This is a genomic window from Brevundimonas sp. PAMC22021 (assembly GCF_019443405.1).
In the GTDB taxonomy this organism is placed as follows: Bacteria; Pseudomonadota; Alphaproteobacteria; order Caulobacterales; family Caulobacteraceae; genus Brevundimonas.
In genome coordinates this window covers 2,184,953-2,238,234 of record NZ_CP080376.1, presented here as the reverse complement: position 1 = coordinate 2,238,234, position 53,282 = coordinate 2,184,953, and the positions used below count along the sequence as shown (strand labels likewise).

The following is a 53,282-nucleotide window of genomic DNA, read 5'->3' as shown; positions in this document are numbered from 1 at the left end:
CTTCTTCACTCCGGTCGCAGCACGCATCCGGCACTTCGAGATCGACCTTGTCGCGCATGGCGACGACGGCACAGCGCAGGCGTATGGGGATACCCTGCTGGCCCAGCCCGACTTCCTGCAATGGGAGGCGGAGGCGATGGAGGACGCCGCAAAGGCTTAACCACTCTCGCCGACGCGCGCTTAACCGCACGCCGTTATCCGATGTCAGTCGAAGGCGAGGCGGAGGGCGATATGCGGGTTCAGGCCGTGGAAAACACAGACGCGCCAGTCGATCGGCTGCTGAACCCCGTCGCGGGCTATGGCCTGGCGCTGGGCGTCAGCCTGTGTTTCTGGAGCCTGCTGCTCAGCGTGCTGTTCTAGGCGGGCCTACTGAACGGCCGCCGTGCGGATCAGGGCGATGTTCAGCGTCTGCGGCGCGGGCGGAACATAGTCCAGCGCGGCCGGAATCAGCGAAGCGCCCGAGGCCACCGCGTCCAATGTCTTCAGCGGCCCGCCCAGCAGGCGCTGGTAGATCCAGTAGGACGCCATGACCTTTTCGACGTAGTCGCGCGCCTGCGGCACGTCGATGGTCTCGATCAGCAGCAAGGGATCGGCGTCGCCGCCCAGTTTGCGCAGCGCCGCCAGCATCGGGCCTGGGCCGGCGTTGTAGGAGGCGACGGCGCGCAGGATGTCTCCCTGGAAGGCGTTCAGCTGCAACATGCGCTGGATGTAGGCCTGACCCAGCTTCATGTTCACGGCCGGGTCGAGCAGGCGCGACGGCTCGGACACGAAGCCCCGGTCGCCGGTCATCTCGGCGGCGGTGGTCGGCATCACCTGCATGATGCCATAGGCGCCGGCGCCAGAGCGCGCGCCGGCGTCGAAGCCGGTTTCCTTGCGGGCCAGGGCGTAGACCAGGGCGCGGTCGATGGTGAAACCGCCTTCGGGCTCCAGCACGGGCGTGGGATAGTGGACGGCGTCGATGCGGCCGGCGTCGCCGCCTGAGCCGCCCGGCGACATCATGCGGGCCAGCGCGCCCCACATCTTCTGGGCGGTGTCGCCGGCGGCGGTGCGCAGGCCGTGGCGCAGTTCGCTGCGGGCGTCGTCGCGGCGACCGACTTCGTAGAAGGCCAGGGTCCGGCGGGCGCGGGCGTCGCCCTGCAAAAAGGTCGACAGGGCGGCGGGCTCGACGCCCAGCGGCTCGGCCTGCTGGAACGAGGCCTGCTGCAGCACCGCGTCGTAGGGGCGAGGACCCTGGTTCTCGACGGCGGGCTCTTCGCCCAGCTGGCGCAGCGCGATCTGGCCATAGAAGGTGGCGGGCCAGCGCGCGGCGAGACGCAGGTATTCGGCAATGCGGTCCTGACGGCCGGTCCGGGCGGCGGCGCGTGCGGTCCAGACGGCGGCGCCGGCGCGCACCCACGGATCCTCGGTCGGGTCCAGCGCCACGCGCTCAAAGGCGCCGAAGGACGCCTGGAAGTCGTTTAGGCGCCAGGACGCCAAGCCCACCGTCCACCAGTCGCCGATCGACTGGCCGGCCTGCACCGCGCCGGACAGGTCGTCGTTGTTGTAGGCGATGCGGGCGATCTTGTCGGGATCAACGCCGTCGTCGCCGGACACGGCGGTGACCAGGCTGTTCCAGGTGCGGCCAAAGCCCGCCGGACGCGGCGGCTCGGCGGCGCCGTCGGGCTGGCGCTTCAGGGCGAGATTGTAGACGCGGCTGGCGCACGGCAGGTCGGCGTAGGCGTTCAGCCAGCCGACCAGCTCCTCGTAGGTGGCCGAGTGATCGCGGTGGAACAGGCGCTCGAATTCGACCTGGCCCATCAGCACGCGATCCTGCGCCTGACTGGCCGAGGCCCGGGCGGCTTCCAGGTCGCCGCGCCGCAGGGCGTCAAAGGCGGTGGTGTAGCTGATGCGGTCCGCCGAGCTCAGCGCCGTGGGGCGCATGGAACCCACGCCCGATCCGGACATTCCTTCCACAAGGCCGGAGCCCTCGCCCGATCCTTCGTAGGGGACGCCCTCCGCCATGGCCGCGCCGGCGGCGGACAGGGCAAAGGCGAACGTCGACGCGACAAGCGCGCGGCGGAACTTGAGCATAGCGGCCCCCTCGTTGGCGTCGCGCCTGCCCGTCTCGATCAGGCGGCGCGTTCGTATGGCGATCGGTCGTCAGCGGCGAAACATGCCGTAATCAGCGTTTACCTTCAATCCCGGCGGAAAGATGGCTTTCGCCTTCCAGGCGAACCGACAGCGCCAGCAGATCGGCCCAGACCTGACGCTTGGCCTGCGGCTGGCGCAGCAGAAAGGCCGGGTGCAGCGTCGGCATGGCGGGGGCCGAGACCGCGCCTTCGTTCAGCCGCCATTCGCGCCATTGGCCGCGCATCTTCATGATCCCGTCCTCGGTCTGCAGTACGGAGCGCGCAGCCGCCGCGCCCAGCAGCAGCACGGCTTTGGGCTTCAGAAGCGCAAAGGTTCGCTCGACGAACGGAGTGCAGGCGGCCTGTTCCTGCGGGCTGGGCGTGCGGTTGCCGGGCGGGCGCCAGAAGACGGTGTTGGTGATGAAGACCTTGTCCGTCAGACCCGCCGCCGCCAGCATCCGGTCCAGCAGCTGCCCGGCCTTGCCGACGAAAGGCTGGCCCTTCAGGTCCTCTTCGGCGCCCGGCGCCTCGCCGATCACAAGAACGGGAGCGTTGGGGTTTCCGCGCGCGAACACCGACTGGGTCGCGCCGAGGCCGCGCAGGGTGCAGCCCTCGAAGGCGGCGATGGCGGCGGCGAGATCCTGAAGCGTGGCGGCGGAGGCGGCGAGGGCGCGGGCTTCCTGCGCCGCATCGTCGCGGCACGGCGGCGGGGCGACCGAAGCGGTGGCCCTTTGCACCGCCTTGGCGGGCGGCGGCAGCTCGACATGGGTGTGGTCCACCGGCGCATCGAGATAGCAGGCGTCCACCCCCGCATCGCGCCAAAAGGCGAGCAGGCTTTCGACGGCGGCCGTGTCGTGAGGTTGCGCGTTCATGGACCGCGGCAGGGATAAGCCTTGACCGCCGTCGCGTCACCTTCCGATAAGCAACCAAACCATTCCCGCAGTCGGGAAAAGAAGGACAGGCATGGCCGAGGACACGATCGAGGGCGGCGCGACGGACGCGCGCCAGGAAGCGATCATCGACAATCTGCCCCCGCTGGAGGCGCTGGCCGGCGTCGAGCGCGAGGTCATGGAATACGACGTGGTGATCGTCGGCGGCGGCCCGGCCGGCCTGTCGGCCGCCATCCGGCTGAAGCAGCGCGCCGAAAAGGACGGGCGCGAGATCACCGTGGCGGTGCTGGAGAAGTCGGCCGAACTGGGCGGGCACATCCTGTCGGGCGCGGTGATCGACCCCAAGGCGCTGAACGAGCTGTTCCCGGACTGGAAGGAACGCGGCGCGCCGCTGGAGACGCCGGTCACCAAGGACAGCTTCCTGGTGCTGGGGCCGCATGGCCAGGCGTCCCTGCCGATGTTCGCCCTGCCGCCGTTCATGCACAACGACGGCTGCTATATCGCCTCGCTGGCCAACGTCTCGCGCTGGCTGGGCGAACAGGCGGAAGGCCTGGGCGTCGAAGTCTATCCTGGCATGGCCGCCAGCCACGTCGTCTATGACGAAGCGCCTGGAGACGGGGCAGGGCGGGTGAAGGGCGTCGTCGCCGGCGTGTTCGGCATCGACAAGCATGGCCAGCCGACCGGCGACTTTCAGCCCGGCATCGAGCTGCACGGCAAATACGTCTTCATCGCCGAGGGCGTGCGCGGCTCGCTGGCCAAGACCATCATGGCCCGCCACAACCTTTGCGACACAGCCGAACCGCAGAAGTTCGGCATCGGCCTGAAGGAGCTTTGGCAGGTCCCGGCCGAAAAGCACCGGCCGGGCCTGGTGCAGCACACCACCGGATGGCCGCTGGACGATAAGACCGGCGGCGGCTCGTTCCTGTATCACTTCGGCGACCGCTATGTGGCGATCGGCTTTGTGGTGCACCTGAACTACAAGAACCCGTTCCTGTCGCCGTTCGACGAGTTCCAGCGGTTCAAGCACCATCCAGCCGTGGCCGAGCATCTGGAGGGCGGAACGCGCGTCTCCTATGGCGCGCGGGCGATTAGCGAGGGCGGCTATCAGTCGGTGCCGAAGCTGAGCTTCCCGGGCGGAGTGCTGATCGGCTGCGCCGCCGGCTTCGTCAACGTGCCGCGCATCAAGGGCAGCCACAATGCGATGAAGACTGGCATGATGGCCGCCGACGCCGCCTATGACGCCGTCGTGGCCGGGCGCGAGGGCGACCGGCTGGAGGCCTACCAGACGGCCTACGAAAGCAGCTGGGTCGCGCGCGAGCTGAAGATCGTCCGGAACGCCAAGCCGATCCTGTCCAGGTTCGGCACCATGATGGGCGGGGCGATCGGCATGGCCGACATGTGGATCAACCACCTGACCGGCGGTTGGTCGCCGCTGGGCACGCTCAAGCACGGCAAGACCGACGCGGCGGCGACGGAAGAGGCGTCCAGGCACAAGCCCATCGCCTACCCCAAGCCGGATGGCGTCCTCAGCTTCGACAAGCTGTCCAGCGTGTTCATCTCCAACACCAATCACGCGGAGGAGCAGCCGGCGCACCTGAAGCTGATCGATCCGTCGATCCCGATCCGGATCAACCTGCCGAAATACGGAGAGCCCGCGCGCCTGTACTGCCCCGCCGGGGTGTACGAGGTCGTCTATCAGGACGAGGCCAACAAGGCCGATCCGCGCTTCGTCATCAACGCCCAGAACTGCGTCCACTGCAAAACCTGCGACATCAAGGATCCGTCGCAGAATATCGTCTGGACCACGCCGGAGGGCGGCGGCGGCCCGAACTATCCGAACATGTAACTCTCCGAACATGTGAGGCCGGCCGTGCGGCGGCCCTTGCGGCGGCCGGGCAAAACGTGAAGGGTCCGCGCATGTCGACCCTTCGCGCCCGCCTGTTGTGTTCCGCCCTTCTGCTGTCGCTGGCCGCGACAGGCGCAGGGGCGCAGGAGCCGGCGCCCGTCCAGACGCCTCCGATCGAGACCCCGCCCGCCGAAAATCCCGCCTCTGGCGAGGAGCCGACGCCGGACAACACGCCGGACGACGCGCCCGCGCCCGATCCCGATGCGGAGAGCGAGGATGCGGAGGCGACGCCGGCCGAGCCCGCCCTCCCGGCCGAGTGGGCGCCGGCGCCGACCGATGCGGCGGATCGCAGCGCCTATGGCCTGTATCTGGCCGGCAAGGCGGCGGTGGTGGACGGAGAGGGGGAACTCGGCGCGCGCTACCTCGCAGAAGCCAATGCGCTTGTGCCCGAACAGCCCCGGGTGCGCGAACAGGCCTTTACCTCGGCCCTGCTGACCGGGGACCTCGGCGTGGCCGCCAGCGTCGCGCCGAGCGAAGGCTCGCCCGCCATGGTCCAGGGCGGCCGGCTGGTGCAGGTGGTGCAGACCTTTGCGGGAGGCGACGCCCGCGCGGCCAACGCCAGTCTCGCCGCCGAGCCGATCGCCTCGCCGCATGCGCGTGCGGCGCTGCTGATCTCGCCGTGGATCGCGGCGGCGGCCGACGACTGGGAACGCGCCCTGGTCCCGCCGCCGGAAGGGGCGGATCCGGCGACCACCGCCTTTGTGCGCCAGAACCGCGCGCTGCTGCTGGAGCGCCGTCGTCGCTACGAGGACGCCGAGGCCGAACTGAAATCCCTGACCGAGGGCGCCATCACCGGCCCGGTGTTCCGCCGTCCCTATGGCGAGTTCCTGGAACGGCGCGGCCGGCGCGATGAGGCGCGCGCCCTGTATGAAACGGCGGCCCGGGCCAACGAGCTGGACCTCCCGCTCGCCCGGGCGCTGGAGCGGGTCGAGGCAAGGGGGCGTGCGCCCGCTATGCCGACCCTGATGGAAGGTGCGGCCGAAGCCCTGTCGGCCGCGGCGGCGCAGGCCTCGGCCGAAGGCGGGCACGAGTTCGCCGCCGTCTATCTGCGGCTGGCGCTGAACCTGCACCGCGATGCGCAGGGCGAGACGCGGCTGGCGCAGGTCCTGACGCGGGCGGGCCTGAAGGATCAGGCGCGCACCGCCTGGTCGCAGGTCGGGACCGAAGACCCGGTTCTGTACGCCAACGCCCGGACCCAGCTGGCCATCTCGCTGGACGAGGACGGCCGGCCCGAGGACGCGCTGGAAGAGCTGCGTCGCGCCGCCGCCGCCGCGCCGTCCGATCCCCGCATCGCCCTGGTGCTGGCTGGGCAGCTGGCCCAGGCCGAACGCTATGACGAGGCGCTGGCCATCCTGAACGGTCCGGTGCTGAACACGGCCGAGCAGGGCGCGCAGGTGCACTTCATCCGGGGCGCGGCCTATGAGTCGCTGGGGCGCATCCCGGAAGCGGAGGCTGAGCTGTGGGCCGCGCTGCAGGCCGCGCCGAACGACGCCAATATGCTGAACTACCTGGGCTATCTGTGGGTCGACAAGGGCTTGCGGGTCGAGGAGGGGGCCGCCCTGATCGCGCGCGCCCACGCCGCCGATCCCCGCAACGGCAACATTCAGGACTCGCTGGGCTGGGCCCAATTCCGCCAGGGCCGGTTCGACGAGGCGGTCGCCACGCTCGAGCAGGCGGTGGCCAAGGAGCCGGCCAACGCCGAGATCGTGGATCATCTTGGCGACGCCTATTGGCGCGTCGGGCGCCAGCGCGAGGCGGAATGGCAGTGGGAACGCGTGCTGACGCTAGAGCCCGAGGACGAACGTCGCGCCGGCGTCGAGGTCAAGCTGGAGCGCGGATTGCCTGACGGGTCCGCCATGTCGGTGGGCGTGTCGCAGTAGTCGTCGGCGGATCGATGCGCCTGACCGCCCTGGCGCCGGCCAAGATCAACCTGTTCCTGCATGTGGGACCGGTGGACGCGGCCGGCTATCATCCGCTGGAAAGCCTGGTCGCCTTCGCCGACATCGGCGATGGGGTGACGGTGGAGCCGTCGAACCGGCTGACGCTGGAGGTTGCCGGGCCGTTCGCCGAGGGGCTGGCGGGCGACGACAACCTGATCGTGCGCGCGGTGCGGGCGCTGGGTGAGGCGGCTGGCGTCGGAGAGCCGCCCCTGCGCATCGTTCTGGACAAGCGACTGCCGATCGCGGCCGGGCTGGGCGGCGGGTCGTCGGACGCGGGCGCGGCCCTGCGGCTGGCGGCGCGGGTGCTGTCGCTAAACATGAACGAGACGAGGCTGGAGCGGATCGCGGACGTGGTCGGCGCCGACGGGCCGATGTGCCTGCGCGCGCGCACGGCCTGGGCCGGCGGCCGGGGAGAGGCGCTGACGGACGAGCCGCGCCTGCCGTCCCTGCCCGTGGTGCTGCTGAACCCGCGCCTGCCGTCGCCGACGGGCGCGGTCTACCGCGCCTATGACGCGAACCCGGCGGCTGAGGCGGATCGGCCGGCTGCGCCGGACGACTGGAGCCGAAGCGCCGTGATCGACTGGCTGGCTCGCCAGCGCAATGACCTGGAGGCGCCGGCCTTGTCGTTGACGTCGGGGACCGGCCAGGCGCTCGAAGCGATGCGGGCGGCGCCGAACGTGCGCCTGGCGCGGATGTCGGGCTCAGGCGCCACCGTGTTCGGCCTGTTTGACACCGCCGAGGACGCCGAGCGCGCGGCGCAATGGCTTTGCGTTAGTCATCCGGCCTGGTGGACCGAAGCGGGCCTTCTGAATGCCGAGGCCGTCTGAATCCGGCGATTTGTCGGCTTTTCGGTGCAGGTTGAGGCGATGCGAACACCGCTACGCCATGATCATCACGAGTGTTTCAAATCGTTTCACGATCCTGGAACCCGGCCGATCCTGAGGCCTTGAGTCCGGCAGTTCCCCAAGGTGGAACAGGCCGCGGCTCCCCCGATGCGGCCTCCCGTCAACCGAAAGGATGCCTTTATGACCCGCAAGCAAATCCTGGCCGCGACCACCGCCGCCGCCCTGCTGATCGCCCCCGCCGCCCTAGCCCAGGACCAGACCGCACCGGCCAGCCCGCCGGCCGGCGAGCAGACCACGCCCAACACCCAGTCGACCACGCCGCTGGACCAGCCGGACATCAGCCCGACGCCCGCGCCCGCCCAGCCGAACCAGTGGACGCAGCCGACCGATCCGACGGACGACGCCGACGATGACGCCCAGCCGTCGCCGACCGATCCGGAAGTGACGCCGCCGCCGGCCGCTCCGGGCCAGCCGGGCAGCGAGACGCCGCCCTATACCGCCCCGAACGGACAGCCGACGGACGACGTGACCACCACCGCCTCGCCGCCGGTCTCCAACCCGACGGACGGCCAGGTCGATCCGGACGCCGACGACGATGCGGACGGCGACCCAGCCACGACCTCGCCGACCTCCGCCCCCGATCCGGCGGATGGCGAACCGGAAGGCGACACCACGCCGCCCAGCGCCTAAGCCGGCCCTCCATCCGGAGGCGTGTTGATGATGAAGGCGGCGGGCCCTATGGTCCGCCGTCTTTTTTGCACCTCCCGGACACGCCTTGACCGCTCCCGCCGAACCGCTCGCGTTTCAGGACCTGATCCTGACGCTTCACCGCTATTGGGGCGACCAGGGCTGCGCCATCCTGCAGCCGTACGACATCGAGGTGGGGGCGGGCACCCTGCACCCGGCGACCGTGCTGCGCGCGCTGGGCTCCAAGCCCTGGAAGGCCGCCTATGTCCAGCCCAGCCGCCGCCCCGGCGATGGCCGCTATGGCGAAAACCCCAACCGGCTGCAGCATTACTACCAGTATCAAGTCATCCTGAAGCCGAACCCGGACAATCTGCAGGCGCTGTATCTCGGCTCGTTGGAGGCGATCGGGATCGATCCCAAGCTGCACGACATCCGCTTTGTCGAGGACGACTGGGAGAACCCGACGGTGGGGGCCTGGGGTCTGGGCTGGGAGGTGTGGTGCGACGGGATGGAAGTGACGCAGTTCACCTATTTCCAGGGCGTCGGCGGCATCGAGGTGGACGTAGTCTCGGGCGAGCTGACCTATGGGCTCGAGCGCCTGGCCATGTATGTGCAGGGCGTGGACAACGTCTACGACCTGAAGTTCACCAAGGAAGGGACCACCTACGGCGAGGTGTTCCTGGAGAACGAGCGCCAGCAGTCGGAGGCGAACTTCCACGGCTATGACGTCGATGGGCTGAAGCGCCGGTTCGAGGACATGGAGGCCGAGAGCAGGCGGCTGCTCGCCATGACGGGGCCGCAGGGTCAGGCGCTGGTGCTGCCGGCGTACGATCAGGTGTTGAAGGCCTCGCACCTGTTCAACCTGATGGACGCGCGCGGGGCCATCGCGGTGGCGGAGCGGCAAAGCTACATCGGCCGCATTCGCGACCTGTGCAAAGCCTGCGCCCTCGCCCAGGTTGAATCTGAACGCGCGAGCGCCTGATGCCCGAACTTCTGCTTGAAATCTTCTCGGAAGAGATCCCCGCGCGCATGCAACAAGGCGCGGCGCGCGACCTGGAGCGGATGGCGTCCGAGCGACTGCGCGCGGCCGGCCTGACGTGGGAGGCGCTTACGACCTATGCGGGGCCGCGCCGGCTGACGCTGGTGATCGACGGCCTGCCGGCGGCGACGCCGGACCGCAACGAGGAGCTGAAGGGACCCAAGACCTCCGCGCCGCAGCAGGCGCTGGACGGCTTCCTGCGCAAGACCGGCCTGACGGCCGGTCAGCTGGTCGAGCGCGACGGGGTCTGGTTCGCGCAGATCAGCCAACAGGGACGCAGCACGCCCGAAGTCGTGGCCGAGATGGTCGATGCGGTGGTGCGCAACTTTCCCTGGCCCAAGTCGATGCGGTGGGGAACGGGAACCCTGCGCTGGGTGCGGCCGATCAAGCGCATCCTGTGCATCTTCGACGGGGCGGTGGTCCCGTTCGAAGTCGAGGGCATCCGCTCGGACGCCGTGACCGAGGGCCACCGCTTCCTGGGCTCGGGCGCGCCGTTCGCGGCCAGCGACTTCGCCAGCTATCGCCGGAAGCTGGAGGCCGAATACGTGCTGCTGGACGCGGCGGATCGACGCTTGCGTATCCTTGAACAGGCCAAGGCCGTCTGCGCGGCGCGGGGGCTGAGCCTGGTCGATGATGACGGCCTGCTGGACGAGGTGGCGGGCCTGGCCGAATGGCCGACGCCGATCCTGGGCGACATGGACCCGCAGTTCCTGTCGCTGCCGCCCGAGGTGGTGCGCCTGTCGATGAAGGTGCACCAGAAGTATTTCGCCGTGCGCGATCCGGCGCGCGAAGGTCTCGCGCCGCACTTCGTGGTGGTGGCCAATGTCGAGGCGTCGGACGGCGGGCGAGCCTTGGCGGCAGGCAATGCGCGGGTGCTGTCGGCGCGGCTGAACGACGCCCGCTTCTTCTGGGACGAGGACCAGAAGGTCGGTTTCGACGCCTGGTCGAAGAAGCTGGAGGGCGTGACCTTCCACGCCAAGCTGGGAACCCTGGCCGAACGGGTGGAGCGGATCGCGGCCCTGGCGCGCGAGATTGCGCCGCTGGTCGGCGCCGATCCGGATCAGGCCGAGACGGCGGCGCGTCTGGCCAAGGCGGACCTGGCCTCTGGCATGGTGGGCGAGTTCCCGGAACTGCAGGGGATCATGGGCGGCTACTACGCGCGCCTAGCCGGGCAGCCAGACGCCATCGCCGACGCCGTGCGCGACCACTACAAGCCGCAGGGGCCGAACGACACGGTGCCGACGGCGCCGGTGACGGTGGCGGTGGCCCTTGCCGACAAAATCGATACCTTGGTCAGCTTCTGGTACATCTCTGAGAAGCCTACGGGGTCTAAGGATCCGTTCGCGCTACGTCGTGCAGCCTTAGGCGTTGCACGCCAAGTCCTGACAGCCGAACTGCGGTTGCCGCTAAACCGCCTGTTCGTACATCAGGGCCGGCGCTTATCTGCTCAGCTTCTTGGCCGTGCGGGCAGCATCATTCCCAACCTAGCCGCGTCCATGGCGGCTTTCGGCTTTACCGTTACACCGAACGAAGATGGTCTGGTCACTGTGGCGGATAAGGCGCGGCAAGCGCTAGAGAGATCGACTGTCAACGATGTTGCACCAGTCGAGTGGGAGCATTCCTACTGGACTGACTTGGGCTTATTCATCCTCGATCGCCTGAAAGTCCTCCTCCGCGATCAGGGCCAGCGTCACGACCTGGTGGATGCCGTGTTCGCGCTGGGCGACGATGACCTCGTCCGCATTGTGCGGCGCGTTGAGGCGCTGTCGGCGTTTCTGGCGACGGACGACGGGGCGAACCTGTTGGCGGGCTACAAGCGGGCGACCAACATCCTGCGGGCCGAGGCCAAGAAAGGCGAGCTCCCGACCGGCATGGTGCAGACGGGCCTGCCCGGCCAGCCCGAGGCGGAGACGACGCTGGCTTTTGCGGTCGGGGCGGCGCGGACGGCGGTGGACCTCGCGCTGGACGGCGAGGACTTCGCCGCCGCCATGACGGCGCTGGCGCGGCTGCGGGCGCCGGTGGACGCCTTCTTCGATCAGGTCATGGTCAACTCGGACGTGGCGGCCGAGCGCGACAACCGGCTGAAGCTGCTGGGCCAGGTGCGCAACGTGATGGGTCGGGTCGCCGACTTCGGCCAGATCGCGGGCTAGGCGCAGGCGATCTTCCCCCTAAGGGGGAAGTGTCGCGTCCTCGAGCGCAGCGAGAGCAGCGACGATGGGGGGAAGTCTTCGGCTTAAGAAGACTCCCCTCACCGACCCTGGATCGCTGCGCGATCGACGGGCCACCTCTCCCGCGAGCGGGAGAGGGCTCTCTGCGTCTCAGGCCTCGAACACGGTCTGGAAGCCGCCGTAGATCATGCGCTTGCCATCGAAGGGCATGGGCAGATTTTCCATGCGGGGATCGCTCATCATCTTGCCTTCGGCCGCGTCGGCGGTGGCCTTGTCTGGCCAGACCACCCAGGAGAAGACCACGATCTCGCCGTCCTCGGCCTGGACCGCGCGGCGGAAGTCGGTGACCTTGCCGTCGGGCGTGTTGTCGCCCCAACCTTCGTTCATCGCCAGAGCCCCGAACTCCTGGAACAGGGGCCAGGCCATGCGTGCGGACTCGATATAGGCGTCCTTGTTCTCAGGCTTCACCGGCGTCACGAAGCCGCTGATGTAGGTCATGGTCGTCTCCTCCTTCTCGGTTGAACGGGGATCAGGCGTTGGCGACGGCGCGGTCCAGCGCCGCGATGTCGATCTTGACCATGGTCATCATGGCCTCCATCGCCGCCCTGGCGCGGGCGGGATCCGGGTCGGTGGTCAGCTCCATCAGGCGGCGCGGCGTGACCTGCCAGGACAGGCCCCAGCGATCGATGAGCCAGCCGCACTGAACCTCGCGCCCGCCGCCTGTGACCAGGGCGTCCCACAGCCGGTCGGTCTCGGCCTGATCGTCGGTCAGGACCTGGAACGAGACGGACTGGTTGAAGGGAAAGTCCGGCCCGCCGTTCAGCGCCAGATAGGCGCGGCCGGCCAGGGTGAACTGGATCGTCAGCACCGAGCCGGCGGGGCCGGACGGCGTGTCGACCGGCGAACGGTTGACCGCATCGATGCGGCTGTCGGGCAGCAGCGAGACATAGAAGCGCGCCGCCTCCTCGCCGTCGCCGTTGAACCACAGGCAGGGGACGATCTTGTCGCTCATGATGCGGGCTCCGCGTTGGTGTTGATCATCCAGTCCTTGCCGAAGCGGTCGCGCAGCATGCCGAAGCCGGGCGACCAGGGCGACGGGCCGAACGGCATCTGAACCGCGCCGCCCGCGCCCAGGGCGTCGAACACGCGGCGCGCCTCTTCCAGATCGTCGAAGTGCAGGGCGACCGAACCGGCCCCCGGCCCGACGCCGGTCTCCATGCCGTCGGCGCAGACGCCCGGTGGGCTGTCGGAGCCCATGATGGCCTGGTCGCCGATCTGCATCCATGCATGGGCGACCTTGTCCAGCCACTCGGCGCCGACGTGTTCGGCCGCGCCAGGCACGTCGGCCATGGCGACAAAGTCGAGCCGGTCGGCGCGCAGCACCTCGGCGTAGAAGCCGAACGCCTCGCGCGCCTCGGTGCGGAACATCAGATTGGGCGTGACCTTCATGATCCCGATCCTTCGGCCAGAGCCGCCAACTGGTCGGCGACCGCGCCCCAGCCGGCCTCGAAGCCCATGGTCCTGTGCGTGTCGGCCGCCTCGGCGGTCCAGTGCAGGGCGCGGGAGGTGAAGCGGGTGGCGTCGCCTTCCGGCTCGAACGTGTCGATCCGGACGAAGTTCATATCACTGTTCTGCGGTATCCATCCAGCCGTCATGGCGCCCGTCGACACCAGGCGGCGGCCGGGATCGACCTCAAGGAACACGCCTTCATAGGGATGCCGCTCGCCCTCCGGCGACTGCAGGGTCGTGTTGCAGCGGCCGCCGGCTCGCAGGTCCCAGTCCACGACCGGCGTGGTCCAGGGGCGGGGACAAAACCATTCCGCCGACCGCTCGGTGTAGATGCGCCACACCGCCTCGGGCGAGGCCTGGATCAGGCGGGTGACGCTCAGTTCGTGACGATCGGTCATGGCGTCACGCGGGCGCGAGATCGTTGGCGGCAAAGGCTTCGGGGCCTTGCGCGACGGCGGCCGGGTCCATCCACATGACCTCCCAGATGTGGCCGTCCGGGTCGGCGACGCTGCGGCCGTACATGAAGCCGTAGTCCTGTCGGGGGTTCGGATCGCCCCGACCTTCGGCGGCGGCGCCCGCGTCGATCACGCGGTCCACGCCGGCGCGAGAGTCTTCGGACAGGCACAGCAGCACCTGGGCGCTGGCCTGGGCGTCGGGGATCGTCCGGTCGGTGAAGGTGCGCCACTTGTCGTGGGTCAGCAGCATGGCGTGGATGGTGTCGGAGAACACCATGCAGGCGGCGGTCTCGTCGCTGAACATCGGGTTCCGGGTCGCCCCGATCGCTTCGTAGAAGGCGGTGGACCGGGCGAGGTCCGTGACCGGCAGGTTGACGAAAATCATCTTCGGCATGGCGTTTCTCTCCTTCTTGGCCTTCCCATCTGGACTCGCCTGCTTATCTTAGTCAACGATGAAGTTAGAAAAAATAACCAATGACAAGGCGCGGCGGTATCATGACGCCTGCGGCGCGGCGCACGGGCTGGATCTGGTGGGGGATCGCTGGGCGCTGCTGGTGATGCGCGAGCTGATGCTGGGGCCGAGGCGGTTCGGGGACCTCAGGCGCGACCTGTGCGGGGTCAGCGCCAATGTGCTGACGCAGAGGCTGGAGGGACTGGAGGCGTCGGGGCTGGTGCGAAAACGCAAGCTGGCGCCGCCCGCCTCGGTCCAGGTCTATGAGGCGACGGAATGGGGGCTGGAGATCGAGCCGGTGTTCATGGTGCTGGGGCGCTGGGCGGCGCGCTCGCCGAGCCACGATCCGACCCTGCCGCTCAGCGCTGTGTCGCTGATGCTGTCGTTCAAGACGATGTTCGATCCCCGTCTGGCGGGCGAGGCGCGGATGACGCTGGGCTTTGTGCTGGGCGAGGACCGGATGGCAGTGCGGGTCGCGGACGGGCGACTGGAGGCCTGGCGAGGCGAGCCCAAGGGAGCGGAGGTTGTCGTGACGGCGGCCCCGCCGCTGGTCGCCGCCGCCGTCCATGGCAAGGCGCCGCCCGAGGCGCTCGACGGGATGAGGGTCGCGGGCGATGCGGCGGTGTTCGAGCGGTTCGTCGGCTTCTTCCACATGCCGCCGAAAGCCGAGACCGCCGGAGCTCAGGTCGCCGGCTCGGAGCCGTAGCTGCCGGTGCGGGCGGGCGAGGGTTCGTCCATGGGGCCGCGCACTTCGAACAGGCCGACCAGCTCGCCCTTGGCCACGGTCGCGCCCTTCAGCACATTGACGATGTCGGCCAGGGAGGTGTCCGGCGCGAGGTCCAGACGGCGATCGAGGCCGAACAGCTGGAAATGATAGCGGTGCGGGCCATGCCCCTCGGGCGGGGCCATGCCGAGCCAGCCGGGCTTGCCGTGGCTGTTCAGCCCCTGGATCGCGCCGCCTGAGCCTTCGGGCTCTGAAACCTTGTCGAGGCCGGCGGGCAGGCCGTGCAGGGAGCCGGGGATGTTCCACATCAACCAGTGCACCACCGGGGCCTCTTGCGGCGCGTCCGGATCCTCGACCACCAGCAGGTAGGAGACGACGCCGGGCGACGCTTCCCAGCTCAGCGCCGGCGAGGTCTCGTCGCCCGACTGCGCATGCACCGGGTCCAGCCAGCCGTCGACGTCCACGGCGTCGGAAGTGACCAGGAGCACGCCCTCGGTATAGGGCTCGACCTTGACGAAGGTGATGGCCTGGCCGGAGTGTTCGGGGTGGGCGGCGTGCGACATGCGGGGACTCCTTGCTGCTGCAGGAAACAACCCGCCAGCGGCGGGTCCGTTCGGCTTGGCCGTCAGACCTTGAGGTCGAGCAGCGCGCCCATCATCTCGTCGGCCGTGCGGATGACGGCGATGTTGGCGCTGAAGGCGGTCTTGGCCTGGACCTGCTCCACCACCTCCTGCTCGAGGGTCTGAAGCGATCCGGAAGCGGTGCGGCGGGCGCTGGTCTCGAACCGGTTCAGCGCGTTCGACATCCCGGCGGCGGCGATGGACACGGCCTGCATGAACACGGTCTCCTTCGCCGCCCAGCATGGGCGCGCAGCCTCAATGGCGGCTGAAGGAACAGGGTGAACGGCGAAATCGGCCGCACGCGCGCCTTGATCCGTGTATAAAGACGCATCTTTCCGCCCGGCCGAGGCTTGTCCTTGCGCCGGGCGCGGTCGTTTCAAGCGGCCGCCTTGTCCGTTTATCCAGGTTCCCGATGCCCTTTCCCGCCGTCCACCCCGCGCTCGACCGCGCGCTCGCCAACAAGGGCTACGCCGAGCCGACGCCGGTGCAGGCCGCCGTTCTGGAAGGGTTGGGCGAGCAGGACCTGCTGGTCTCGGCCCAGACCGGGTCCGGCAAGACGGTGGCGTTCGGCCTGGCGGCGGCGGGCAGTCTGCTGGGCGAGGCCGAGACGTTCGGGCCGGCCGATGCGCCTCTCGCGCTCGCCATCGCGCCGACCCGCGAGCTGGCGCTGCAGGTCGCCCAGGAGCTGAGCTGGCTCTATGCCGAGGCGGGGGCCAAGATCACCACCTGCGTCGGCGGCATGGATGCGCGCAAGGAAGCCCGCGCCCTGAACTTCGGCGTCCACATCGTGGTGGGGACGCCCGGCCGCCTGAAGGACCATATCGAGCGCGACAACCTGGACCTGTCGGCGCTGAAGGTGCTGGTGCTCGACGAGGCCGACGAGATGCTGGACATGGGCTTCCGCGAGGACCTGGAGTTCATCCTGGAGCAGTCGCCGCCCGAACGTCGGACGCTGCTGTTCTCGGCCACCATCGCCCGCGAGATCGCGACCCTGGCCAAGCGCTATCAGCGCGACGCGGTGCGGATCGACGCCACGGACAAGAGCCGGCCGCACGGCGACATCGAATATCGCGCGCTACGCATCGCGCCCAACGAGATCGAGCACGCCACGGTCAACACCCTGCGCTGGTTCGAGGCGGGTCGGGCCATGGTGTTCTGCTCGACGCGGGACTCGGTGCGCCACCTTCAGGCGTCGCTGCTGGAGCGGGGCTTCGCCTCGGTCAGCCTGTCGGGCGAGATGGGCCAGCGCGAGCGGACGGATGCGCTGCAAGCCCTGCGGGACGGCCGGGCGCGGGTGTGCGTGGCCACCGATGTGGCGGCGCGCGGGCTGGACCTGCCCGATCTTGGCCTTGTGATCCACGCCGAGCTGCCGGTGAACCGCGCGGCGCTGCTGCACCGGTCGGGCCGGACGGGACGGGCGGGCAAGAAGGGCGTGTCGGTGCTGATGGTGCCGCACTCGCGTCGGCGAAAGGCCGAACGGCTGCTGGCCGAGGCCGGCGTCGAGGCCGTGTGGCAGGGCGCGCCGACATTCGACCAGATCCGCAAGGCCGACGAGGATCGCCTTGTGGCGCCCGAATTCTTTGAGGCCGAAGTCACCGACGAGGACATGATCCTGGCCAAGCGCCTGATCGCCGAGCGGACGCCGGAAGAGATCGCCGCCGCCCTGGTCCGCCTTCGCCGCGCCGACCTGCCGGCGCCGGAAGAGCTGTCCGATCCGGGCGCGGACCGGCAGCCGCAAAGGCGCGAAAGGGTCCGCAGCGAGGGTGGCGACGAGCTGGCGCCCACGCCGTGGCCGGGCGAGCGGCTGCAGCCGGACGAGGTGACCTGGTTCCGCATGGACATCGGCCGCAATCGCAACGCCGATCCCAAGTGGCTGATCCCGCTGATCTGTCGCGTCGGCGGCATCGCCAAGCCTCAGATCGGCGCCATCCGCACCTTCCCGGAAGAGACCCGGTTCGAGATCGCCAAGTCGCACGAAAAGGCGTTCCGCGATGCGGTCGCCGCCTCGAATGAAGAGGTCAAGATCACGCCGTCGGAGGCGCCCACCCCCGGCTCGTTCAAGCGCGCCCGGCGCGAGGACGGTGAGGGCGCGCGCCCCTTCGTCAAGAAGCCGCCCTTCAAGCGGGCGGAAGGCGAAGGCGGCGAAGCCCGCCCGGCGTTCAAGAAGAAGCCTTACCAGCCCCGTGCCGAGGGCGCGCCGCGCCCGGCCGGCGACAAGCCGTTCTCCCATGCGGGCGCCAAGAAGCCGTTCAAGCCCAAGCCGGGCTTCAAGGAAGGCGGCTTCAAGAAGACCGGGTTCAAGGGCAAGCGGCCGAGCTGATGCAGGACCCATCCCTGCGGCGCAGGGATGGGCGCGCCCCAGGCTTGTCAGTTCGTTGATGCAGGCGCAGCATCGCGTCCATGAGCCAGTCGCACACGCCCGAAGGCCGCTTTGCTTCGTTTGAGGCCTTTTATCCCTTCTACATTCACCAGCATTCCAACCGGACATGCCGGCGCATCCATGTGGTGGGGACAGGGCTGGTGATCGCGGCCTTTCTGCTGGCGGTCGTGACGATGAATCCGTGGTGGCTGCTGGCCATGCCGGTGCTGGGTTACGGCTTCGCCTGGGTCGGGCATTTCGCCTTTGAGAAGAACCGGCCGGCGACCTTCCAGTATCCGATGTGGAGCCTGATGGGCGACTTCCGCCTGTTCTTCGAGACGGTCAGCGGCAAGCGGCGCTTCTGATCCTGCAAACAACACAAAAGGGCGGCCGGTTCGCACCGGCCGCCCTTTTGTGTGTCTGACGCAGACCTAGTTGGAGGCGCTTTCCCAGGGCGGGGGGCAGCCGTCGAAGCGGCCGGCGTCGGCGACCGTCAGGGTGCGCATGTTGAGGCGCTGGGCCTGTGCCATGGAGCCGCGGCCATGGCCGGTGAACAGGTCTACCTTCTGGCCCTTGATCGCGCCGCCGGTGTCGGAGGCGTACCAGTAGCCGTCGTGACGCGTGCCGTCGGCCAGGCGCATGCCGACCGTTTCGCGGATGAACAGGCGGGTGCGGCGGGGAATGACCTTGGGATCGACGGCCACGGTGCGCATGGCGATCGGCTGGCAACCCAGCGAATCCCGCCCCGTCGCGCCGCCGCCGCCCGCATGATAGAGGCGCGCCGACGGGCGCCAATCCGGATCGCCGTCCATCAGTTCGGCTTGCTGGGCGTCGAGAGCGTGATCTTCGCCGGCCGCTTGTTCGTCGGAACCGATGCTCGCATCGGGTGTTTTGCTCTTGTTCGAGTCCGCAGCGACTGCGGCTTCGTACGGGATGGGACCGTCGGATGCAGACGCATCAGTGACGGGAAACACCATTGCCCAGAGCATGGCGAACGCAGCGGCCGTGCCGATCATCGACTTGTCTCGCGGAGACCCCGGCCCCCAACGCAGCCGACGCATGCCTTGTCGGTAGGGGATGAGGCGAGAATGTGGCAAAGCCGTGCGCCCTTTGGGGTCATCCCCTGACTAGAGCGCCTTGATCAACACCGACGCCGCGGTGGCCAGCAGATAGACCGCGAAGGTTTTTCTCAGAAGAGTCCGGCTCATACGGTGCGCCAGCCGCGCACCGAACGGCGCGGTCAGCACGGTGATCGAGCCAAGGATTATCCCCGCCGGAAAGTTCACATAGCCCAGCGAGAACGGCGGCCGGCCGCCCGCATCCCAGCCGAAGACCACGAATCCGAGCGCCGCGGCTGCGCCGATCGCCAAGCCGAAGCCGGAGGCGGTGGCCACCGCCTGATGGATGGGCCGGCCGCACAGGGTCATGGTCATGCCGCCGAAACTGCCGCCCCCGACGCCCATCAGGGCCGAGAACAGGCCGATCAGCCCGCCGATGATCCTGCGGCCCCATCCGGTCGGCAGGTCTCGCCGCAGCGTCATCCGCTCGGGCAGAAGCCCCATCTGCGCCGCCACCAGCGTCAGGCACACGCCATAGACGATCGCCAGCCCGCCCATGCTGGTGATCCCTGCCAGGCCCGCCCCAACCAGGCCGCCCAGCGCCACCCAGGGCGTCCAGCTTTTCAGCACCTGCTCGTCCACCGCCCCCAAAGCTCGGTGCGCGCCCAGCGAGCGCCAGGAGGTGGCGACGATGGTCAGAAGCGAGGTGCCGATGGCGGTGTGCAGATTGCCCTCGCCGCCCACGCCCAGCGCCTCAAAGGCATAGAAGAGGGCGGGCACCAGAACGGTCCCGCCCCCGACGCCGAACAGGCCGGCGATCAAGCCTCCGATCAGCCCGGCGGCGGCCAGAGCGGCGACCAGGGCGATCAGTTCGGACACGGGCAGGGCGCTCATCGCCGCCTTCTAGCGGCCCGGCGGCGCCCTGTCCCCGTTGGTCAGCCTCAGAAGCGGTAGTTCAGGCCCAGTTGCACGACCGGCAGGACCTTGTAGTCGTCGGCGTCTTCCTGGATTTCGGCCTCTTCCTGGCGCAGGCGCTCCTGGAACAGGGGATTGTCGGAGAAGGTCCCGCCGCTGGACTGCAGGTCCACGACCGGCGCATCGCCGAACACCGCGCCGGCGGTGAAGCGGAAGCCCAGCCGGCCACCGCGCGTAAAGGTGTTGTCGAAGCCGATGCCGGCGAAGGGGGCGGTGTCCTCAAGGTCGATGCGGCCGTCGAGGCGACCGACCTGGGCGGGGGTGAAGGTCACGCCGCCGATGCGCACGTCACGGGTCGGGGTGGCGTCCAGGTCCACGCCGCGCTCGCCGAAATAGGCGCCGCCCGAGACAAAGAAGCTGTTGCGGAACGGGTGCAGGTCGACAAAGGCGCCCGGCGACTTGAAGTCGATCTCGGCATTGTAATCGACGTCCTGATAGCTGTCGTCGCGGTCCCATTGCAGCACGTCGTAGCCGCCGCGCAGCACGACCAGGTCGTTGAGCGCGAACTGAATGTTGGCGCCGAAACCCGGCGTGCCGACCTGGGCGCCGACGGCGATGGGGCCGGGGACCTGGGCGAGGGCCGCGGCGGGCGCGGCGGCGAGGGCGACGGCCACGGCGGCCTTGCGGGCGAGGCGGTTCATTGGGGAGGGCTCCGGAGGGGAAGAAGGGGGTCCGGACTCCCGTTACCAAGCAGCCCTTAAGGGAGGTTTGCAGCCAAGCTTGCGGGCGGCATGATCAGGCGGCGTCGTCGCGGCGGCTCTCCGCCTCGCGCACGGCGTCGGCGGCGCGGTCCACCACCTCGAGACCAGCGCCGGGTCGGATGGCGTCCACCGTCAGGATGCGGCGAAAGGCGCGCGCGCCCGGCCGGCCGTGCATCAGGCCCAGCATGTGTCGTGTCATGGAAGCGAGCCCCACGCCTTCGGCCAGCCGCGCGGCCATGTAGGGACGATAGCGTTCCAGCGCCGCAAAGGCGTCGATGTCGGGTCCGGCGTCCCCGAACAGGCGACGGTCGGCCTGTCCCAGGATCGCCGGCTCGTGATAGGCGGCGCGGCCCAGCATGACGCCGTCCAACTGCACGCCGTCGGCGCTGTCCAGGTGCGCCTCGGCCTCGTCGAGCGAAGCAATGCCGCCGTTGATCGAGATCGACAGGTGCGGCCGCTCGCGCTTCAGCCGCCGCACCAGGGCGTAGTCCAGCGGCGGCACGTCGCGGTTCTCCTTGGGCGACAGACCCTTCAGCCAGGCCTTGCGCGCATGGATGATGAAGGTCGAGACGCCCGCGCGCGCCGAGGCGTCCACCGTGGCGAACAGGCTTTCGGCCGGGTCCTGGTCGTCCACGCCGATGCGGCATTTGACGGTGGCGGGCACGTCCACGGCCTCGATGATCGCGGCCATGCAGTCGGCGACCAGTTCGGGCTCCCTCATCAGGCAGGCGCCGAAGCGGCCGGACTGGACCCGATCGGAGGGGCAGCCGACGTTCAGATTGATCTCGTCATAGCCGAAGGCCGCGCCGATCCGCGCCGCCTCGGCCAATTGGACCGGGTCCGATCCGCCCAGCTGCAGCGCCACCGGATGCTCGACCGCATCAAAGCCCAGCAGACGCTCGCGGTCGCCGTGGATCACCGCCGGCGCCGTGACCATCTCGGTATAGAGCAAGGCTCGGCCGGTCAGCGCGCGGTGAAAGGCGCGGCAGTGCCGGTCGGTCCAGTCCATCATCGGGGCGATGGACAGCCTTCTGTCCAGGAGAGCGGGCGGCATGGCGAGGTCGATTGCGGATGGGCCGGCTTCTATAGCGACGGCGCGCGCGAAAGGCGAACGGGGCGCGGCTTCTCGCCTCGCAGGGGAACCATAGGGGGACAGGGTTCTTCCCACTGGGCAACCTCGGAAGGGAAAGCCCATGATCAAACCCGTTCTCGCCCTCGCGGCGACCGCGTCGCTGCTGGCGGCCTGCGGCGACAACGACGCCGCACCCGAAACCGGACCCGTTGAAGGCCCGGCCGTTTCCTCGTCGGAAGCGCCGCGCAACCCGGCCGTCGATACCGCCGACACGTCCCAGCAGGGCGCCCTGACGCCCGGCGCCAACTCCTTCACCGAAGGCCAGGCGCGCGAAGCCATCGAAAAGCAGGGCTACACCGACGTCGGCGCGCTCAGCCAGAACGACCAGGGCGTCTGGTCGGCCACCGCCAGCCGCGACGGCGCCCAGACCACGGTCTCGGTCGACTACAAGGGCGTGGTGAGCGCGCAGTAGCGCACGCCCAAGCCCCTCTCGCACCAACACACCAAAGGAGGCGCCCCATGGCGACCATCACACGACTGTTCGACAGCCACTCGCAAGCCCTCGACGCCGTCTCGGACCTCGAAGCCGCAGGCGTCGATCACGACCGCATCAGCATTGTCTCGAACAACACCGACAACTGGCACGCCGGCCATTCGCACCCTGATCGCGCCGCCGGCGGCCCGCTGGGCGATCGCAACGGCGATGGCGAGAACGATGCCGCAGACGGCGCCGGCAAGGGCGCGACCACCGGCGGCGTGCTGGGCGCGGCCGGCGGCCTGCTGGCGGGTCTGGGCATGCTGGCCATTCCGGGCCTCGGTCCGGTGGTCGCCGCCGGCTGGCTGGCCTCGACGGCGGTCGGCGCAGCGGCGGGCGCGGCGATCGGCGGCGCGACGGGCGGCCTCCTCGGCGCCCTGAAGGAAGCCGGCCACAGCGACGAAGAGGCCAACGTCTATGCCGAGGGCGTGCGTCGCGGCGGCACCCTGGTCAGCATCAAGGCCGACGATCACGATCGCGACCGGCTGGAAGGCATCCTGAACGGACGTCGCGGCTTCGACGCCACGACGCGTGGCGAAGCCTATCGGCAGACCGGCTGGTCGGCCTTTGATCCGAACGCCGACCCGTACTCCAGCGAGCAGATCGAGCGCGAGCGGGCCCAGTACCGCTAAGGCGCATCCGCGCGCTGACTGATGAGCGGCGGCTCTCCTGACGGAGGGCCGCCGTTTTTCTTATGTGGAGCGGGTCGGGTCGGTCAGGGCGTCGGTCATTTCGCGCGGATCGACATGGCGCGACCAGGGCAGGGTGCTGGTCTGGCGCTCGATCATGCGGTGGACGCGTGGGCGCTCGGGGCCGGAATGCAGGGCCAGGATGGCGTCGCTGTTGTCCACATCGGCCTTGGTGCGGCGCTGGTTGTGGCGGACATAGTCCAGCCAGGTCGCCACATGATAGCGCTCGATCCACAGGTCGGGCTCGCCCAGGTCGCGCAGCAGGGTCCAGTGCTTGGCGCCGTCGCGGCGGCGGATGCGGCGGCGCTCGGTCATGACGTGGAGGAAGGCGACGACCCGCTCGGGCGCGATCCGATATTCGATGGTGACCACCACCGGGCCGGTGCGCGGCTCGACCGGGACGGCGGTCTCCGGCTCCTGGAAACGACCGAGCGGATCCAGGTCCAGCATCTGCATGCGCGGGACGGGCAGAAGGAAGCCCAGCAACGCGCCGCCGAGCTGAACCGCCGCGGCGGCGAGCAGGGCGGTGGCTACGCCATGATCCCCGGCCAGGCCGCCGAAGATCCAGCTGCCGGCCGCCATGCCGCCAAAGGCCGCCATCTGATAAAGCGCGAGCGCCCGGGCCACGACCCAGCGCGGGGCCGATATCTGTACCGTGACGTTGAAGGTCGACAACGCCAGCACCCAGCCGGCGCCGGCAAGGGCGAGGCACGGCAGGGTCAGAACCAGCGTGGGGCTGAGCGCCGCGCCGGCGGCCCCGGCCGCGAGACCCATCGAGGCGACCCGCACGATCCATTCGGCCGACAGACGCTGCCGCAGGCGGGTGGATGACAGGGCTCCGCCGACCGCGCCCACGCCGAAAGCGCCCAGCAGCAGGCCGTAGACGAACGGTCCGCCGCCCACTAGGTCGCGCGCCACCAGCGGCATCAGGGCCGGCACGGCGCTGGCGGCCAAGCCGAAGACACAGGCCCGGAACAGCACGCGTCGTATGCCGGGCGACAGGGCGACGTAGCGAAGCCCCGCCTCCATCGCCATGCCCAGCTTCTCGCGCGGCAACAGGCGCGGCGGGCGCGCGGGGCGCCAGCGGGCCAGCACCACGATCAGGGCGACATAGCTGAAGGCGTTGGTCAGAAAGGCCGCCGCCGCGCCGAAGGTGCCGACGATCACCCCGCCGATGGCCGGACCCAGGCTGCGGGCGATGTTGAAGCCCATGCTGTTCAGCGCCACGGCGGTGGGCAGGACAGAGCGCGGGACCATGTCGCCGACCGAGGCCTGCCAGGCCGGATTGTTGATGGCGGTGCCGCAGCCGATCAGGAAGGTGAAGCCCAGCAGCAGCCACGGCGTCAGCACCCCGCCCCAGGCGCAGGCGGCCAGCACGATCGACACCGTCAGCATGAAGCCCTGCGCCGACAGCATGACCCAGGGTCGATCCAGATTGTCCGCGACCGCTCCGGCCCAAAGCGACAGCAGCATGATCGGAAGCGTGGTCGAGGCCTGGACCAGGGCGATCATCTGGGGCGAGGCGTCCAGCGAGGTCATCATCCACGAGGCGCCGACCGACTGGATCAGTCCGCCGAAGTTCGACGCCATGCTGGCCAGCCACACCGCCCGAAAGATCGGCAGGGCCCACGGCGAGGTCGGCATGGCGGGGGGCGTGTCGGCCGGCGGGGGCGAGGCTTGGGAGGGCGTATCGGCGACGGACGGCATGGGCCTGCAAACGGTTCAGCGGGACGGCTGTTGCCCCCATGCGCGCCTTATTCGCCGTCGCCGGCAAGTCCTTGCCCCGGTTTGACATTGGGGGCGCCCCTTCACAGGATCGAACGACCGGCGCAGAGGGTCGGGACGGGCGCATGCGGCGTCCGGCGCACGCGAACCGCGACCGTCGATCCACGGCGGCGACGGCGTCGCATCAGGGCGAGGATGTCTATGAGCCAGTCGATCATCGACGAACTGGAGCGCCGGCGCGCGGTCGCCCGGCTGGGCGGGGGCGAGACGCGCATCGCGGCCCAGCACGCCAAGGGCAAGCTGACGGCGCGCGAGCGGATCGAGGTGCTGCTGGACGAAGGCTCCTTTGAGGAAACCGACATGTTCGTGGAGCATCGCTCCCACGACTTCGGCATGGAAAAGCAGCGCATCCCCGGCGACGGCGTGGTGACCGGGCGCGGGACCATCGGCGGGCGGCTGGTCTATGTCTTCTCCAAGGACTTCACCGTCTTCGGCGGATCGCTGTCGGGGGCGCACGCGGCCAAGATCGTCAAGATCCAGAAGATGGCCCTGACCAACGGTGCGCCGATCATCGGCCTGTTCGACGCCGGCGGCGCGCGCATCCAGGAGGGTGTCGAGAGCCTGGCCGGCTATGCCGACATCTTTCTGCAGAACACGCTGGCCTCGGGCGTCATTCCGCAGATCAGCGTCATCATGGGCCCGTGCGCGGGCGGCGACGTCTATTCGCCCGCCATCACCGACTTCATCTTCATGGTGAAGGACACCTCCTACATGTACGTGACCGGCCCCGACGTGGTGAAGACCGTCACCAATGAGGTGGTCAGCCACGAGGACCTGGGCGGCGCCCGCGTTCACGCCGGCAAGTCGGGCGTGGCGGACGGCGCGTTCGAGAATGACCTTGAGGCCTTGGCCGAGGTGCGGCGCCTGATCGGCTTTCTGCCGCTGTCGAACCGCGAAAAGCCGCCGGTGCGCGACAGCTATGACGAGCCGGAGCGGGACGAGCCCAGCCTGGACACCCTGGTGCCCGCCAATCCCAACCAGCCCTACGACATGAAGGAACTGATCGGGAAGGTCGTGGACGAGGCCGACTTCTTCGAGATCGGCGCCGACTTCGCCCGCAATATCGTGTGCGGCTTCGGCCGGCTGGACGGCCAGCCGGTGGGCATCGTCGCCAACCAGCCGCAGGTGCTGGCCGGCGTGCTGGACATCGACAGCAGCCGCAAGGCCGCGCGCTTCGTGCGCTTCTGCGACGCCTTCCACATCCCGCTGGTGACGCTGGTGGACGTGCCCGGCTTCATGCCCGGCACGCGCCAGGAATACGGCGGCCTGATCAAGCACGGGGCCAAGCTGCTGTTCGCCTATGCCGAGGCCACCGTGCCCAAGCTGACGGTGATCACGCGCAAGGCCTATGGCGGCGCCTATGACGTGATGAGCTCCAAACACCTGCGCGGCGACGTCAACTACGCCTGGCCCTCGGCCGAGATCGCGGTGATGGGCGCCAAGGGGGCGGTCGAGATCATCTTCCGCAAGGAGGCCGGCGATCCTGACGCCTTGGCGGACCGCGAGGCCGAATACAAGGAGCGCTTCGCCAACCCGTTCGTGGCGGCGGGGCTGGGATACATCGACGACGTCATCATGCCGCACGGGACAAGGCGGCGGCTGGTGAAGGCGCTGCGGACGCTGAAGAACAAGGTCCAGGAGAACCCCTGGAAGAAGCACGACAATATTCCGTTGTGAGGCATTATGTGGTTTCCTAATGTAGAAGATGTTCGTCGAATACACTTTGAGCTTGTAGATGTATTTGAAAAATCCGAAGATCCTATCTCGCCTCCAGGTGTGAAGAGCGAGGGGTTGCTAGAGTCTGCGTGTCAAAGGCCGCACACTGGGATTGGAGGTGTGGATAAGTACAAAACGCTTACCGAAAAAACCGCAGCTCTATTTCATAGCCTTATAAAAAATCACGCATTCCATAACGGAAACAAGAGAACTGCTCTCGTTGCTATGCTCACTTCTTTGCATAGAAATGACAAGGTTCTGTGCCGGAATGTAGATGATGATTTGCTATATAATTTCACGCTAGATGTGACCGCTGATAATTTTCCGGATAGCAATGCAAGAAATGTCGATCAGATTGTGATCGAAATTTCCCAATGGCTGTCTCAAAATACTGAGGCGCTAGACAATAGATTTGGCACAACATCTGCAAATGACTTCATCAAGATGTCGGAACTGGCGGGAGCTAGAGTGAAAAAAACCGACGGTGGACGGTCGTTTAGCATTAACACGGATGTTGGTGGTGTTAAGTTCAGTAAGAAAACTAGGACGTTTGCAGGTCCGGTCGTCAGAAATTATCTGAAAAAACTTGGTCTTACGCAAGTTAAGTCAGGTCTGTCGGCAGGTGAATTTAAGCAAGGGTTTATGGACGAGCGAGAAGAGATTTACCGCTACATGGCAGCGCTGCAGCGTTTGGCTAAGACCTGAAACCTTATCGACTGAGATTTGCAATGTTCTCCAAAATCCTCATCGCCAACCGGGGCGAGATCGCGGTTCGGATCATCAAGACCTGCCGCAAGATGGGCATCCAGACTGTGCAGGTCTATTCGGAGGCCGACGCCGGGTCGCTGGCGGTCGAGATGGCCGACGAGGCGGTGCTGATCGGGCCGGCGCCTGCGGCGCAGTCCTATCTGCTTGCCGACAAGATCGTGGAGGCGGTGCGCCAAACGGGCGCGCAGGCCGTGCATCCGGGCTTCGGCTTCCTGAGCGAGAACGCGGGCTTCGCGCGGCGGTTGCGGGACGAGGGCATCGCCTTCATCGGGCCGAACCCGGAGGCCATCGAGGCCATGGGCGACAAGATCAGCTCCAAGAAGCTGGCGGCCGAGGCGGGGGTTTCGACCGTGCCGGGCCATATGGGCCTGATCGAGACGCCGGACGAGGCGGTGAATATCGCGCGTGAGATCGGCTATCCGGTGATGATCAAGGCCTCGGCCGGCGGCGGCGGCAAGGGCATCCGCGTGGCGCACGGCGACGACGACATGGCCGAGGGCTTCGCCGCCGTGAAGGCCGAGGCCATGGCCGCCTTCGGCGACGACCGGGTGTTCCTGGAAAAGTTCATCGTCGATCCGCGCCACATCGAGATCCAGGTGCTGGGCGACAAGCACGGCCATGTCGTCCACCTGTTCGAGCGTGAATGCTCGATCCAGCGCCGCAATCAGAAGGTCATCGAGGAGGCGCCGTCCCCCCTGCTGGACGAACAGACCCGCGCCGCCATGGGCGCGCAGGCCGTCGCCCTGGCCATGGCCGTGAACTACGATTCCGCCGGCACGGTCGAGTTCGTGGCCGGACAGGACAAGAGCTTCTTCTTCCTGGAGATGAACACCCGGCTGCAGGTCGAGCATCCGGTCACCGAACTGATCACCGGCGTCGATCTGGTGGAGCAGATGATCCGCTCGGCCTGGGGCGAGGCGCTGGCGTTCGGGCAGGACGACCTGAAGATCGACGGCTGGGCCATCGAAAGCCGCATCTACGCCGAGGACCCGTATCGCGGCTTCCTGCCCTCCATCGGCCGGCTGGTCCGCTATGAGCAGCCGGAGGAGGGCGAGCAGGACGGCTACACCGTCCGCAACGATTCCGGCGTGCGCGAGGGCGACGAGATCAGCATGTTCTACGACCCCATGATCGCCAAGCTGTGCGCCTGGGGACCGACGCGCGACGCGGCCGTGGACGGCATGGCGCGGGCGCTGGAGGACACGCACCTGTCGGGCCTGGGGCACAACATCCCCTTTCTGTCGGCGGTGATGGATCAGGAGCGGTTCCGCTCAGGCAATCTGTCGACCAGCTACATCAAGGACGAGTTCCCCGACGGCTTCCACGGCCTGACCCCCGTTCGTCGCCAGACAGGAATCCTGATCGCCGCCGGCATGGCCATGCACGAGATCATCAGCGAACAGGCGGGCTATCCGTCCGACCGCACCGACTGGATCGTGCTGGTGGACAAGGCGCCGCACGGCGTCAGCCTGAGCTACGACGAGGACGAGGCGCTGCTCCTGGCCTTCACCGGCGGCGGACATGCGCGGCTGACCGAGATCGACTGGCGGCCGGGCCTGCCGCAGTTCCGCGCCGAACTGGACGGCGAGCCGTTCACCGCCGAGGTGAAGCGCGTCGCCGACGGCTTCGACATCCGTCACCGGGCGGCCAGGGCGCGCGTGCGGGTTATGACCCCGCGTGCGGCCGAGTTCTTCGCCCGCCTGCCGGAGAAGCAGGCCGCCGACACCTCGAAGCTGATCCAATCGCCGATGCCGGGGCTGGTCGTCTCGGTGCCGGTCAGCGTCGGCCAGGCGGTCAAGACCGGAGAAACGGTCGCGATCATTGAAGCCATGAAAATGCAGAATATCTTGAAGGCCGAACGCGACGGCGTGGTGAAGGCCGTCGGCGCCAAGGCCGGCGACCCCGTGGCCGCCGACGACGTGCTTGTCGAATTCCAGTAAGCTGCAGAACAACAAGAAAGTTCAGGGAAACATCATGTCCGATCCGGTCGTCATCTGCTCCGTCGCGCGCACGCCGATGGGCGGCTTCCAAGGCGCGCTGTCCGGCGTGAAGGCCACCGAACTGGGCGCCGTCGCGGTCAGGGCGGCGGTCGAGCGCGCGGGCGTTTCGGCCGACAAGGTCGAGCAGATCTACATGGGCTGCGTGCTGTCGGCCGGTCTGGGCCAGGCGCCGGCGCGCCAGGCGGCGATCGGCGCCGGGCTGGGCCAGCATGTGGAGGCGACCACCGTCAACAAGATGTGCGGCTCGGGCCTCCAGGCCGTGATGATGGCGCACGATGCGTTGAAGGCCGAGACCGCCGACGTGATCGTGGCCGGCGGTATGGAGTCCATGACCGGCGCGCCCTACGTCATGGCCAAGCACCGCGGCGGCGCCCGGATCGGCCACGACGTGATCTCCGACAGCATGTACCTGGACGGGCTGGAAGACGCCTATGACACGGGCAAGCTGATGGGCGCCTTCGCCGAGGAGACGGCGGCCGAATACCAGTTCACCCGCCAGGCCATGGACGACTATGCGGTCGAAAGCCTGAACCGCGCCCGCGCCGCCGCGACCGGAGCCGGCTTCGCCTCCGAGATCGTCCCGGTCGAGGTCAAGACCCGCAAGGGCGTGGAGACGGTCGCCGTCGACGAACAGCCGACCAAGGCCGATCCGGCCAAGATCCCGACGCTGAAACCCGCCTTCTCCAAGGACGGGACCATCACCGCCGCCAACGCGTCTTCGATCTCGGACGGCGCGGCCGCCGTGGTGATGACGCGCCAGAGCACAGCCGAGGCGCTGGGGCTGCCGATCCTGGCGCGCGTGGTCAGCCACGCCGCGCACGCGCATGCGCCCGGTCACTTCACCACCGCCCCTGTGCCGGCGATGCAGAAGACGCTGAAGAAGGCGGGCTGGTCGGTGGACGACGTGGACCTGTGGGAGATCAACGAGGCCTTTGCGGTGGTTCCGATGATCGCCATGCGCGAGATGAACATCGACCACGCCAAGGTGAATGTGAACGGCGGCGCCTGTGCGCTGGGCCATCCGATCGGCGCCTCCGGCGCGCGGGTGCTGGCGACCCTGATCTCGGCGCTTAAGGCGCGGGGCGGCTCCAAGGGCGTGGCGTCGCTGTGCATCGGCGGCGGCGAGGCCGTGGCCATGGCGGTCGAGCTGGCCTGACCGTGACCTTTCCCGTCCCCACGCCGCTGGAATGGCGGGAGGCCGCGCAAAAGGCGCTAAAGGACCTGCCGATCGAAAGCCTGGTCCACCTGGACGCCGACGGCCTGGCGGTGCGGCCCCTGTATGCGGCGGCGAGCGGAGTGCAGCCCCTGTCCGCGCCGCGTCCATCCGACGCGGACGGTCGGGCCTGGGACCTGCGCGCGCCGGTCGAGGGCGACGATCCGGCGGCGGTCAATGCGGCGGTGCTGGCCGAACTGGAAGGCGGGGCGGCGTCGGTGCTGCTGGCCGGGGCGGTGCTCGATGACTCCGAGCCGCTGCGGCGCGCCCTAGACGGCGTGGCGGTTGAGCTGGCGCCCGTCGCGCTGGATGCGGGGATAGACGGGCCCGATGCGGCGAACGCCCTGGCGGTGGCGGCCAAGGGGGCGCCTCGCGCGAAGCTGCGGTTCCACCTCGATCCGATCGGCGCCTTCGCCGAGGCCGGGGGCTCGCCGCGCTCAGTGGACGAGCACCTGATGCTGGCCGCCAATACCGCTCAGCGGCACGCGGGCGCCTATCCGGAAGCGAGCTTCTTTCTGGCCTCGGGCCGGGTCGCGCACGAGGCGGGCGGGTCGATCGCGCAGGAGCTGGCCTTCGCCGCCGCCTCGGCCGTGGCCTATGCGCGGGCGGCGCTGGAGGCGGGCATGACGCTGGAACGGGCGCTTGCGGGCACGGTGGTCGGCCTGTCGGTCGATCAGGAGTATTTCGACAGCCTAGCCAAGATCCGCGCCATGCGCCTGATCTGGCGCAGCCTGACGCGGGCCCTGGGATGGGAGACGCCCGCCGTGATCGAGGCGCGGTCGTCCAGGCGCATGCTGGCGGCGCGCGATCCGTGGCCGAACCTGTTGCGGCTGACGGCGGCGGGCTTCGCCGGCGGCGTGGGCGGGGCGGACGTAGTGGTGCTGGACGGCTTCACCACGGCTTCCGGGCGACCGGAAGCCTTTGCCCGGCGACAGGCGCGCAACACCCAGCTGGTGCTGATGGAGGAGGCGAGCCTCGGCCGCGTGGACGATCCCGCCGCCGGCTCCTGGTTCCTGGACAGCCGCACGCGCGAGCTGGCCGAGGCCGGATGGGCCGAGTTCCAGATGATCGAGGCGGAAGGCGGGGTGATCGAGGCCCTCAGCGGCGGGGTGATCCAGCCGCGCATCGCCCGCGCACGCGCCCTGCGGGAGAAGGCCTATGCCGACGGATCGGCTCAGATCGTCGGCGTGACCAGGTTCGAGGACGCCGATCCGCGCCCCGCATCCACCGAGGCGCTGCGCCCGACCGCCTCGTCTGTCGAACGCGTCTGCGAGCCGCTGACGCCCATCCGCTTCGCCGAGCCGCACGAGGCGAACGCCCGATGACCTTTCCGAACTTCTCCTCCATCCGGCTGGACCTGTCCCCGACGGGAGAGGGTCAGGCGCGCGAGCCGTGGCGGACGCCCGAGGGGCTGACGGTGCAGCCCGCCTATGGGCCCGAGGCGCTGGAAGGGTTGGAGGCCCAGCACGGCCTGCCGGGCTTCGCGCCCTTCATGCGCGGCCCCTATCCGACCATGTACGCTGGCAATCCGTGGACGATCCGGCAGTATGCGGGCTTCTCCACCGCCGAGGAGTCCAACGCCTTCTATCGCCGCAATCTCGCGGCCGGGCAGAAGGGCCTGTCGATCGCCTTCGATCTGGCGACGCACCGGGGCTACGATTCCGACCACCCGCGCGTGACCGGCGACGTCGGCATGGCGGGCGTGGCGATCGACAGCATCTACGACATGCGGACCCTGTTCGACGGCATTCCGCTGGACCAGATGTCGGTGTCGATGACCATGAACGGCGCGGTGCTGCCGGTCCTGGCCCTTTATGTCGCGGCGGCCGAGGAGCAGGGCGTGCCGCACGCGGCGCTGACCGGGACCATCCAGAACGACATCCTCAAGGAGTTCATGGTCCGCAACACCTACATCTATCCGCCCGAGCCCTCGATGCGGATCATCGCGGACATCTTCGCCTGGACGGCGCAGGAGACGCCGAAGTTCAACTCGATCTCCATCTCCGGCTATCACATGCAGGAGGCGGGGGCCTCGGCCGACATCGAGCTGGCCTACACCCTGTCTGACGGGCTGGAGTACATCCGCGCGGGCGTGGCGGCCGGCATGGACGTGGACCGGTTCGCGCCAAGGCTCAGCTTCTTTTGGGCCATCGGCATGAACTACTTCACCGAGGTGGCCAAGATGCGGGCCGGGCGCCTGCTGTGGGCCGAGGCGGTGCAGACGGCGTTTTCGCCCAAGGACCCGCGCTCGCTGTCCCTGCGCGCGCACTGCCAGACGTCGGGCTGGTCGCTGGCGGCGCAGGACGTGTTCAACAACGTCAGTCGCACCATGGTCGAGGCCATGGCGGCGGCCGGCGGCCAGACCCAGAGCCTGCACACCAATGCGCTGGACGAGGCGCTGGCCCTGCCGACCGACTTCTCGGCGAGGATCGCACGCAACACCCAGATCCTGTTGCAGCAGGAGACAGGCCTGACGCGCGTCATCGATCCCTGGGGCGGCAGCTTCTATGTCGAGCGGCTGACGCACGAACTCGCCGAACGCGCGCGCGCCCACATGGCGGAGGTCGAGGCGCTGGGCGGCATGGCCAAGGCCATCGAGGCCGGCGTGCCCAAGATGCGGATCGAGGAATCGGCCGCCCGCACCCAGGCGCGGATCGACACGGGCCAGCAGACGGTGGTGGGCGTGAACCGCTATCTCAGCGATACGCCCGACGACATTCCGATGCTGAAGGTCGACAACGCCGAGGTCCGCGCCCGTCAGATCGACAAGCTGAAGCGCCTGCGCGCCGAACGGAACGAGGCGGAGACGCAAGCCGCGCTGGGCGCCCTGACCCAGGGCGCGCACGGCAAGGCGAACCTGCTGGAACTGGCGGTGCGGGCCGCGCGGGCCAAGGCGACGGTGGGCGAGATTTCGGACGCGCTGGAGGCGGCGTTCGGCCGGCACGTGGCCTCGGTGAAGACGGTTTCGGGCGTCTATGCGCGCGAGGCGGGACGCGATCCGCGCTTCGCCCGCGCTCGCGAGATGGTGGCGACCTTTGTGGAGAACGACGGCGGGCCGCCGCGCATCCTGATCGCCAAGCTGGGTCAGGACGGTCACGATCGCGGCCAGAAGGTCGTGGCGACGGGATATGGCGACCTGGGCTTCGACGTCACGGCCGGCAGCCTGTTCCAGACCCCGGCCGAGGCCGCGCGCGATGCGGTGGAGAAGGGCGTGCATGCGGTTGGGGCCTCCTCGCTCGCGGCCGGGCATTTGACCTTGGTGCCTCAGCTTAAGGCCGAGCTGGAGAAGCTGGGACGGCCGGACATCACCATCGTGGTCGGCGGCGTTATCCCGCCCTCGGACGTCCAGCCGCTGCTGGAGATGGGGGCGGCGGCGGTCTATCCGCCCGGTTCAGCCATCGCCGACACGGCCATCGACCTGATCGAAAAGCTGAACCAGAGGCTCGGCTACGCCCAGCCGGCGCCGAGAAGAGAGCCCGCATGATCGGCAAGCTGAACCACGTGGGCGTCGCCACCCCGTCGATCGCCGAGTCGATCCGGCTGTACCGCGACGTGCTGGGCGCGACGCGCATCGGCGAGCCGTTCGACCTGCCGGCGCAGGGGGTGAAGGTCTGTTTCGTCGACCTGCCCAACGCCCAGATCGAGCTGATCGAGCCCTTTGACGACACTAGCCCGATCGTCGGCTTCCTGGCCAAGAACCCGCGCGGCGGCCAGCACCACGTCTGTTTCGAGGTCGAGGACATCACTGCCGCCATCGCCGAGATGAAGGCAAAGGGCGTGACCCTGCTGGGAACCGGAGAGCCCCGCATCGGCGCGCACGGCACGCCGGTGGTGTTCCTGCACCCCCGAGAAATGGGCGGGGTGCTGGTGGAGCTGATGCAGACTGCGGACGGGCACTGAGGGGCGAGAGCCGGGCCCCCTCCACCCCGCCCTTCGGGCGCGGTCCCCCTCCCCCAAAGGGGGAGGATTGTCGAACAATGCGCTCCTCCCCCTCTGGGGGAGGGGGACCATGCGAAGCATGGTGGAGGGGGAGGCCGCCCTCAGCCCTCCCGCGGCGTCACGTCGCCCGTTCGGGCCGGAGCGCCTGCGAAATCGCTGGCGTAGGCGGGGTTGAGCAGGGCCTGGAAGGCGCTCAGCGGCAGGACGACCTCATAGGCGCCTTCCGCATACGGCCCGACCGCATAGGGTCCGATCAGGAACACCAGCCCGCCCGCCTTGCCCGGCTGACCGGCGGACGGCTCCAGCGCCATCGGCGTCTGCAGGGCGCGCGGACAGTTCCAGGTGTCGCCGCGACCCAGCGTCAGCCGCTCCGTTCCCGGCGAGCGCACCTGTTTGGCCGTGTTGACCGCATCGCACAGGGCGCGGTCCAGCGCCGCGGCATCGACGCCGGGGCGGAACAGGTCCGCGGCCGCGATCTGGCGCATGGCCGCCTTGTCCCACAGCACGCCGGCGAACAGGGTATTGCCGTGCGCCCCGCCCGAATAGTCGTAATCGGTGCGCTTCAGGCTGAACAGCTTGGCCGCGTCGGCGCCCGGCTCGACCGTGATGGTCTTCTCGTAGGGCGGAAGGTCGCTGTCCGAGCCCGCTTCGGTGCGGTCGGCCTGGGCGCCCTCCATGAACTGGCGCAGTTCGCGCACCGTCGAGGCGTAGAGGGCGGCATGCAGCTGGGGCTGGGTGCGGACCCCTTCCGGCAAGGTCAGGCGGACGGTCGCGTAGGGCGTCTGTTCGCTGAAGCTCAGCGGTTCGTTCGACAGGGCGGGCGCAGGCGCGGCGGCCGGGGCGGCGGGCGGCGGGGGCGCCGGCTCCTCGCGGCGCTGGCATCCGGCGAAGGCGGCGAGGGCGCATCCGATCAGCAAGAGGCGGGACGGCGTCATCGGTGAGGCTCCTTGTTCCGGGATCAAGAGGCGGCGCCCAAGACGCCGACGGTCTGGACGCCGGCGGCGATGGCGAACAGCAACAGCAGCCCCGCCTCGCGGTTGGACTTGAACAGGCGCAGGGCCAGGGCGGGATCGTCCGCTCGCAGCCGCACGACCTGAAACGCCAGGTGTCCGGCGTAGAGGAGGAGGCCGGTCCAGGCCAGAACGCCCAGTCCGGCCGAGGCGAGCGCGCATCCGGCCAGCAGGGCGGCCAGGGCGTAGAAGACGGCGACGCCCCGCCGCACGCCCGCGCCCAGACGACGCGCCGAGGACTTCACCCCGACCATGGCGTCGTCCTCGATGTCCTGCAGGGCGTAGATGGTGTCGTAGCCCAGCGTCCAGAACACGCCGCCGAGGTACAGCAGCACGGCGGGCAGGTAGGCCTGCCAGGCGAGACCCACGGCGTGGTCGCCCGTCGGCGCGCCTTGCCACAGAAAGGGTCGGAACTCGCCGGCGATCTCGGGCGGCAGCAGGGGCGCCGCGGCCAGCGGCAGGGCGGAGGCGAAGCCCATCAGGGCGCCCCAGTTGAAGGTCAGGCCCAGCCACGCCTGGGGCCACCAGGTGATCCGCTTCATGAACGGATAGGCGGCGACCAACGCCAGCGATCCCACGCCCAAAAGGATCGCAACGGTCGGCAGGGTCAGCAGGATCAGCAGGCTGACGAGGCTGCATCCCACCACGAAGGCCCAGGCCTGCTTGACCGAGATGCGGCCGGACGGGATCGGACGCTGGGCCGTGCGGGCGACGCGGGCGTCGAAGTCGCGGTCCACGATGTCGTTGAAGGCGCAGCCCGCCGCCCGCATCAGGCAGGCGCCGATCCCGAAACCGACAAACAGCCACAGCTCATAGGCGCCCGGCGCCTTGCCGTACTGCGCCAGCGCCAGGGCGATGCCCTGCCACCCCGGCAGCAGCAGCAGCCATATGCCGATCGGACGGTCGAAGCGGCCGAGCTTCAGCCACGGCTTCAACCCCTCCGGCGCATGGCGGTCCACCCAGTTCTGGCCGGCGTCGGGGAGGGGGGCGGACGTCATGGTCGCCTCCATAGACCCTGAGCCATCGACCGTGAAGGTTGGCGGGATGACTCCTCTGTGAGGTGACGGCGGCGGGGCGGACGGCTAGAGGCAGGCTTCGCCACACAAAGAACACGTCCTGCCGCTGGTAAGGACGCCTGTTCACCGTCCCTCGGAGCGCCCCTGCATGACTGCCGCCGTCGACGCCTCGATGATGAATCCCGTTGAGCTGTTTCTGACCGCCGACTGGGTGGTCAAGAGCGTGATGATCGGCCTGGCGGCGGCCTCGGTCTGGTCCTGGACCATCATCATCGACAAGGCCTTCCGCTTCACGGCGCTGAACAAGCAGGCGGAGGATTTCGAGACGGCGGTGTCGTCCGGCCGTTCGCTGGAAGAGGTCGCCAACCAGGCGGGGCCGAACCCGTCGCACGCCCTGCCGCGCATGCTGGTGATCGCCCTGTCGGACTGGCGTGAGGCCCGGCAGAAGGGCGCGCTGAACGGCGAGCAGGGCGGCCTGCTTTTGACCCGCATCGACCGGGCCATGGACAGCCTGATCGCACGCGAGGGCCAGCGCATCGAAAAGGGTCTGGGCGTGCTGTCGATCGTCGCCACCGCCTCGCCGTTCATCGGCCTGTTCGGCACGGTGTGGGGCATCATGAACGCGTTTGGGCGCATCGCAGCGGCCGGCAACACCAACCTGACCACCGTGGCGCCGGCGATCGCGGAGGCGCTGTTCGCCACCGCCATCGGCCTGGCGGCGGCTATTCCGGCCTATATCGCCTACAACAAGTTCTCGATCGACGCGGGCAAGTTCACCGGACGGCTGGAAAGCTTCGCCGACGATCTGCAGGCGGCGGTGGCGCGTCGGCTCGGCTCGCCGGGCGCGGCCCCGCCGCCCCCGCCGCCGTCGGACGGCATCACCCTGAACCGGACGGTCTGAGCCATGGCCATGGGCGGGGGATCGGGCGGCGGCGGCCGTCGCGGCCGGCGGGGGCGCAAGGGCCCGTTGACCGAGATCAATGTCACGCCGCTTGTGGACGTGATGCTGGTGCTGCTGATCATCTTCATGATCTCGGCGCCGCTGTTGACCGTTGGCGTGCCGGTGGAGCTGCCGCAGACGGACGCCAGCGCGGTCGAGACCAACAACGAGCCGCTCAGCGTCTCCATCGACCAGCAGGGCGCCGTGTTCATCGCCGAAAGCGAGACGCCGTTCGAGGAACTGGCGCCGCGCCTGCTGCAGGAAGTCGGCGGGGCCGAGCAGGCCGGCGAGCGGCCGGTGTTCGTGCGCGCGGACGGCCGGGCGCCGTATCAGGCGGTGGCGCGGGTGATGGCGCGGCTGTCCGCCTCGGGCTTCACCAAGATGAACCTGATCACCGACACGGCGCCGGAGGCCTGAGCCCCTTGCGTCGTCCGAGCCCGGCCGTTCTCGGATCCGTCGCCCTGCACCTGGGCGTGGCCGCGCTCGCCTTCTTCTCCTGGCCCGAGCGGAACCCGGAAGACCCCAAGCCGCTGGTCAGTTCGGTGCCGGTCTCCATCGTGTCGGAGACCGAGATCGCGGCCGCCGCCGCCGACAATCCGCAGCCCGAGCCGTCGCCGGACAACGCCGCCACCGCGCCGGTGCAGCAGCCCGATCCGGTTCCCCCGACGCCCGAACCGACGCCGCCGACGCCCGCCCCGCCGCAGCCGACCCCGCGACCCACGCCGCCCGCCCCGACGCCCCGGCCTGCGCCATCGCTTCGTCCGGCGCCGCGCCCGACGCCGCCCCGCCCAGCGCCCACGCCGCCTCAAAAGGCCCAGCCGACGCCCCCGCGCCCTGCGCCCGCTCGGCCGAACCCGGCGCCAGCGCGCCCAGCCCCGAGCCGGCCGGCGCCCCAGCGTACCGAACCCAGCCTCGACCTGGACGCCCTGGCCGGACGCCCGAACCCCGGCGCCAATCGGGGTCGCCCGGCGGCCGGGCAGCAGGGCGCCGGCCAGGCCAGCCAGGCAGCCGGACCGCAACTCACCGCCTCGTTCGCGAGGGTCTACCAAAACTGGAATCCGCCCTGTCAAACCGTCGGGGTCAACCAGATGCGAATCCAGATGGACATCACCTTGTCGCCCAACGGCCGGATCGTGGCGGGTCCCACGTTGGTGTCGCCTCAAAGCGGATCTGTATGGAGGGCTGTGGCGGATGGCGCCGTCAGAGCGCTTATCGCATCTCAGCCGTTCGACGTGCCGTCTGGGTTTGAGGGAGGGCGCTACAGGCCTTCGTTCAATGCTGAGAGAGCGTGCGGGAACAGGTGACAAGCGCCGGCGGTTCGATGAGGCATGAACCCCTCGACCGTTCTGTCCGAAGATCGCCACGGCCCGCTGATCGACCTGGCGCGACAGGCGGCGACGGCGCTGGAGCTGTTCGGCGTCGGCGTGCTGCTGCTGGCGGTGGTGCTGGCCACGGTGCTTTACCTGGTCAACGGCTTCAAGGGCGGCGGCTGGGCCAGGGCCTATGACGGCTACCGCGCCAACCTTGGGCGGGGCATCCTGCTCGGCTTGGAGCTGCTGGTCGGCGCCGACATCATCGCCACCGTGACCTCGCCGCTGACGGTCGAGAGCGTGGGGCTGCTCGCCGGGGTGGTGCTGATCCGGACCTTTCTCAGCTTCTCGCTGGAAACCGAGATCGAGGGACGCTGGCCCTGGCGGCGCGACGCGGCCCTGCGCGAGCATCCGCAAAAGGCGGATGCGCCTGACGAAAACGCGAACCCCCAGGCCCGAAAGTCGCCCCATTCACCATGAAGCTGGCGGTCGCGCCGTCGCCCGGCGATAAGGGCGCGATCCTGCACGACCCACGGAGCCCGCAATGCGTCTGAACCTTCTTCTGGCCTCGGTCGCGGCCATGGCGATGGCCTCTCCGCTGATGGCGCAGAACCCGCAGCCGGCGTCTCCCCAGCAGTCTGGCCAGCCGGTAGAGGTCGAGATCGATCAGGGCGTGCTGCGTCCGCTGCAGATCGCCGTTGTGCCGTTCAGCGGGCAGAACGGGTCGGACATCTCGAACGTCGTCAGCGGAAACCTGAAGCGGTCGGGCTTCTTTGAGCCGCTGAACCCGTCCAGCTTCATCGAGACGGGCCTGACACTGGCCAACGCCCCCAACTTCCCGCAGTGGACGCAGATCGGCGCGCAGGCTGTGCTGTACGGGGCGGTGACGCCGCGCCCTGACGGTCGCAACGACGTGGGTTTCCGCCTCTACGATCCCTATCGTCAGTGCCAGATCGTCAGCTATCAGTTCACCGCGACGCCTGAGCAGTGGCGCCGCATCGCGCACAAGATCTCCGACCTGATCTATCAGCGCATGACGGGCGAGGCCGGCTTCTTCGACACCCGCGTGGTGTTCGTTTCCGAAAGCGGCACCCAGCTGAACCGCATGAGCCGCCTCGCGATCGTGGACCAGGACGGCTACAACCCGGTTTATCTGACGCAGGGCGACGAGGTGATCATGTCGCCGCGCTTTTCGACCTCGCAGCCGGACGAGATCACCTATGTGGCGCTGGGCAAGGACTACAGCCGCATCTATCTGCTGAACCTGACCACCGGTCGTCGCGAGTCGCTTGGCGAGTTCGACGGACAGGTGTTGGCCCCGCGCTTCTCCAATGACGGGTCCAAGGTGGCGTTCTCGATCATCCGGCGCGGCAACACCGACGTCTATGTGATGGACCTGCGCAGCCGCCAGCTGTCGCGCCTTACCACCGATCCCGGCATCGACACCTCGCCGTCGTTCAGCCCGGACGGGTCGCAGATCGTCTTCACCTCCGACCGGGGCGGATCGGCGCGGCTCTATGTGATGCGGTCGGACGGCTCCAGCCAGCGGCCGATCAGCCGCGGCGGCGGCATCTACACCGCGCCGGCCTGGAGTCCGCGCGGCGACCTGATCGCCTTCACCAAACAGGGCGGGGGACGGTTCTCAACCGGCGTGATGGACCCCTCCGGCGGGGGCGAGCGCATCCTGTCGTCGTCCTATTTCGAGGAAGGCCCCAGCTGGGCGCCGAACGGCCGCTACGTCATGTTCGCGCGCCAGACGCCGGGCGGCGACACCCGCCTGTGGACGGTGGACCTGTCCGGCCGCGTGGTGGCCCAGGCCGGCTACAACGGACGGGGTTCGGACCCGGCCTGGTCGCCGTTGCTGGACGAGAGCGCCAGCGCGGGCCTGGGCGGCGCCGACGCCTGCCCGGCCTGATTGATCAATCCTGCGTTAGGCCTATGGCGCGCGCCACGGGCCTCGCGCAGACTGCAACGCCAAAGCTTGAGGCCGCCGTCCTCAAAAAGAAGAACCTTCAGGAGACGACCCCATCATGATGTCCGCCGCTTCCAAGTCCCGCCTGGGCCGTCTGGCCCTGATCGGCGTGGCCGTCGCCGCCATGGCCGCCTGCAACCGTCGCCCGCCCGCGCAGGGCGCCACGCCTGACGCCGGCGCCGTGCCGTCCGGCCCCGCGACCAACCCGGCCTATCCGACCGCGCCGACCGGGCCGGTCACGGGCGGAAGCATCGCCGGCGCGCCGGGGTCGGAGCAGGACTTCGTGGTCAACGTCGGCGACCGCGTCTACTTCGACCTCGACAGCTATGAGGTGCGTCCCGAGGCCTTTCCGCGCCTGGACGCCCAGGCCCAGTGGCTGCAGCGTTATCCCGGCGTCGCGGTGCGGATCGAAGGCAACGCCGACGAACGCGGAACGCGCGAATACAACCTGGCGCTGGCCGCGCGCCGCGCCGAGGCGGTTCGCACCTATCTGATCAATCGCGGCATCCCGGCCGGTCGGATCGACACCATCAGCTACGGCAAGGAACGGCCCATCGCGGAAGGATCGACCGAAGACTCCTTCGCCCGCAACCGCAACGCCCACACCGCCATCGTCTCCGGCGCCCAGCGCTAAGGACGCAGAGCAGGTCCAGCGTGAAGAGGCGTCGGCTGCGGCCGGCGCCTCTTTTCGTTGCGGCGGCTTGTCGCAGACGAGGATGGGCGGCTAGATCGGTCCCGAGGTTCGGGGGGATCGTCATGGACGTGGATGCGGCGGGCGGCATGGTGTCGGCGGGGCTGATCGCCGGCGCGATCGAAAGACCTGCGGGCCATGCGGGCGAGGCGGGGCATCGCTGCGCCGACTGCGGGGCGGAGGTGTCCAGCAAGTTCTGCCCGGAATGCGGCCAGCCCGCGCATACGCACCGGACCCTGCTGCACCTCGGCGAGGAGCTGCTGCACGGCGTCATGCATTTCGACGCCCGCGTGTGGCGCACCCTGCCGCTTTTGGCCTTCAACCCCGGCCGGCTGACGCGCGAATGGGTGGAGGGCAGGCGCACGCGCTATGTCTCGCCGCTGGCGATGTTTTTATTCACAATTTTCGTCATGTTCTTCGCCCTGACCTTCGCCCCGCATCGCGAGGCGGAGGAGCAGCCGATGACCGAACGGATCGCCGAGCAGCGTCAGGACGTGCAGGAGGCAGAGACCGCGCTGACCCAGGTCCGGGCCGAGATGGCGCAACAGGACGGTCGCATCGCGCAGGAGGCGCTGAAGGGCGCCGAGTTTCTGGTCGCACAGGAAAGGGCGCGGCTGACCGGCATGGAGCAGGAGGCGCGCGACGGCCGCGCAGACGGCCTGAAGCCCGGCAGCTGGCAGGCCCAGATCAAGGATATGGCGGCCGAGAACAGAATTCGTGGCAAGGGCCTAGGCGGAGTGCTGGTCAAGAAGCTGCAGAATCCCGACTTGGCGCTCTACAAGCTGCAGCAGACGATCTACAAGTTTGCCTTTCTGCTGGTGCCGCTGTCGATCCCGTTCATGGCCCTGCTGTTCTTGTGGCGACGCGGCTTTACTCTGTACGACCACGGCGTTTTTGTTCTGTATTCACTGACTTTCATGGCCATGCTGCTGATGGCGCTGGTGCTGGCGGGCATGATCCCTGGTCTGGCCGTGCCCGCCGCCTTTCTGGCCATGCTGGCGGTCCCCGTGCACATGTTCGCCCAGCTGAAGGGCGCCTATGGCCTGTCGTGGTGGTCGGCCGGCTGGCGAACGATGTTCCTGCTGAACTTCAGCACCATCGTCGTGAGCCTGTTCGTCGCCGCCATCGTCTATCTGGGCCTCGGTCACTGAGGGCGTATTCCGGGCCTTGCCCGCGCCGCAAATCGGTGGGAGCAATCCGGCCATGATCAAGCTTTCCGTGTCTCCCCGCGTTTTGGCCATGACGGCCGTCGGCGTCTGCCTGATCGGCGGCGCGGTGGTCGCCCAGACCGCGCCTCTGCCGGCGATCCAGTGGGACGTGCGCCGCCTGGATCAGCTGGACCGCAACGTTCGTCGGCTGGAGCGCGCGCTGACGCAGCGGAACGCGGCGGGCGAGCCCGTGCTGGTGCAGCCGGACCCCGAGGTGGTCGCGCTGCAGGGGCGCGTCGCGGCCATGGACCAGCGGCTGCAGGATCTGGAGCAGACCTTTCAGCGGGTGAACGCCGACGGCGAGCGCCTGACCTTCCAGCTTGATGAAACCCAGCGGGCGAACGAGACCCTGCGCACCCGCCTGGCGCAGGCGGAAGAGCGGGTGGGGAAGTTGGAGACTGAAGCCGAACTGAACGCTCCCATCGTGGCCAACTCTCCCACAGGCGCCGCGCCGGGCGACCTGGCGGCGGCGGTGCGGCTGCTGTCGAGCGACCGGCCGCGCGGCGTGCGGGCGCTGGAGACGCTGATCGTGACCTGGCCGGAGGCGGCCGAGGCGCGCGAGGCCAATCTGCGTCTGGGCGACCTCAGCGTTCAGGCCAACGACCGGGCGAATGCGGTGTCCTACTACGCCGCCGCGCTGAAGGACTGGCCCAAGACCGCCTGGGCGCCGGAGGCGACGCTGAAGCTGGCGGACGCGCTTCTGGCCACCGACCGCAAGACGCAAGGGTGCGCGGCCCTGTCGGAGTTCACGCGCCGCTATCCGGAAGCCCCCGCCGCGCTGAAGACCCGCGCGACCCAGACCCGCACCCGCGCGGCGTGCGCCGCCTGATCGAACCGGACCTCGAAGCGCGGGTCTGCGCCCGGCTGGATGCGCGCCTGAGCCGCAACATCGACGCGCCGGTGTGCGTCGCCCTGTCCGGCGGCGGCGACTCTCTGGCGCTGCTGCAGATCGCCTCGGTTTGGGCCAAGGATCGCGGGCGGCGGCTGCTGGCCCTAACGGTTGACCACGGACTGCATCCGCTCAGCGGCGAGTGGACTGCGTTCGCAGGGGCGCAGGCCCGTCGTTGCGGCGCCGAGTGGCGGGCGCTGGCCTGGCAGGGGCCAAAGCCGGAGACGGGGCTTACGGCCGCCGCGCGCCTGGCGCGACACCGCCTGATCGCCGACGCGGCCCGACACGCGGGCGCCCGCGTGGTCCTGTTCGGCCACACCGCCGACGATGTGGACGAGGCCGAATGGATGCGCGCGCGGGGCTCGACGCTGGGCCGCATGCGCGAATGGTCGCCGTCGCCCGTGTGGCCGCAAGGGCGCGGGCTGATGCTGTTGCGCCCGATGCTGGCCGAGCGGCGCGAGCCGCTGCGGCGCTGGCTGGGCCCACGGGGCAGCAGCTGGATCGACGATCCGGCCAATGACGATCCCCGGTATGGACGCGCCCGCGCCCGCCTCGCTCTAGCCGGGGAGGCCGCCGCCGCGGTCGGTTCGGCGCGACGCCCGCTGTTGGGCGACCCTCCGCAAGCCATCGACGGCGAAGGCTTCCGCTGCGCGCGTCAGGTCGGCCGCCAAGCCTTGGCGGCGGCGCTGGTCTGTGCGGGCGGCGGAGAGGCGCAGCCGCGGAGAGAACAGCTGCAGGCCCTGATGAGCCGGTTGGCGTCGGGCGAAGACTTCGTGGCCACCCTGTCCGGGGCGCGTCTGGAGGCGAAGGGGCCGGATTTGGCGATCCTGCGGGAGGCCGGCGAGCTGAGGCGGCGGGCGGCGGAGCCTCTGGTCCTGCAGCCGGGCACGGCGACGGTCTGGGACGGGCGGATCGAGCTGCAGGCGCGCGAGCCGGGCTGGGCGGTCGCGGCGGCGCAGGGGCGGATGGCGCAGTTGTCGGACCTTGACCGTGCGTGCCTGTCGCGTCTGCCGGCGCCGGCCCGCGCGTCCTGGCCGGTGCTGATGCATGAAAAAAGCGGCCCGGTCCTGAGCTCCGAGGCGGTGTCCGTTCGCGGGCTGACGGCGCAGCGACTGCGTCTGGCGCTCAGCCGGGCGTCGGGCGAAACGACGCATGAGGACGATCTGCGTTCGCCCGCAGATGGCGAAGGGCCTTGGAACCCCCTATGTCTTGGCGCAGAACACATGGACCGGCGGTCGGGGGACGACTGCTGGACGACCGAGGACATCAATGAACCTGCGTAATCTGGCGATCACCAGCGTCATCATCCTGGGGCTGCTGGCGGCCTATGCGGCAGTGTCGCAGGGCGGCGCCATGACCGGCGCGGTGGGCGGCCCCGGCGCCGCCGGCCGGCCCGAGACCATCACCTATTCCCAGCTGGTGCAGCGCACCCAGGCCGGCGACATCCGCGAGGCCACCGTGCGCGGCGACCAAGTGACCGGCGTCTACCGGAACAACGGCCGCTTCACCGCGACCACCCCGTATCCCAACGAGCAGCTGGTCGAGCAGATGCTGCAGTCCGGCGTCAACGTCGACGCCAAGACCACGCGCCAGTCGTGGTGGGCCAGCCTCTTGATCGGCATCCTGCCCATCGTCCTGCTGGTGGGGGTGTGGATTTTCTTCATGCGCCAGATGCAGGGCGGGGCGCGCGGAGCCATGGGTTTTGGGAAGTCCAAGGCCAAGCTGCTGACCGAGCACAAGGGCCGCAAGACCTTTGACGACGTGGCCGGCGTCGACGAGGCCAAGGAAGAGCTGACCGAGGTCGTCGAGTTCCTGAAGGACCCGGGCAAGTTCCAGCGCCTGGGCGGCAAGATTCCCAAGGGCGCCCTGCTGGTCGGCCCTCCCGGCACCGGCAAGACGCTGCTGGCCCGCGCTGTGGCTGGTGAAGCCGGCGTGCCCTTCTTCTCCATCTCCGGCTCGGACTTCGTCGAGATGTTCGTCGGCGTCGGCGCCAGCCGCGTGCGCGACATGTTCGAACAGGCCAAGAAGAACGCCCCCTGCATCATCTTCATCGACGAGATCGACGCGGTCGGCCGTCACCGCGGCGCCGGTCTGGGCGGCGGCAATGACGAGCGCGAGCAGACGCTGAACCAGCTGCTGGTCGAGATGGACGGCTTCGAGGCGTCGGAGAACATCATCCTGATCGCCGCCACCAACCGTCCGGACGTGCTGGACCCGGCGCTGCTGCGTCCCGGCCGGTTCGACCGCCAGGTGGTGGTGCCGAACCCCGACGTCTCGGGGCGCGAGCGCATCCTGCGCGTCCACATGAAGGACGTGCCGCTGGCCGCCGACGTCAACGTCAAGACCATTGCACGCGGCACGCCCGGCTTCTCGGGCGCGGACCTGGCCAACCTGGTCAACGAGGCGGCCCTGATGGCGGCGCGCAAGGACCGGCGCATGGTCACGCACCGCGACTTCGAGGACGCCAAGGACAAGGTGCTGATGGGCTCCGAACGTCGCTCCATGGCGATGAACGAGGAAGAAAAGCGCCTGACCGCCTATCACGAGGCGGGACACGCCATCGTCGCCATGAACGTCAAGATGGCCGACCCCGTGCACAAGGCGACCATCGTGCCGCGCGGCCGGGCCTTGGGCATGGTGATGCAACTGCCGGAAGGCGACCGCTATTCCATGAAGTACCAGCAGATGATCGACCGCATCGCCATCATGGCCGGCGGCCGGGTCGCGGAAGAGCTGATCTTCGGCCTGGAGAACATTACTTCTGGCGCGTCGTCCGACATCGAGCAGGCGACCAAGCTGGCGCGCGCCATGGTCACGCGCTGGGGCTTCTCCGACAAGCTGGGCACCGTGGCCTACGGCGAGAACCAGGAAGAGGTGTTCCTGGGCCACTCGGTGGCGCGCAGCCAGAACGTCTCGGAAGAGACGGCTCGGATCATCGACGGCGAGGTCAAGCGCATCGTCGGCCAGGGCTGGGACGAGGCGCGCCGCATCCTGACGGAAAAGGCGGGCGACCACGAAAAGCTGTCGCAGGCTCTGCTCGAATACGAGACGATGTCGGGCGAGGAGATCAAGGACCTGCTGGAGAAGGGCGTCGCCCCGAACCGCGACGAGAACAACTTCCCCAACGCCGGTCCTTCGGTCGCGGTGCCGGTGACGCCGGTGTCGGACGGAACCGAGATCGCCGTGCCCGTCGCCAAGCCCGCCACGACCAGCGTGCCGACGGTGCACTGAGGCTCTGGGCCCGCCGACCGGCGACGGCGGCGGGCCTGATCGCGCGGAGGGCGAATGGCGCCGATCGTCGTAGACCCGGACCGGATCCGCGCCTTCGAAAACAGCGCGGCGTTCGGCGACTGGCTCGCCGGGCGCCACATGTCCGAATCCGAGGTGTGGGTTCGCATGTTCAAGGTCAGGTCGGGCGTGGCTTCGGTCACCTGGGCCGAGGCCGTTGACGAGGCCTTGTGCTGGGGCTGGATCGATTCCGTGCGCAAGGGTCTGGACGAGGTCAGCTTCCTTCAGAGGTTCACCCCTCGCGGCAAAAAGAGCGTCTGGAGCCAGGTCAATGTCGCCAACGTCGAACGGCTGATCGCCGACGGCCGTATGACGGCGCACGGGCTCGCACAGGTCGAGGCGGCCAAGGCGGACGGCCGGTGGGAGGCCGCCTACCGAATCCGCGGCGCGGTCGCGCCGGACGACCTGCTGGCGGCCATCGACGCCGAACCCGGCGCGCGAGCGATGTTCGAAGGCTTGACCGCGCAGAATCGTTTTGCGCTGATCTTCCGCACCGAGGCGCCGAAGACGCCCGCCGGACGCGCCCGCGCCCTCGAAAGGCTTGTTGCCATGCTGAAGCGCGGCGAGACGGTCTATCCGCAGAAGACCCCATGACCATGCGGCCTCTCGTCATGGGCATCGTCAACGTCACGCCCGACAGCTTTTCCGACGGCGGGCGCTGGGCGTCGGTGGAGGCGGCGACGGACCATGCGCTGCGGTTGGCCGGGCAGGGCGCGGACGTGCTGGACATCGGCGGCGAAAGCACCCGGCCGGGCGCAGAGCCGGTCGGCGAGGCCGAGGAGATCAACCGCACCGCGCCGGTGATCGAACGCGTCCGCGCACGCTGGGGCGGCCGCATCAGCATCGACACCATGAAGCCGGGCGTGGTGCGTGCCGCCGTTGCTGCCGGGGCGACGATGTGGAACGACGTCACCGCGCTCGGCCATTCTCACGATGGCGCCGGCATCGCCGCCGAGCTGGGCTGCGAGGTGGTGCTGATGCACATGAAGGGCGAGCCGCGCACCATGCAAGACGATCCGCGCTATGGCGACGTGGTGGCCGAGGTGCGCGATCATCTGGTCGCGCGGGCGCAGGCCGCGATGGACGCCGGCGTGGCCGCCGAGCGCATCTGGCTCGATCCGGGCATCGGCTTCGGCAAGACGTTGCAGCACAACCTGGACCTGACCGCGCGGCTGGACGTGCTGGCGGAGACGGGGTTTCCCGTTCTCTACGCCGCCAGCCGCAAGCGCACGATCCGCGCCATCGACGACACGGCGGTGGAGGCCGGCGACCGGCTGGGCGGCTCGCTGGCGCTGGCGCTGGAGGCGGCGCGGCGCGGCGCCCGCATGGTGCGGGTCCACGACGTGCGCGAGACGGTTCAGGCGCTGAAGGTGCAGACGGCGGTCGAGGCCTCGCGTGTCGCTCGCCCGCTTCTGGACTGAGACCGCGATGCCCGTAAGCCCTTACCTGTCGCCGATCCTGCTGCTGGTCGCGTCCAACCTCTTTATGACCTTTGCCTGGTATGGCCATCTGAAGGGCAATCCCAAGCCGTTGTGGATCGCGGTAATGACCAGCTGGGGCGTGGCGTTCTTCGAATACTGGCTGGCGGTGCCGGCCAACCGCATCGGCCATCAGGTCTATTCGGCCGCGGAGCTGAAGACGATGCAGGAGGTGATCACCCTCGCGGTCTTCGCGGGCTTTTCGGTGCTGTACCTCGGCGAGAAGCTGACGGTGAACCATCTGGTCGGCTTCGGCTTCATTGCGCTGGGCGCCTTCTTCATCTTCAAGGGGCCGCTGGCCTGATCTCTGGCCTGATCTCTGGCCCGACCTCTGGGCTGATCTGCGGCTTGCCCTTGGTCCCGGCTTGTCCCATGTCCCGGGCATGACTTGGATAATGTCGATCAATCCGTGGCTGACGCTAGTCGTCGCCGGTGTTCTGGAAGTGCTCTGGGCGTCCGGCCTGAAGAACGTCGGGCCCAGCCGGCCGCTGACGTCGCTGGGCGTGCTGGCGGCGCTTGGGGCCAGCATGTTCCTGCTGTGGGTGGCGACCCAGCGGCTGCCGATCGGCACCGCCTACGCCATCTGGACCGGCATCGGCGCGGTGGGCGCGGCGAGCGTGGGCATCCTGGTCTATGGCGAGCCGGCCACGGCGGTGCGCCTTGTCTGCATCCTGCTGATCGTTTCCGGCATTGTCGGCCTGAAGCTGTTCTCAGGGGCGCACTGATGGCGATCAGTCCTTTGGGCCGCGTTCTGATTATCGCCGGCTCGGACTCAGGCGGCGGAGCTGGCGTTCAGGCCGACATCAAGGCGGTGACCATGATGGGCGGGTTCGCCGCGACCGCCATCACCGCGATCACCGTGCAGAACACGCTGGGCGTCCACGGCGTGCATCCGCTATCGCTGGATCTGATCGCGGCCCAGGCGCGCGCTGTGCTGGACGACATCGGCGCGGATGCGGTGAAGACCGGCATGCTCGGCTCGGTCGAGGTGGTGGAAACCGTCGCCGCCTTGCTGGACGAGGCCAAGGCGCCGGCCGTGGTCGATCCGGTGATGGTGGCCAAAGGCGGTCATCCGCTGCTGCCGGACGAGGCGGTGCAGGCGGTCGCGCGCCTGATGATCCCGCGTGCGGCGCTTCTGACCCCCAATGCGCCCGAGGCCGAGGCCCTGACGGGTCTGGAGGTCGCCGATCTGGACGGGCAGAGGCGGGCGGGGGAGGCGCTGCTGAAGCTGGGCGCCCGGGCGGTTCTGATGAAGGGCGGCCACGTGCCGGGCCCCGTCGTGATCGACCTGCTGCTCACCGGCCACGGCGAGACGGTGCTGGAAAGCGAGCGGATCGACACCCGCCATACCCACGGCACCGGCTGCACCCTGGCCAGCGCCTGTGCGGCGGGGCTGGCGATGGGCCGCCCGCTGGAGGTCGCGGTGGCCGAAGCCTGGGCCTATGTCGGCGAGGCGATCCGCCTCGCGCCGGGCCTCGGCGGCGGCCACGGTCCGCTGGACCACGCCTGGCCGGTCAGGGGTTAGGCGCCGGCCGCGGGGTTCGGCTGGGCCAGCACCACCAGGTTCCCGTCCGGATCGCGCAGCCGCATGATGGTGGTGTAGTCGGCCGCCTCGACCTCGGCCACCACCAGGCCCGCCGCATCCAGCCGCGCGCGTTCGGCCGCGATGTCATCGACGATCAGGGTCAGGGTGCCGGCGCCCGCGTGCTCGGGCTTTTCATACAGCTGAAGCCCGCCGGAGCCGCAGTCCCATTCGTGCAGGCCGGCCATCGGCGCAGTGTCCGGATCGCGCCCGAACAGGGCCGTGAACCAGCGCGTGCTGGTGTTCAGGTCCCGGCACGACAGATTGGCGTAAACCTTGGCGATCGACATGGACGCCTCCTTTCCTCTCCCGATCAACGAGGCGGGGCCTTATTGGATGCGGGATGAGCGATTCCCTGGAACAGCGGCTGATCGAGATCGTTCGGGCCGATCCCGACCTGATGACGGTGCTGAGGACGATGCGCGACCTCGACCCGCCGGACTGGCTGGTCTTCTCCGGCGCGGTCTACCAGTCGGTTTGGAACGCTCTGACCGGCAGGCCGCCGGGGCAGGGCGTCAAGGATTTCGACATCGGCTATTTCGATCCCGACACCTCGTGGGACGCCGAGGATGCGGTGATCCGGCGTGTGGCCGACGCCTTTGAGCCCGGTCTGCGTGAACGGGTCGAAGTGCGCAACCAGGCGCGAGTGCCGCTGTGGTTTCCGGCCAAGTTCGGCGAGGCCTACGGGCCCCTGGACAGCACGGGCGAGGCATTGGCCCGCTTCGTGGCGCCGGCGTTCGCCGTGGGCGTGCGGCTTGAGGCGGACGACGCGCTGACGGTTGTCGCGCCATTCGGGCTGGCGGACGTGTTCGACATGGTGATCCGGCCTAATCCGTTCAGGCCCTTGGCCAAGGACTGGAACCGCGTGGTGGAGCGGGCCAAGGCGCGCTGGCCGGAGCTGACGATCGTCGAGCCCTGATGCGCCTGATCCTGGTGCGCCTGATCCTAGTGCGCTTGGGCTTTGGAGAAGACGTTGATGACCACGACGCCGGCCACGATCAGGACCATGCCGGCGATAGCTGCCGCATCCACCTTTTGACCGAATCCCAGCCAGGCAATTAGGGTGATCAGCACGATGCCTGCGCCCGACCAGATGGCGTAGGCGACGCCGGTCGGGATGGTCTTCAGCACCTGCGACAGCAGATAGAAGGCGACCGCATAGCCGACGGCCGTGATCACCGACGGGACCAGACGGGTGAAGCCGTCCGACGCCTTCAGGGCGGTGGTGGCGATCACCTCGGCCACGATGGCGCCGGCCAGAAACAGGTAACCGTTCATGGCTGGTCGACGGGCCGGTCGAAGCGCGCTTCCTCCGCCTTGTGCAGATATTGCTCGGCCACCATCCAGGCCTTGAACGGGCGAAGCGCGCCCAGGCACAGGGCGACCAGAACGGGCAGGGTGGTGAACAGGTGCACCCACACGGGCGGCTGCACGGTGAAGTCGAAGATCATGAAGCCGATCATGCCGACCACGCCCACCGCCGACATGACGAAAAAGGCCGGGCCGTCCGCCGGATCTGCGAAGCCAAAGTCGAGGTCGCAGGCGGGGCAGCGATCGCGCAGCGACAGAAAGCCCTTGAACAACGGCCCCTCCCCACAGCGCGGGCAGCGGCAGCGCAGGCCGGTGGACAGGGAACTCAGGCGCGGATGGTCGCTCATGCCGTCTTCAATGCGCCGAACGGCGCAAGGTGTCGCCGGGACCGATGGTCCACCCGCGATCAGATCGGCATGGCCATGATTTCCTTGTAGGCGTTGATCACCTGATCGCGCACCGAGATCACCGTTTCCAGCGACGCCTCGGCCGAGGACAGGGCGGTGACCACGTCGATCAGATTGCCCTGGCCGCCGATGGACTGGGTCATCTGGGTCTCGGCGGCGCGGGTCTGCTGCGTCATGTCCTGCATGACGTTCTGGACCATGTCTCCGAAGCCGCCGCCGGACGCGGCCGGCGTGGGCGCGCTGGGCATGGCGCCGCCCTGGATGGAGGAATAGGCGCGGGCGGCCATCAAGGGGTTCATGGATCAGGCCCTTCTCGTCAGCGCTTGATGATGTCGAGGGTGCGGCTTTCCATGGTCCGCGCGGTCTCGATCACGTTCAGATTGGCCTCGTAGGCGCGCTGGGCCTCGCGCATGTCCATGGCCTCGACCAGGGTGTCGACGTTGGGCCGCAGCACATAGCCCTGAGCGTCCGCCGCCGGATGGGTCGGATCGTAGTCCTTCTTGAACTCGCTCTGATCGGACCGCACCTGGGACAGGGACACGCCGGTCATGCCGTCCATCTCGCGCGCCTGGAACACCGGCACCTGGCGGCGATAGGGCTGGCCGCCCGGCGCGTCGGCGGTGGACTGGGCGTTGGCGATGTTCTCGGCGATCACGCGCATGCGCGATTGCTGGGCCTTCAGGGCGCTGGCGGCGACCGCCATGGCGTTGTTGCGGGGGGTGATGGGGTCGGGCATTGATCAGGCCTCTTTCGTCACGCGCCGGGCTTCTTCGCGGCCAGGCGGATCATGCTCATCGACTTCTGGTAGAAGCCGATGGCGGCGTCGTAGGCCATGCGGCTCTCGGCCATCTTCAGCATCTGCTCCTCCATCACCACCGAGTTGCCGTCCATGGTGGTCTCCGAGTCCGGCGCCTTCATCGGGTCGTAGCGAAGGCGCGAGCCGGCCGGCGCGATGTGGGCGTTGCTGGTTCGCAGCATCTCCACGCGACCGCCGGCGTGGCCCGGATGGGTCTGGGCCATCGGCAAGCCGCCGCCGCGCATGGCGTCGGCGAAGGCGGGCGGCGCCTTCAGGTCCTGGGCGCCGTAGCCGGGCGTGTCGGCGTTGGCGACGTTCTGGGCGATCACGCGCTGGCGCTCGTCCAGCCAGCCGAGCCGACCCTTGATCTGTTGCAGCAGCGGCAGGTCGGCGACGCCCATGACGGCCTCCGAGAGCGCGACGATCGCACCCGATAGGCAGAAAATGCCGCCTGTCTGGTTAACGCGGGGTTATCTCAACGGCTCGTTAACCCTGCTGGTTAACAGTCGCCAACGACGCGCGGGGTGCGCGCCGCTCCCACGACACGCCCGATGAACTTCCTTGATCTCGCCCGCGCCGTGTTCGGCCTGGCCTTTACACTCGGCATCATCGGCCTGGCGGCCTGGGCGGCGCGCCGCTATGCGCCGCAGTTGCTGGCCCGGCTGCAGGTCCAGCGGGGCGAGCGTCGCCTGCAGGTGGTCGAGACCCTGGTGCTAGATCCGGCGCGCCGGCTGGTGCTGGTGCGGGTAGACGACGAGGAGCGGCTGATCCTGCTGGGCGAAGGGCGCGAACTGATCGAGCCGCGCCAGATCGGGAGCGGCAAGTGAATCGCCGGTTCAACCCTCTCCCTCCCCGTTTCGGGGAGGGTGGTCGCGGAGCGACCGGGTGGGGGCGGCAAGGCAAGGACGCACGGACCCGCGATGTGTCGCCCGGCCGCCCCCACCCGGCCTCGCTACGCTCAGCCACCCTCCCCGGGGCGGGGAGGGAGAGGATCTTCTCCATCCCCACCGGCGCCGAACTGAAGCGGGCGGCGCTGCTGTCGCTGTTCACGACGCTGGTGTGCCTGGCCTGGCCGCTCGGGGCGCTGGCGCAGGAGGCGGCGCAGACCGGATCCGCCATCAACATCGACCTGGGCACCGGCTCCGGCCTGACTCAGCGAGTGGTGCAACTGGTCGGACTGATGACCGTGCTGTCGCTGGCGCCGTCGATCGTCATCATGACCACCAGTTTCG

General features: G+C 69.0%; 59 protein-coding genes (2 of these 59 running past the window's edge). 36 read left to right on the top strand and 23 right to left on the bottom strand.

Annotated elements, in window-relative coordinates; translation table 11 throughout:
• Nucleotides 1–160, top strand: the final stretch of a protein-coding gene (locus KY493_RS11060) for a glutathione S-transferase family protein (protein ID WP_219896395.1). Its footprint begins 500 nt before the window's first position; 160 of the gene's 660 nt are visible here — the last part of the coding sequence; its start codon lies beyond the left edge, outside the window; its stop codon occupies nucleotides 158–160.
• 206 nt (nucleotides 161–366) lie between these two features.
• Here KY493_RS11060 and KY493_RS11055 read toward each other — a convergent pair whose 3' ends face one another.
• Both KY493_RS11055 and KY493_RS11050 read right to left on the bottom strand, forming a co-directional pair.
• The gene (locus KY493_RS11055) at nucleotides 367–2,070 is read right to left on the bottom strand and encodes a lytic transglycosylase domain-containing protein (RefSeq protein ID WP_219896394.1); all 1,704 of its coding nucleotides are present in this window, start codon (nucleotides 2,068–2,070) and stop codon (nucleotides 367–369) included.
• A gap of 91 nt (nucleotides 2,071–2,161) precedes the next feature.
• Nucleotides 2,162–2,980 carry a uracil-DNA glycosylase gene (locus tag KY493_RS11050; RefSeq protein ID WP_219896393.1) on the bottom strand — a complete coding sequence of 273 codons (819 nt, stop codon included), beginning with the start codon at nucleotides 2,978–2,980 and terminating at the stop codon, nucleotides 2,162–2,164.
• Between the two features lie 196 nt (nucleotides 2,981–3,176).
• Between KY493_RS11050 and KY493_RS11045 the strand changes: the two genes are divergently transcribed.
• The 6 genes from KY493_RS11045 (at nucleotide 3,177) to glyS (ending at nucleotide 11,565) form a co-directional block, all read left to right on the top strand.
• Nucleotides 3,177–4,844, top strand: a complete 1,668-nt coding sequence (locus KY493_RS11045; protein ID WP_255568137.1) for an electron transfer flavoprotein-ubiquinone oxidoreductase — start codon at nucleotides 3,177–3,179, stop codon at nucleotides 4,842–4,844.
• 71 nt (nucleotides 4,845–4,915) lie between these two features.
• Nucleotides 4,916–6,784 carry a tetratricopeptide repeat protein gene (locus KY493_RS11040; RefSeq protein ID WP_219896391.1) on the top strand — a complete coding sequence of 623 codons (1,869 nt, stop codon included), beginning with the start codon at nucleotides 4,916–4,918 and terminating at the stop codon, nucleotides 6,782–6,784.
• Nucleotides 6,785–6,798: 14 nt separating this feature from the next.
• Nucleotides 6,799–7,671, top strand: coding sequence for a 4-(cytidine 5'-diphospho)-2-C-methyl-D-erythritol kinase (locus tag KY493_RS11035; RefSeq protein ID WP_219896390.1), 873 nt, complete (start codon nucleotides 6,799–6,801; stop codon nucleotides 7,669–7,671).
• A gap of 198 nt (nucleotides 7,672–7,869) precedes the next feature.
• Nucleotides 7,870–8,379, top strand: coding sequence for a hypothetical protein (locus KY493_RS11030; protein WP_219896389.1), 510 nt, complete (start codon nucleotides 7,870–7,872; stop codon nucleotides 8,377–8,379).
• Nucleotides 8,380–8,464: 85 nt separating this feature from the next.
• Entirely contained in the window at nucleotides 8,465–9,358 is an 894-nt protein-coding gene (locus tag KY493_RS11025) for a glycine--tRNA ligase subunit alpha (RefSeq protein ID WP_219896388.1), read from the top strand.
• Nucleotides 9,358–11,565, top strand: a complete 2,208-nt coding sequence (gene glyS, locus KY493_RS11020) for a glycine--tRNA ligase subunit beta (protein WP_219896387.1) — start codon at nucleotides 9,358–9,360, stop codon at nucleotides 11,563–11,565. The genes KY493_RS11025 and glyS overlap by 1 nt, the downstream gene beginning before the upstream one ends.
• A gap of 168 nt (nucleotides 11,566–11,733) precedes the next feature.
• Here glyS and KY493_RS11015 read toward each other — a convergent pair whose 3' ends face one another.
• From KY493_RS11015 to KY493_RS10995, 5 genes are read right to left on the bottom strand one after another with little or no spacing between them, the layout of a single operon-like run.
• Nucleotides 11,734–12,081 (bottom strand): DUF1428 domain-containing protein, encoded by a 348-nt coding sequence (locus tag KY493_RS11015; protein ID WP_219896386.1) that lies wholly within the window; start codon nucleotides 12,079–12,081, stop codon nucleotides 11,734–11,736.
• A gap of 31 nt (nucleotides 12,082–12,112) precedes the next feature.
• On the bottom strand, nucleotides 12,113–12,595 hold the full coding sequence (locus tag KY493_RS11010) for a VOC family protein (protein WP_219896385.1): 483 nt from the start codon (nucleotides 12,593–12,595) through the stop codon (nucleotides 12,113–12,115).
• The gene (locus KY493_RS11005) at nucleotides 12,592–13,032 is read right to left on the bottom strand and encodes a VOC family protein (RefSeq protein WP_219896384.1); all 441 of its coding nucleotides are present in this window, start codon (nucleotides 13,030–13,032) and stop codon (nucleotides 12,592–12,594) included. Before KY493_RS11005 ends, KY493_RS11010 begins: the two co-directional genes overlap by 4 nt.
• Nucleotides 13,029–13,490, bottom strand: a complete 462-nt coding sequence (locus KY493_RS11000; protein WP_219896383.1) for an SRPBCC family protein — start codon at nucleotides 13,488–13,490, stop codon at nucleotides 13,029–13,031. Before KY493_RS11000 ends, KY493_RS11005 begins: the two co-directional genes overlap by 4 nt.
• 4 nt (nucleotides 13,491–13,494) lie before the next feature.
• Nucleotides 13,495–13,941: a VOC family protein gene (locus KY493_RS10995; RefSeq protein ID WP_219896382.1), complete on the bottom strand. Its 447-nt coding sequence runs from the start codon at nucleotides 13,939–13,941 to the stop codon at nucleotides 13,495–13,497.
• 58 nt (nucleotides 13,942–13,999) lie between these two features.
• Here KY493_RS10995 and KY493_RS10990 point away from each other — a divergent pair, with 58 nt between their 5' ends.
• Nucleotides 14,000–14,704 (top strand): helix-turn-helix domain-containing protein, encoded by a 705-nt coding sequence (locus KY493_RS10990; RefSeq protein ID WP_219896381.1) that lies wholly within the window; start codon nucleotides 14,000–14,002, stop codon nucleotides 14,702–14,704.
• Here KY493_RS10990 and KY493_RS10985 read toward each other — a convergent pair.
• Both KY493_RS10985 and KY493_RS10980 read right to left on the bottom strand, forming a co-directional pair.
• Nucleotides 14,680–15,285 carry a YbhB/YbcL family Raf kinase inhibitor-like protein gene (locus tag KY493_RS10985; RefSeq protein WP_219896380.1) on the bottom strand — a complete coding sequence of 202 codons (606 nt, stop codon included), beginning with the start codon at nucleotides 15,283–15,285 and terminating at the stop codon, nucleotides 14,680–14,682. The two genes, KY493_RS10990 and KY493_RS10985, sit on opposite strands and share 25 nt — an antisense overlap.
• 62 nt (nucleotides 15,286–15,347) lie before the next feature.
• A complete protein-coding gene (locus KY493_RS10980) occupies nucleotides 15,348–15,557 on the bottom strand; it encodes a flagellar basal body rod C-terminal domain-containing protein (protein WP_219896379.1) in 210 nt (69 codons plus the stop codon).
• A 197-nt stretch (nucleotides 15,558–15,754) separates the two neighbouring features.
• On the opposite strand from KY493_RS10980, the gene KY493_RS10975 reads away from it, so the two are divergent.
• The gene (locus KY493_RS10975; protein ID WP_219896378.1) at nucleotides 15,755–17,662 is read left to right on the top strand and encodes a DEAD/DEAH box helicase; all 1,908 of its coding nucleotides are present in this window, start codon (nucleotides 15,755–15,757) and stop codon (nucleotides 17,660–17,662) included.
• Between the two features lie 80 nt (nucleotides 17,663–17,742).
• Nucleotides 17,743–18,066 carry an Mpo1-like protein gene (locus KY493_RS10970; RefSeq protein WP_219896377.1) on the top strand — a complete coding sequence of 108 codons (324 nt, stop codon included), beginning with the start codon at nucleotides 17,743–17,745 and terminating at the stop codon, nucleotides 18,064–18,066.
• 66 nt (nucleotides 18,067–18,132) lie between these two features.
• Here the strand turns inward: KY493_RS10970 and KY493_RS10965 are convergent, their stop codons facing one another.
• The 4 genes from KY493_RS10965 to dusA all read right to left on the bottom strand — a co-directional run bounded on the left by KY493_RS10965 (nucleotide 18,133) and on the right by dusA (nucleotide 21,489).
• On the bottom strand, nucleotides 18,133–18,717 hold the full coding sequence (locus tag KY493_RS10965) for a 3D domain-containing protein (protein WP_219896376.1): 585 nt from the start codon (nucleotides 18,715–18,717) through the stop codon (nucleotides 18,133–18,135).
• Nucleotides 18,718–18,828: 111 nt separating this feature from the next.
• A complete protein-coding gene (locus KY493_RS10960; protein WP_219896375.1) occupies nucleotides 18,829–19,653 on the bottom strand; it encodes a sulfite exporter TauE/SafE family protein in 825 nt (274 codons plus the stop codon).
• 47 nt (nucleotides 19,654–19,700) lie between these two features.
• Nucleotides 19,701–20,375: a hypothetical protein gene (locus KY493_RS10955; protein WP_219896374.1), complete on the bottom strand. Its 675-nt coding sequence runs from the start codon at nucleotides 20,373–20,375 to the stop codon at nucleotides 19,701–19,703.
• Between the two features lie 94 nt (nucleotides 20,376–20,469).
• Nucleotides 20,470–21,489, bottom strand: coding sequence for a tRNA dihydrouridine(20/20a) synthase DusA (gene dusA, locus KY493_RS10950; protein WP_219896373.1), 1,020 nt, complete (start codon nucleotides 21,487–21,489; stop codon nucleotides 20,470–20,472).
• A 139-nt stretch (nucleotides 21,490–21,628) separates the two neighbouring features.
• Here dusA and KY493_RS10945 point away from each other — a divergent pair, with 139 nt between their 5' ends.
• Together KY493_RS10945 and KY493_RS10940 are read left to right on the top strand one after the other, a co-directional pair.
• On the top strand, nucleotides 21,629–21,979 hold the full coding sequence (locus KY493_RS10945; protein WP_219896372.1) for a hypothetical protein: 351 nt from the start codon (nucleotides 21,629–21,631) through the stop codon (nucleotides 21,977–21,979).
• Nucleotides 21,980–22,026: 47 nt separating this feature from the next.
• Nucleotides 22,027–22,674: a hypothetical protein gene (locus KY493_RS10940; protein WP_219896371.1), complete on the top strand. Its 648-nt coding sequence runs from the start codon at nucleotides 22,027–22,029 to the stop codon at nucleotides 22,672–22,674.
• Nucleotides 22,675–22,734: 60 nt separating this feature from the next.
• Here KY493_RS10940 and KY493_RS10935 read toward each other — a convergent pair whose 3' ends face one another.
• Entirely contained in the window at nucleotides 22,735–24,438 is a 1,704-nt protein-coding gene (locus KY493_RS10935; RefSeq protein ID WP_219896370.1) for an MFS transporter, read from the bottom strand.
• 219 nt (nucleotides 24,439–24,657) lie between these two features.
• Between KY493_RS10935 and KY493_RS10930 the strand changes: the two genes are divergently transcribed.
• From KY493_RS10930 to mce, 7 genes are read left to right on the top strand one after another with little or no spacing between them, the layout of a single operon-like run.
• Nucleotides 24,658–26,193 (top strand): acyl-CoA carboxylase subunit beta, encoded by a 1,536-nt coding sequence (locus tag KY493_RS10930; protein ID WP_219896369.1) that lies wholly within the window; start codon nucleotides 24,658–24,660, stop codon nucleotides 26,191–26,193.
• A 6-nt stretch (nucleotides 26,194–26,199) separates the two neighbouring features.
• Nucleotides 26,200–26,937, top strand: coding sequence for a type II toxin-antitoxin system death-on-curing family toxin (locus tag KY493_RS10925; protein ID WP_219896368.1), 738 nt, complete (start codon nucleotides 26,200–26,202; stop codon nucleotides 26,935–26,937).
• Between the two features lie 23 nt (nucleotides 26,938–26,960).
• Nucleotides 26,961–28,940, top strand: a complete 1,980-nt coding sequence (locus KY493_RS10920; RefSeq protein WP_219896367.1) for an acetyl/propionyl/methylcrotonyl-CoA carboxylase subunit alpha — start codon at nucleotides 26,961–26,963, stop codon at nucleotides 28,938–28,940.
• A 34-nt stretch (nucleotides 28,941–28,974) separates the two neighbouring features.
• Nucleotides 28,975–30,156 carry an acetyl-CoA C-acyltransferase gene (locus tag KY493_RS10915; RefSeq protein WP_219896366.1) on the top strand — a complete coding sequence of 394 codons (1,182 nt, stop codon included), beginning with the start codon at nucleotides 28,975–28,977 and terminating at the stop codon, nucleotides 30,154–30,156.
• Between the two features lie 2 nt (nucleotides 30,157–30,158).
• Nucleotides 30,159–31,538: a methylmalonyl-CoA mutase family protein gene (locus KY493_RS10910; protein ID WP_219896365.1), complete on the top strand. Its 1,380-nt coding sequence runs from the start codon at nucleotides 30,159–30,161 to the stop codon at nucleotides 31,536–31,538.
• Nucleotides 31,535–33,697: a methylmalonyl-CoA mutase gene (gene scpA, locus KY493_RS10905; protein ID WP_219896364.1), complete on the top strand. Its 2,163-nt coding sequence runs from the start codon at nucleotides 31,535–31,537 to the stop codon at nucleotides 33,695–33,697. Before KY493_RS10910 ends, scpA begins: the two co-directional genes overlap by 4 nt.
• Nucleotides 33,694–34,113, top strand: a complete 420-nt coding sequence (gene mce / locus KY493_RS10900; RefSeq protein WP_219896363.1) for a methylmalonyl-CoA epimerase — start codon at nucleotides 33,694–33,696, stop codon at nucleotides 34,111–34,113. The genes scpA and mce overlap by 4 nt, the downstream gene beginning before the upstream one ends.
• A gap of 140 nt (nucleotides 34,114–34,253) precedes the next feature.
• On the opposite strand, the gene KY493_RS10895 is transcribed toward mce, so the two are convergent.
• The gene (locus tag KY493_RS10895) at nucleotides 34,254–35,087 is read right to left on the bottom strand and encodes a DUF3298 and DUF4163 domain-containing protein (RefSeq protein ID WP_219896362.1); all 834 of its coding nucleotides are present in this window, start codon (nucleotides 35,085–35,087) and stop codon (nucleotides 34,254–34,256) included.
• Nucleotides 35,088–35,110: 23 nt separating this feature from the next.
• Complete coding sequence (locus tag KY493_RS10890; protein ID WP_219896361.1) at nucleotides 35,111–36,160, bottom strand: UbiA family prenyltransferase; 1,050 nt, start codon at nucleotides 36,158–36,160, stop codon at nucleotides 35,111–35,113.
• Between the two features lie 166 nt (nucleotides 36,161–36,326).
• On the opposite strand from KY493_RS10890, the gene tolQ reads away from it, so the two are divergent.
• The gene (tolQ, locus tag KY493_RS10885; RefSeq protein WP_219896360.1) at nucleotides 36,327–37,079 is read left to right on the top strand and encodes a protein TolQ; all 753 of its coding nucleotides are present in this window, start codon (nucleotides 36,327–36,329) and stop codon (nucleotides 37,077–37,079) included.
• A 3-nt stretch (nucleotides 37,080–37,082) separates the two neighbouring features.
• Nucleotides 37,083–37,535, top strand: a complete 453-nt coding sequence (gene tolR, locus KY493_RS10880) for a protein TolR (RefSeq protein WP_219896359.1) — start codon at nucleotides 37,083–37,085, stop codon at nucleotides 37,533–37,535.
• Here tolR and KY493_RS10875 read toward each other — a convergent pair.
• Nucleotides 37,510–37,917, bottom strand: coding sequence for a hypothetical protein (locus KY493_RS10875; RefSeq protein ID WP_219896358.1), 408 nt, complete (start codon nucleotides 37,915–37,917; stop codon nucleotides 37,510–37,512). The genes tolR and KY493_RS10875 overlap by 26 nt on opposite strands.
• A gap of 529 nt (nucleotides 37,918–38,446) precedes the next feature.
• Here KY493_RS10875 and KY493_RS10870 point away from each other — a divergent pair.
• The 12 genes from KY493_RS10870 to thiD all read left to right on the top strand — a co-directional run bounded on the left by KY493_RS10870 (nucleotide 38,447) and on the right by thiD (nucleotide 49,479).
• A complete protein-coding gene (locus KY493_RS10870) occupies nucleotides 38,447–38,908 on the top strand; it encodes a DUF1622 domain-containing protein (protein ID WP_219896357.1) in 462 nt (153 codons plus the stop codon).
• A gap of 64 nt (nucleotides 38,909–38,972) precedes the next feature.
• Nucleotides 38,973–40,343 carry a Tol-Pal system beta propeller repeat protein TolB gene (gene tolB / locus KY493_RS10865; RefSeq protein ID WP_219896356.1) on the top strand — a complete coding sequence of 457 codons (1,371 nt, stop codon included), beginning with the start codon at nucleotides 38,973–38,975 and terminating at the stop codon, nucleotides 40,341–40,343.
• Nucleotides 40,344–40,458: 115 nt separating this feature from the next.
• A complete protein-coding gene (gene pal / locus KY493_RS10860; RefSeq protein WP_370627325.1) occupies nucleotides 40,459–41,034 on the top strand; it encodes a peptidoglycan-associated lipoprotein Pal in 576 nt (191 codons plus the stop codon).
• A gap of 122 nt (nucleotides 41,035–41,156) precedes the next feature.
• On the top strand, nucleotides 41,157–42,242 hold the full coding sequence (locus KY493_RS10855; protein ID WP_219896355.1) for a DUF3667 domain-containing protein: 1,086 nt from the start codon (nucleotides 41,157–41,159) through the stop codon (nucleotides 42,240–42,242).
• A 52-nt stretch (nucleotides 42,243–42,294) separates the two neighbouring features.
• Nucleotides 42,295–43,128 (top strand): tetratricopeptide repeat protein, encoded by an 834-nt coding sequence (locus KY493_RS10850; RefSeq protein ID WP_219896354.1) that lies wholly within the window; start codon nucleotides 42,295–42,297, stop codon nucleotides 43,126–43,128.
• The gene (locus KY493_RS10845; RefSeq protein WP_219896353.1) at nucleotides 43,116–44,471 is read left to right on the top strand and encodes a tRNA lysidine(34) synthetase; all 1,356 of its coding nucleotides are present in this window, start codon (nucleotides 43,116–43,118) and stop codon (nucleotides 44,469–44,471) included. Before KY493_RS10850 ends, KY493_RS10845 begins: the two co-directional genes overlap by 13 nt.
• The gene (ftsH, locus tag KY493_RS10840) at nucleotides 44,458–46,419 is read left to right on the top strand and encodes an ATP-dependent zinc metalloprotease FtsH (protein ID WP_219896352.1); all 1,962 of its coding nucleotides are present in this window, start codon (nucleotides 44,458–44,460) and stop codon (nucleotides 46,417–46,419) included. Before KY493_RS10845 ends, ftsH begins: the two co-directional genes overlap by 14 nt.
• Nucleotides 46,420–46,473: 54 nt before the next feature.
• Nucleotides 46,474–47,070, top strand: coding sequence for a YdeI family protein (locus KY493_RS10835; protein ID WP_219896351.1), 597 nt, complete (start codon nucleotides 46,474–46,476; stop codon nucleotides 47,068–47,070).
• Nucleotides 47,067–47,897: a dihydropteroate synthase gene (folP, locus tag KY493_RS10830; RefSeq protein ID WP_219896350.1), complete on the top strand. Its 831-nt coding sequence runs from the start codon at nucleotides 47,067–47,069 to the stop codon at nucleotides 47,895–47,897. Before KY493_RS10835 ends, folP begins: the two co-directional genes overlap by 4 nt.
• Nucleotides 47,898–47,904: 7 nt before the next feature.
• Nucleotides 47,905–48,258, top strand: coding sequence for a DMT family protein (locus KY493_RS10825; protein ID WP_219896349.1), 354 nt, complete (start codon nucleotides 47,905–47,907; stop codon nucleotides 48,256–48,258).
• A gap of 79 nt (nucleotides 48,259–48,337) precedes the next feature.
• Nucleotides 48,338–48,679, top strand: coding sequence for a multidrug efflux SMR transporter (locus tag KY493_RS10820; protein WP_219896348.1), 342 nt, complete (start codon nucleotides 48,338–48,340; stop codon nucleotides 48,677–48,679).
• Nucleotides 48,679–49,479 (top strand): bifunctional hydroxymethylpyrimidine kinase/phosphomethylpyrimidine kinase, encoded by an 801-nt coding sequence (gene thiD, locus KY493_RS10815; RefSeq protein WP_219896347.1) that lies wholly within the window; start codon nucleotides 48,679–48,681, stop codon nucleotides 49,477–49,479. The genes KY493_RS10820 and thiD overlap by 1 nt, the downstream gene beginning before the upstream one ends.
• Here the strand turns inward: thiD and KY493_RS10810 are convergent.
• Complete coding sequence (locus tag KY493_RS10810) at nucleotides 49,476–49,826, bottom strand: VOC family protein (RefSeq protein ID WP_219896346.1); 351 nt, start codon at nucleotides 49,824–49,826, stop codon at nucleotides 49,476–49,478. The two genes, thiD and KY493_RS10810, sit on opposite strands and share 4 nt — an antisense overlap.
• 53 nt (nucleotides 49,827–49,879) lie before the next feature.
• Here KY493_RS10810 and KY493_RS10805 point away from each other — a divergent pair, with 53 nt between their 5' ends.
• Nucleotides 49,880–50,455: a nucleotidyltransferase family protein gene (locus KY493_RS10805; protein ID WP_219896345.1), complete on the top strand. Its 576-nt coding sequence runs from the start codon at nucleotides 49,880–49,882 to the stop codon at nucleotides 50,453–50,455.
• A 26-nt stretch (nucleotides 50,456–50,481) separates the two neighbouring features.
• Here the strand turns inward: KY493_RS10805 and KY493_RS10800 are convergent, their stop codons facing one another.
• Genes KY493_RS10800 through KY493_RS10780 form a run of 5 tightly spaced genes read right to left on the bottom strand, consistent with a single transcriptional unit; the run spans nucleotide 50,482 to nucleotide 52,451 of the window.
• A complete protein-coding gene (locus KY493_RS10800) occupies nucleotides 50,482–50,814 on the bottom strand; it encodes an SMR family transporter (protein WP_219896344.1) in 333 nt (110 codons plus the stop codon).
• Nucleotides 50,811–51,194, bottom strand: a complete 384-nt coding sequence (locus KY493_RS10795) for a DUF983 domain-containing protein (protein WP_219896343.1) — start codon at nucleotides 51,192–51,194, stop codon at nucleotides 50,811–50,813. Before KY493_RS10795 ends, KY493_RS10800 begins: the two co-directional genes overlap by 4 nt.
• Before the next feature lie 59 nt (nucleotides 51,195–51,253).
• Nucleotides 51,254–51,553, bottom strand: coding sequence for a flagellar hook-basal body complex protein FliE (locus KY493_RS10790; protein WP_219896342.1), 300 nt, complete (start codon nucleotides 51,551–51,553; stop codon nucleotides 51,254–51,256).
• A 17-nt stretch (nucleotides 51,554–51,570) separates the two neighbouring features.
• Nucleotides 51,571–51,990: a flagellar basal body rod protein FlgC gene (flgC, locus tag KY493_RS10785; RefSeq protein WP_370627324.1), complete on the bottom strand. Its 420-nt coding sequence runs from the start codon at nucleotides 51,988–51,990 to the stop codon at nucleotides 51,571–51,573.
• A 17-nt stretch (nucleotides 51,991–52,007) separates the two neighbouring features.
• Complete coding sequence (locus KY493_RS10780; protein WP_219896341.1) at nucleotides 52,008–52,451, bottom strand: flagellar basal body protein; 444 nt, start codon at nucleotides 52,449–52,451, stop codon at nucleotides 52,008–52,010.
• Between the two features lie 150 nt (nucleotides 52,452–52,601).
• On the opposite strand from KY493_RS10780, the gene KY493_RS10775 reads away from it, so the two are divergent.
• Nucleotides 52,602–52,877, top strand: coding sequence for a flagellar biosynthetic protein FliO (locus KY493_RS10775; RefSeq protein ID WP_219896340.1), 276 nt, complete (start codon nucleotides 52,602–52,604; stop codon nucleotides 52,875–52,877).
• Nucleotides 52,878–53,041: 164 nt separating this feature from the next.
• Nucleotides 53,042–53,282, top strand: the start of a protein-coding gene (fliP, locus tag KY493_RS10770) for a flagellar type III secretion system pore protein FliP (RefSeq protein ID WP_219898513.1). The gene runs 560 nt beyond the window's last position; only the first 241 of its 801 coding nucleotides appear in the window; the start codon lies at nucleotides 53,042–53,044; its stop codon lies off the right edge, out of view.

What these genes read in the sequence shown, in the direction of transcription:
- KY493_RS11055 (WP_219896394.1), bottom strand. Translation starts at nt 2,070, where the DNA reads ATGCTCAAGTTCCGCCGCGCGCTTGTCGCGTCGACGTTCGCCTTTGCC.
- KY493_RS11050 (WP_219896393.1), bottom strand. Translation starts at nt 2,980, where the DNA reads ATGAACGCGCAACCTCACGACACGGCCGCCGTCGAAAGCCTGCTCGCC.
- KY493_RS11045 (WP_255568137.1), top strand. Translation starts at nt 3,177, where the DNA reads ATGGAATACGACGTGGTGATCGTCGGCGGCGGCCCGGCCGGCCTGTCG.
- KY493_RS11040 (WP_219896391.1), top strand. Translation starts at nt 4,916, where the DNA reads ATGTCGACCCTTCGCGCCCGCCTGTTGTGTTCCGCCCTTCTGCTGTCG.
- KY493_RS11035 (WP_219896390.1), top strand. Translation starts at nt 6,799, where the DNA reads ATGCGCCTGACCGCCCTGGCGCCGGCCAAGATCAACCTGTTCCTGCAT.
- KY493_RS11030 (WP_219896389.1), top strand. Translation starts at nt 7,870, where the DNA reads ATGACCCGCAAGCAAATCCTGGCCGCGACCACCGCCGCCGCCCTGCTG.
- glyS (WP_219896387.1), top strand. Translation starts at nt 9,358, where the DNA reads ATGCCCGAACTTCTGCTTGAAATCTTCTCGGAAGAGATCCCCGCGCGC.
- KY493_RS11015 (WP_219896386.1), bottom strand. Translation starts at nt 12,081, where the DNA reads ATGACCTACATCAGCGGCTTCGTGACGCCGGTGAAGCCTGAGAACAAG.
- KY493_RS11010 (WP_219896385.1), bottom strand. Translation starts at nt 12,595, where the DNA reads ATGAGCGACAAGATCGTCCCCTGCCTGTGGTTCAACGGCGACGGCGAG.
- KY493_RS11005 (WP_219896384.1), bottom strand. Translation starts at nt 13,032, where the DNA reads ATGAAGGTCACGCCCAATCTGATGTTCCGCACCGAGGCGCGCGAGGCG.
- KY493_RS11000 (WP_219896383.1), bottom strand. Translation starts at nt 13,490, where the DNA reads ATGACCGATCGTCACGAACTGAGCGTCACCCGCCTGATCCAGGCCTCG.
- KY493_RS10995 (WP_219896382.1), bottom strand. Translation starts at nt 13,941, where the DNA reads ATGCCGAAGATGATTTTCGTCAACCTGCCGGTCACGGACCTCGCCCGG.
- KY493_RS10990 (WP_219896381.1), top strand. Translation starts at nt 14,000, where the DNA reads ATGAAGTTAGAAAAAATAACCAATGACAAGGCGCGGCGGTATCATGAC.
- KY493_RS10985 (WP_219896380.1), bottom strand. Translation starts at nt 15,285, where the DNA reads ATGTCGCACGCCGCCCACCCCGAACACTCCGGCCAGGCCATCACCTTC.
- KY493_RS10980 (WP_219896379.1), bottom strand. Translation starts at nt 15,557, where the DNA reads ATGCAGGCCGTGTCCATCGCCGCCGCCGGGATGTCGAACGCGCTGAAC.
- KY493_RS10975 (WP_219896378.1), top strand. Translation starts at nt 15,755, where the DNA reads ATGCCCTTTCCCGCCGTCCACCCCGCGCTCGACCGCGCGCTCGCCAAC.
- KY493_RS10970 (WP_219896377.1), top strand. Translation starts at nt 17,743, where the DNA reads ATGAGCCAGTCGCACACGCCCGAAGGCCGCTTTGCTTCGTTTGAGGCC.
- KY493_RS10965 (WP_219896376.1), bottom strand. Translation starts at nt 18,717, where the DNA reads ATGATCGGCACGGCCGCTGCGTTCGCCATGCTCTGGGCAATGGTGTTT.
- KY493_RS10960 (WP_219896375.1), bottom strand. Translation starts at nt 19,653, where the DNA reads ATGAGCGCCCTGCCCGTGTCCGAACTGATCGCCCTGGTCGCCGCTCTG.
- KY493_RS10955 (WP_219896374.1), bottom strand. Translation starts at nt 20,375, where the DNA reads ATGAACCGCCTCGCCCGCAAGGCCGCCGTGGCCGTCGCCCTCGCCGCC.
- dusA (WP_219896373.1), bottom strand. Translation starts at nt 21,489, where the DNA reads ATGCCGCCCGCTCTCCTGGACAGAAGGCTGTCCATCGCCCCGATGATG.
- KY493_RS10945 (WP_219896372.1), top strand. Translation starts at nt 21,629, where the DNA reads ATGATCAAACCCGTTCTCGCCCTCGCGGCGACCGCGTCGCTGCTGGCG.
- KY493_RS10940 (WP_219896371.1), top strand. Translation starts at nt 22,027, where the DNA reads ATGGCGACCATCACACGACTGTTCGACAGCCACTCGCAAGCCCTCGAC.
- KY493_RS10935 (WP_219896370.1), bottom strand. Translation starts at nt 24,438, where the DNA reads ATGCCGTCCGTCGCCGATACGCCCTCCCAAGCCTCGCCCCCGCCGGCC.
- KY493_RS10930 (WP_219896369.1), top strand. Translation starts at nt 24,658, where the DNA reads ATGAGCCAGTCGATCATCGACGAACTGGAGCGCCGGCGCGCGGTCGCC.
- KY493_RS10925 (WP_219896368.1), top strand. Translation starts at nt 26,200, where the DNA reads ATGTGGTTTCCTAATGTAGAAGATGTTCGTCGAATACACTTTGAGCTT.
- KY493_RS10920 (WP_219896367.1), top strand. Translation starts at nt 26,961, where the DNA reads ATGTTCTCCAAAATCCTCATCGCCAACCGGGGCGAGATCGCGGTTCGG.
- KY493_RS10915 (WP_219896366.1), top strand. Translation starts at nt 28,975, where the DNA reads ATGTCCGATCCGGTCGTCATCTGCTCCGTCGCGCGCACGCCGATGGGC.
- scpA (WP_219896364.1), top strand. Translation starts at nt 31,535, where the DNA reads ATGACCTTTCCGAACTTCTCCTCCATCCGGCTGGACCTGTCCCCGACG.
- mce (WP_219896363.1), top strand. Translation starts at nt 33,694, where the DNA reads ATGATCGGCAAGCTGAACCACGTGGGCGTCGCCACCCCGTCGATCGCC.
- KY493_RS10895 (WP_219896362.1), bottom strand. Translation starts at nt 35,087, where the DNA reads ATGACGCCGTCCCGCCTCTTGCTGATCGGATGCGCCCTCGCCGCCTTC.
- KY493_RS10890 (WP_219896361.1), bottom strand. Translation starts at nt 36,160, where the DNA reads ATGACGTCCGCCCCCCTCCCCGACGCCGGCCAGAACTGGGTGGACCGC.
- tolQ (WP_219896360.1), top strand. Translation starts at nt 36,327, where the DNA reads ATGACTGCCGCCGTCGACGCCTCGATGATGAATCCCGTTGAGCTGTTT.
- tolR (WP_219896359.1), top strand. Translation starts at nt 37,083, where the DNA reads ATGGCCATGGGCGGGGGATCGGGCGGCGGCGGCCGTCGCGGCCGGCGG.
- KY493_RS10870 (WP_219896357.1), top strand. Translation starts at nt 38,447, where the DNA reads ATGAACCCCTCGACCGTTCTGTCCGAAGATCGCCACGGCCCGCTGATC.
- tolB (WP_219896356.1), top strand. Translation starts at nt 38,973, where the DNA reads ATGCGTCTGAACCTTCTTCTGGCCTCGGTCGCGGCCATGGCGATGGCC.
- pal (WP_370627325.1), top strand. Translation starts at nt 40,459, where the DNA reads ATGATGTCCGCCGCTTCCAAGTCCCGCCTGGGCCGTCTGGCCCTGATC.
- KY493_RS10855 (WP_219896355.1), top strand. Translation starts at nt 41,157, where the DNA reads ATGGACGTGGATGCGGCGGGCGGCATGGTGTCGGCGGGGCTGATCGCC.
- KY493_RS10850 (WP_219896354.1), top strand. Translation starts at nt 42,295, where the DNA reads ATGATCAAGCTTTCCGTGTCTCCCCGCGTTTTGGCCATGACGGCCGTC.
- ftsH (WP_219896352.1), top strand. Translation starts at nt 44,458, where the DNA reads ATGAACCTGCGTAATCTGGCGATCACCAGCGTCATCATCCTGGGGCTG.
- KY493_RS10835 (WP_219896351.1), top strand. Translation starts at nt 46,474, where the DNA reads ATGGCGCCGATCGTCGTAGACCCGGACCGGATCCGCGCCTTCGAAAAC.
- folP (WP_219896350.1), top strand. Translation starts at nt 47,067, where the DNA reads ATGACCATGCGGCCTCTCGTCATGGGCATCGTCAACGTCACGCCCGAC.
- KY493_RS10825 (WP_219896349.1), top strand. Translation starts at nt 47,905, where the DNA reads ATGCCCGTAAGCCCTTACCTGTCGCCGATCCTGCTGCTGGTCGCGTCC.
- KY493_RS10820 (WP_219896348.1), top strand. Translation starts at nt 48,338, where the DNA reads ATGACTTGGATAATGTCGATCAATCCGTGGCTGACGCTAGTCGTCGCC.
- thiD (WP_219896347.1), top strand. Translation starts at nt 48,679, where the DNA reads ATGGCGATCAGTCCTTTGGGCCGCGTTCTGATTATCGCCGGCTCGGAC.
- KY493_RS10810 (WP_219896346.1), bottom strand. Translation starts at nt 49,826, where the DNA reads ATGTCGATCGCCAAGGTTTACGCCAATCTGTCGTGCCGGGACCTGAAC.
- KY493_RS10805 (WP_219896345.1), top strand. Translation starts at nt 49,880, where the DNA reads ATGAGCGATTCCCTGGAACAGCGGCTGATCGAGATCGTTCGGGCCGAT.
- KY493_RS10800 (WP_219896344.1), bottom strand. Translation starts at nt 50,814, where the DNA reads ATGAACGGTTACCTGTTTCTGGCCGGCGCCATCGTGGCCGAGGTGATC.
- KY493_RS10795 (WP_219896343.1), bottom strand. Translation starts at nt 51,194, where the DNA reads ATGAGCGACCATCCGCGCCTGAGTTCCCTGTCCACCGGCCTGCGCTGC.
- KY493_RS10790 (WP_219896342.1), bottom strand. Translation starts at nt 51,553, where the DNA reads ATGAACCCCTTGATGGCCGCCCGCGCCTATTCCTCCATCCAGGGCGGC.
- flgC (WP_370627324.1), bottom strand. Translation starts at nt 51,990, where the DNA reads ATGCCCGACCCCATCACCCCCCGCAACAACGCCATGGCGGTCGCCGCC.
- KY493_RS10780 (WP_219896341.1), bottom strand. Translation starts at nt 52,451, where the DNA reads ATGGGCGTCGCCGACCTGCCGCTGCTGCAACAGATCAAGGGTCGGCTC.
- KY493_RS10775 (WP_219896340.1), top strand. Translation starts at nt 52,602, where the DNA reads ATGAACTTCCTTGATCTCGCCCGCGCCGTGTTCGGCCTGGCCTTTACA.